Raw genomic sequence first — 57,364 nt, forward strand, 5'->3', positions numbered from 1 at the left:
ATACCGAGGGTCGCGCTGACCAGGCCGATGTAGCCGAAGACCGGCTTGCGGCTGAAGACCGGCAGGATCTCGGTGACGATGCCGAAGAACGGCAGCGCGATGATGTACACCTCGGGATGCCCGAAGAACCAGAACAGGTGTTGCCAAAGTATTGGTCCACCGTTGGCCGCGTCGAAGACATGGGCCCCGAGTGTTCGATCCGCCTCCAGCACCAGCAGCGCCGCCGCCAGGATCGGGAACGCGATCAGTACGAGGATCGACGTGACCAGGATGTTCCAGGTGAAGATCGGCATCCGGAACATCGTCATGCCCGGAGCGCGCATGGTGATGATCGTGGTGATGAAGTTGACCGCGCCGAGGATCGTACCCAGACCGGCCATCCACAGACCCATGATCCACAGGTCGCCGCCGACGCCCGGCGAACGGACCGCGTTCGACAGCGGGGCGTAGGCGAACCAGCCGAAGTCGGCCGCACCGCCCGGCGTGAAGAAGCCGCTGACCGTGATCAGGCCGCCGAACAGGAACAGCCAGTAGCTGAACATGTTCAGCCGCGGGAACGCGACGTCCGGGGCACCGATCTGGATCGGCATGATCTCGTTCGCGAAGCCGACGAACAGCGGGGTCGCGAACAGCAGCAGCATGATCGTGCCGTGCATGGTGAAGAGCTGGTTGTAGACCTCTTCGTTCACGATCTGCAGCCCGGGCTTGGCCAGCTCGGCCCGGATCAGCAGCGCCATCACGCCACCGATCAGGAAGAACGCGAACGAGGTGATCAGGTACATGTGCCCGATCAGCTTGTGGTCGGTCGTGGTCAGGTACTTGACCAGCAACTGACCCTTGCTGCGCCGCCGCGGCAACGCGGTGGTGCTACCGATGGCGCCGGTGCGCTCGGCGAAGTCGGTCACTTGTTGCCCTCCCCTGTACCGGGAATGGTGGTGGCGTCGGCGCCACCGGTTGCGGCTCCGGTCTGGCCCTTGGCGGCCAGTTCCTTCAGGTGTGCGTCGTACTCGTCCCGGCTGACCACCTTGACGGTGAACACCATGCGGCTGTGGTAGAGCCCGCAGAGCTCGGCGCACTTGCCGGCGAAGGTGCCGGTCTTGGTCGGGGTGAGCTCGAACTTGTTGGTCCGGCCGGGGATGACGTCGAGCTTGAAGTAGAACGACGGCACCCAGAAGGAGTGGATGACGTCCGGCGAGGTCAGGTCGAAGTGGACCGACTCGTTCACCGGCAGCCACAGCGTGGCCGGCTTGTCGAGCGTGCCGGTCTCCCAGACGCCCTGCTGCCCGTCGACGGTGTCCTTGTAGTTGAAGGTCCACTGCCACTGCTGGCCCACCACGTTCACGGTGTGCTGCGGGTTGGCGTCCATCTTCGTGACCTGGTTGCCGTGCTCGACGGTGTAGAAGAAGAGCACGCCGATGATCGCGAACGGCGCCAAGGTGTAGAGCACCTCGAGCGGCAGGTTGTACCGCACCTGCCGGGGGGCGTCCTCGTTGCGCTTGCGGTACCGCACGCTGACCCAGAGGATCAGGCCCCAGACCATCACGCCGACGATCAGGGCGGCGGTCCAGGCACCGATCCAGAGGCTGCGGATCGCCTCGGTCCGGTCCGATGCGCCCTCGGGCAGACCGAGTCGCTTCCACTGCTCAGTGGTCGCCGACGAACAACCGGTCAGCAGCGTGGTGCCGAGCACCACTGCCGCACCGACCAGCAGGCGTCGCTTCGCCGGACGTGTGGCGCCGGCAGAACCTGCCGGTCGCTCCTCCACTCCGGGCGTGCCGTTCGAACCCACGGGGCGCCTTTCCCTTCCCAAGTGAGACTGACGACCAAACACTACTGGACCCCTTCCCCGATCCTGCGGAGAGGTAGGGCTTAGCGTTTCGGGTGTGATCGAGCGTACGTATCTGGACGCGGCGTCGGCCGAGCCGATGCACCCGGCGGCGCGGGAAATGTTGCTGTCGGCAGTGGATTCCGGATGGGCCGATCCGGTGCGGCTGCACCACGAGGGCCGGACCGCGAGGCTCCTGCTCGACAACGCCCGCGCGGTGCTCGCCGACGCGGTCGGCGTCCGCCCCGACGAGCTGTACCTGACCACCTCCGGCACAGCCGCGATCCAGACGGGCCTGGCCGCACTACAGGCCGCCCGCCGGCGCATTGGAACCGTCGTCGTCCATACCGCTGTGGAGCACTCTGCTGTTCTACACAGTGCTGGGTCCGCGGGTGTCGAGGTTGTGGTGGACATCCGTGGCCGGGTGGATCAGGAGGCGTTCCGCGAGGCCGTACGGCGACCTGGGGTGGCGGTGGCAGCTGTGCAGTCCGCCAACCACGAAGTAGGTACCAGGCAACCGATCGCAGCGATCGCCCAGGACTGTGGTGACGTACCGCTCTTCGTGGATGCCTCCGCGTCCGTGGGGCACGAGGTCGTGCCGGGCGCGTGGTCGGTGCTGGCGGCAAGTGCTCACAAGTGGGGTGGGCCGGCCGGGGTCGGGCTGCTGGCGGTACGGAAGGGTACGCGGATCGCCCCGGCCTGGCCGCTGGACGAGAGGGAGGACGGCCTCTCCCCCGGCTTCCCGAACGTACCGAACGCGCTGGCCGCGGCCGCGGCGTTACAGGCCCGGCTGGCGGAGGCCGAGGACCTCGACAAGCAGCACAGGGCGTGGATCGATGAGGTACGGCGTCGTGTGGCCGCGGACATCGCCGACGTCGAGGTAGTAGGTGACGCGGAGGACCGCCTGCCTCACATCCTCACGTTCTCGTGCCTCTATGTGGACGGGGAGGCGCTGGTGACTGCGCTGGACGCGAAGGGTTTTGCGGTGTCCAGCGGATCCGCCTGTACGTCCAGCACGTTGAAGCCGTCGCACGTACTGGCCGCGATGGGTGTACTGACCCACGGGAACGTACGGGTATCACTGAGCCGGGAGACGACGTACGGCGACGTCGACAGGTTCTGCCAGGTCCTGCCCGGGATCGTGCGGCGGATCCGGGCGGAGGTGGGTATGTGAACGTCGACCTGGACTGCACCGGTCTGCTCTGCCCACTCCCGGTGATCAAACTGGCCAAGACGCTACCGACCGTTGCCATCGGCGACACCGTCACAGTGCTGGCAGACGACCCCGCGGCGGCCACCGACATCCCTGCGTGGTGCCGGATGCGCTCGCAGGAGCTCGTGACAGCCGCGGAAAACCAGTACGTCGTACGGCGGACCAGCTGACACACTGCGGCGCGTGACCGACTTCGCGTTCAAGCCGACGCTGACCGGCGACCTGGTGATCCTGCGGCCGCTGGACGAGGGCGACTACGACGCGCTCGCCGCCGCAATGGACGACCCGGACGTGGCCCGGCTGACCGGCAGCCACGGCGAGATCACCGAGGAGGTCGCTCGCGAGTGGATGCGGACCCGCAAGGACCAGACCGACCGGCTGGACCTCGCGATCGTCGACAAGGCGTCCGGTCTGGTCGTCGGTGAAGCCGTGCTGAACGAGTGGGACCCGGACAACCACTGCTGCAACTTCCGGATCCTGATCGGCCCGTCGGGGCAAGGCCGCGGTCTCGGCACCGAGGCGACCCGGCTGATCGTCGGCTACGGCATCGAGACGCTGGGCCTGCACCGGATCAGCCTCGGCGTCCACGCGTTCAACCCGCGCGCCAAGCGCGCATACGAGAAGGCCGGCTTCAAGGAGGAAGGCGTACTACGCGACGCCCTGCTCTGGGACGGCGAATGGGTGGACACCATCCTCATGGCCGTACTGGCGAACGACTGGATACCGTCGGGTGCGTGATCAACGCTGACCGCATCGCCGTGCTGACCGGGGCCGGTATCTCTACTGCCTCGGGTATTCCTGACTTCCGGGGGCCGCAGGGGGTGTGGACGAAGAACCCGGCGGCTGAGGCGATGTTCGACATCGATGAGTATGTCGGCAGCCGGGAGGTGCGGGTGGCGACGTGGAAGCACCGGCTCGCCGTACCGGCCTGGACGGTCGAGCCGAACCCGGGCCACCTGGCCCTGGTCGAGCTGGAGCGGCAGGGTCGTCTGACCGGACTGATCACGCAGAACGTCGACGGGCTGCACCAGAAGGCCGGCTCATCACCAGAGCTTGTCCACGAACTGCATGGAACGGTCTGGTACGTCGACTGCCTGCAATGTGGACGCCGGCTCCCCATGGCCGACGTACTGCCCCGGCTGGAGTCCGGGGACGAGGACCCGGCGTGTGAGGTCTGTGGCGGCATTCTCAAGTCAGCCACTGTCTCTTTCGGCCAGTCCCTCGACAGAGCGGTCCTGGACCGCGCCGTCGCAGCGACCGAAGCAGCCGACCTGTTCTTGGCCGTCGGCACGTCGCTGCAGGTCTACCCAGCCGCAGGTCTCTGTGACCTTGCTCTGAACTCCGGCAAGCCGCTAGTGATCCTCAACGCACAGCCGACGCCGTACGACGAGCACGCGACGACGGTGCTGCGTACGCCGATCGAGACGACGCTCCCGGACCTCGTGACCTTACCGTGACCTTCGAGGCCTCCTCACGGTAAAACCCGAGGGCTACCGTCCCCGGCATCAGATGCCGGGGAGGGGTACGTGATGCGCGGGTTCAGGCGTTGGACGGCAGGGCTCACCGCGGCCGCGGTGGTAGTGCTCGGACTGGCTACACCGACACAGGCTCCGGCGGCAGCCGCGGCGGAGCGGGTGATCACGCTCGCGGGTTCGCTGCAGAGCGAGCTGGGCTGTGCGGGTGACTGGGACCCGGGCTGCGACGCGACGAGCCTCGGAGCGAGTGCGCCGTACACGAAGGTGTTCGACGTACCGGCCGGTTCGTACGAGTACAAGGTCACGGTCAACAAGAGCTGGGACGAGAACTACGGCGCCGGCGGCGTCCTGAACGGGCCGAACATCCCGCTGCGGATCGAAGGCCCGGCGAAGCTCGAGTTCAGCTACAACGACACCAGCCACCTCGTGACGGTGAAGCCGGTCGACCTGGCCGGGCCGGCCGTGACGGCGGCCGACAAGACGCTCGCCACGCCGAGCCTGCGGCAGGGCCTCACCAAGGAACGCTTCTACTTCCTGATGGCGGACCGGTTCGCCAACGGCGACAAGTCGAACGACGCCGGCGGTCTCACCGGCGACCGGCTGCAGACCGGGCTGGACCCGACCGACAAGGGCTTCTACCACGGCGGCGACCTGGCCGGTGTGATCCAGAAGCTCGACTACATCAAGTCACTGGGTACGACGGCCATCTGGCTGACGCCCTCGTTCAAGAACCGCCCGGTTCAGGGCTCCGGCGCCGACGTGAGCGCCGGGTACCACGGCTACTGGATCACGGACTTCACCCAGATCGATCCGCACCTGGGCACCAACGCGGACATGAAGCGGTTGATCGACCTCGCGCACCGCAAGGGCATGAAGGTCTTCTTCGACATCATCACCAACCACACCGCCGACGTGATCGACTACCAGTCCGGCAACCACGGCTACATCTCCAAGGCCACCTCGCCGTACAAGGATGCCCAGGGCAACGTCTTCGACGACAAGCAGTACGCGGCCGGCGACACGTTCCCGGCGCTGGACCCGAACACGTCGTTCCCGAACGTGCCGATCTTCCACTCCAAGGCCGACGAGACCGTGAAGGTGCCGGCCTGGCTGAACGACCCGACGCTGTACCACAACCGCGGCGACTCGACGTTCGCCGGCGAGAGCGCGGAGTACGGCGACTTCTCCGGCCTGGACGACCTGTTCACCGAGCAGCCGAAGGTCCGCGACGGGATGATCGACGTCTACAAGACCTGGGCCGAGTTCGGCATCGACGGGTTCCGGATCGACACCGTCAAGCACGTCAACATCGAGTTCTGGCAGAAGTTCTCGCCGGCGATCCTGGCCGCGGCGCGAGGTGCGGGCGCGAAGAACTTCTTCATGTTCGGCGAGGTGTTCGACGCGAACCCGCAGTTCATGTCGACGTACACGACCAAGGGCGACCTGCAGGCGACGCTCGACTTCGGGTTCCAGCAGAACGCGGTGGCGTACGCGAAGGGCGATTCCGGTACCAAGCTGCAAGACTTCTACGCGGACGACGACTACTACACCGACACGGACTCCAATGCGTACGAACTGCCGACGTTCCTCGGCAACCACGACATGGGGCGTGTGGGCACGTTCTTGAAGCAGGGCGGTGCGTCAGGACAGGACCTGCTCGCACGGGACGAGTTGGCACATTCCTTGATGTACCTCACGCGCGGGCAGCCGGTTGTCTACTACGGCGACGAGCAAGGCTTCACAGGCGCGGGCGGCGACAAGGACGCGCGACAGGACATGTTCGCGACCAAGACAGCCGACTACCAGGACGACGAGGTTGTCGACGGCACTGGTACGACGACGATCGGAAGCAAGGACAGGTACGACGTCAACGCACCGATGTACAAGCACATCGCGGCGCTGGCACAGCTGCGGGCGAAGTACCCGGCCCTGGCGGACGGACGCCAGGTGAACAGGTACGCGTCCAACAGCAACGGGCTGTACGCGTTCAGCCGCCTGGGCAGCGACAACGTCGAGTACCTGGTGGTGGCGAACAACTCGAAGACGGCAGCGTCCGCGACGGTCGCGACGTACGGGCAGAACACCTGGCTCAAGCCGATCTACGGCGGCAGCAGCTCTGTGAAGACCGACCGTGAAGGCAGGGTGGCCGTCAGCCAAGGCCCGCTGTCTGTGACTGTGTACCAGGCCCAGACGAAGGTCCCGCCGCGCGCCAAGGCGCCCAACGTCTACATGAGCTCACCTGAGCTCGGTGCGACCGTCGGCGGGCGGGCTGAGATCGCGGCTGCGGTCCCGGAGAACACACCGGCCACCGTGACCTTCGGCTACCGGCCCGTGGGTACGACGGAATGGAAGCGGCTCGGGTCCGACGACAACGCGCCGTACCGCGTCTTCCAGGACGTCAGCGGACTTCCTAAGGGAACGCTGCTCGAGTACCGCGCGGTACTACGTGACACGTCGGGCAACTACTCGGTGTCCGGGTCGTACGGCGTTGTCGGTGACGCCCCTGCACCAGGTGGCGGCGGCTCCACCGGACCGGTCGTACAGCCGGACAACGTGTCCGTACCCGGCGACCACAACACCGAGATGGGCTGCGCAGCGGACTGGGCGCCGGACTGCGACCAGGCGCAGCTGAAGCTGGACCCCAACGACAAGGTGTGGAAGGGCACGTACACCATCCCGGCCGGTGAGCACGCGTACAAGGCGGCCCTCAACAAGACCTGGGACGTGAACTACGGAGCCGGCGGCGTGCAGAACGGCGCCAACATCTCCTACACCGCACCAGCCGGACCAGTCACGTTCTACTACGAGCAGGGGCGGCACTACGTCACGTCCAGTGCGCAGGGGCCGATCATCACTGCGCCCGGCTCGTACCAGAAGGCGTTGGGCTGCTCGGCCGACTGGGACCCGGCGTGCATGCGACCCTGGTTGACCGACGAGGACGGCGACGGGACCTACACGTGGTCCACCAGCGAACTGAAGGCGGGCAACTATGAGGCGAAGGTCGCGCACAACCTGTCCTGGGACGAGAGCTACCCCGCCAACAACGTGCCGGTCGTCGTCCCGAGCGACGGGCTGGTCGTCACGTTCTCGTACGTACTCGCGACCCATCAGTTCACGGTGACCACTTCCAAGCCGGGTGCGCATCCCGACCTCAGCCAGGCGAAGGCGTACTGGCTCAACCGGGACACGCTCGCCGTACCGGCCGTCGACCACCCGGAGCGGTACCGCTGGCGCCTGCACTGGTCGGACACCGGTTCGCTGAAGGTGGACGCGGACGACATCGGTGGCTCCTCGGCGGCGCTGCGCTACGACCCGACGGAGGTCAAGCCCGGCTACACGACCCTCCGGCTCGACCATGCCGACGTGGAGAAGATCCTCACCGGGCAGCTCGGGCTGGCGCAGTACGACGACACAGGCCGCCTGCTGGATGCCACTGGTGTACAGATCCCGGGTGTGCTCGACGACGTGTACAGCGCCGCGGTCAACCGCTCCTACGGCGTCACGTGGCAAGCAGGCAAACCCACCTTCACCGTGTGGGCCCCCACAGCCCAAACCGTCCGCCTGCTCATCGGTGGAGCTGCTGTAGGGATGCACCGCAACCCAGATGGGTCCTGGGTAATCACTGGGCCTCGCTCTTGGAGGGACGATTCGTACCGCTTTGAGGTCACGGTCTATTCGCCTAGTACTGGGAAGGTGGAGCGGAACGTTGTCACCGACCCGTACTCGGGGGCCCTCACCACGGACTCGACCTACTCGGTGGCGGCTGATCTGAATGATCCCGCGGGGAAGCCGGCGTTGTGGACGAACACCGCCTCGCCGAAGCTCGAGCGCGGTGTCGACTCGACGATCTACGAGTTGCACGTACGGGACTTCTCCATCAACGACAGCACAGTGCCTGCGGCCCACCGCGGCACCTACCTGGCGTTTGCCGACGACGGCAACGGTACGAAACACCTGCGCTCGCTAGCAGCCGCCGGACTCAACACCGTGCATCTACTACCCACCTTCGACATCGCCTCGATCCCAGAGACCAACCAGCAGACCCCAGCGTGTGACCTGAAATCCCTGCCGGCCGACTCCGACCAGCAGCAAGCCTGTGTGACCGCAGTAGCTGCCAAGGACGGCTTCAACTGGGGCTACGACCCGTACCACTGGCTGGCGCCGGAGGGGTCGTACGCAACACAGAAAGACGGCCTGCCACGGGTAGCCGAGTTCCGCACGATGGTGGGCGCGCTGCACAAGTCCGGGCTGCGCGTCGTACTCGACCAGGTCTACAACCACACCCCGGCAGCCGGTGAGGCGCCGACGTCGGTGCTGGACCAGATCGTGCCCGGGTACTACCAGCGGCTCGACGCGACCGGCAAGGTCGAGAACTCGACCTGCTGCAGCAACATCGCCACCGAGCACGCGATGGCCGAGAAGATCATGGTCGACGGCACGGTCAGCTGGGCGCGCAACTACCACGTGGACGGCTTCCGGTACGACCTGATGGGCCACCACTCCAAGGCGAACATGCTGAAGGTCCGCGCCGCGCTGGACAAGCTGACGCTCGCGAAGGACGGCGTCGACGGCAAGTCGATCTACCTGTACGGCGAGGGCTGGAACTTCGGCGAGGTGGCGAACGACGCGCTGTTCGTCCAGGCCCGGCAGGGCAACCTCGGCGGTACCGGGATCGGCACGTTCTCGGACCGGCTGCGGGACGCGGTCCGTGGCGGCGGGCCGTTCGACGACGACCCGCGGATCCAGGGCTTCGGCTCCGGCGAGGCGAGCGACCCGAACGGCGCCGCGGTGAACGGTACGCCGGCCGACCGCGCGAAGCGGCTCGCGCACGACACCGACCTGGTCCAGCTCGGGCTGGCCGGGAACCTGCGGTCGTTCACATTCAAGTCGGTGTCCTCGGGCGCGGACGTCCGCGGCGACCAGGTCGACTACAACGGCACGCCTGCCGGGTACGCGGACCAGCCGGACGAGGTGGTGACGTACGTCGACGCCCACGACAACGAGACGTTGTGGGACACGCTGACGTACAAGCTGCCGGCCGACCTGCCGATGCCGGACCGGATCCGGATGAACACGTTGTCGCTCGCAACGACCGCGTTGGCGCAGACGCCGTCGTTCTGGCACGCCGGCGCGGACCTGCTGCGGAGCAAGTCGCTGGACCGGAACTCGTACGACTCCGGCGACTGGTTCAACACGCTGGACTGGACCGGCGCGGACAACGGCTTCGGCCACGGCCTGCCGCCGAAGGCCGACAACGAGGCCAAGTGGCCGTTCATGAAGCCGCTGCTCGCCAACCCGGCGCTGAAGCCGTCCGCGACCGATGTCGCCACGGCATCCGCGGCGGCGGCCGATCTGCTGAAGCTGCGGTTCTCCACTCCCCTGTTCCGGCTGGGGACCGCGGCGCTGATCAACCAGAAGCTCACGTTCCCGGTGAGCGGTACGACACCTGGGGTGATCACGATGCGGATCGACGACACCGTCGGTGCCGACGTCGACCCTGCGTTGAAGGGGGTCCTGGTGGTGTTCAACTCCACGAACGCTGCCGTGACGCAGCAGGTGCCGGGGTTGGCGGGCGCCAACCTCACCCTGTCGCCCGTACAGGCCGCCGGTTCGGACCCGGTGGTCAAGCAGACGACCTGGTCGTCCGGCACCGGCACGGCAACGGTTCCGCCGCGAACGGTCGCCGTACTGGTCCAGCACTAGAGCACACCGAAGCGACGAAGGGATAGCGTGCTGTTGGTGAGCAGACTTCCTCGGAGTACCCCAGAAGCCCAGGGCCTGTCGGCCGCCGCGCTGGACAGTTTCGTCGGAGCGCTGGACGCCGGGCAGCCGGAGATCCAGACGGTCACCTTGGTGCGGCACGGCCACGTGGTCCTGGAGGCCGCGTGGGCGCCGTACCGGCCCGACGAGCGGCACCTGCTGTTCTCGGTGTCGAAGAGTTTCACGTCGACCGCGATCGGGCTCGCGGTCGACGCGGGGCTGTTGACGATCGACGACCCGGTCATCTCGTTCTTCACCGCCGACGACCTGCCCGAGACGATCAGCGACAACCTGGCCGCGATGAAGGTCCGGCACCTGCTGACGATGACGACCGGTCACTCGAAGGACACCGTCGAGGCGCTCAGCCGCGACCGCCGGATGGTGAAGGTCTTCCTCGGCCTCGAGGTCGAGCACGAGCCGGGCACCGTGTTCGTCTACAACAGCGGCGCGACGTACATGTTGTCGGCGATCCTGCAACGGCTCGCCGGCGAGAACCTGCTCGAGTACCTGCGGCCGCGGCTGTTCGAGCCGCTCGGCGCGGACGAGGCGACCTGGCAGATATCGAAGGAAGGCATCACCGTCGGCGGCTGGGGGCTCAGCCTGAACACCGAGTCGCTGGCCTGCTTCGGGCAGCTCCTGCTCCAGCACGGCGAGTGGGACGGCAAGCAGCTCGTACCGGCCGAGTGGTACGAGGCCGCTACCTCCAAGCAGGTCCCCAACGACAGCGAGGAGAACCCGGACTGGAAGCAGGGGTACGGCTTCCAGTTCTGGCGCGGTCGGCACAACACGTACCGCGCCGACGGTGCGTTCGGGCAGTTCGTCCTGGTGTTCCCGGAGTACGACGCGGTGCTCGTCACCACGAGCTCGACCAGCGACATGCAGGCGATCCTGAACACCGCGTGGGAGTACCTGCTGCCCGCGCTGGAAGGCAAGGACGTCCCCGCGACGCCGCGGCCGTCGCAGCTCGAGCTACCGCCGCCCAGTGGTGCGGCGCCCGCGCCCGGTGACGGGCAGACGTACCGGTTCACCGGCAGCAACGCGACCGGTCTGACCAAGGTCCGGCTGGACGCGGACGGCACCGGGACGTTCACCTTCGAGGACCCGCGCGGCGGCTCGCACGACCTCGTCTGCGCGGCCGGCCCCTGGCGCGAGCAGACGGCGCAGGGCACCGTCGCCGATGCCGGCCCGGACACCGGTGAGCGGATTCTGACCAGCGCGTACGGCGACGGTGACGCGTTCGTCGCGACGTTCCGCTGGGTCGAGACGCCGTTCGCCGCGACGCTCAGCTGCCGCGTCGACCCTGCTGCCGATGGCCGGATGACCGTCGCCGGGAAGCTCAACGTGTCCTTCGGGCCGACCGAGTTCGAGGAAGTTTCCGAGCCGATGTCACAGGGCTGAGCCGCCGCGTGTCCTCCGGGTCGTAATCACGACGACGGAGGATGAGATGAAGGTCTTGGTGGCAGGAGCGACCGGCGGACTCGGCCGGTCACTGGTACCGCAGCTGGTCGCGGCCGGGCACGAGGTGACCGGGATGATCCGGTCGGAGTCCGGCGCGGCCGGGGTGCGCGCGTCCGGCGCGGACGTCGTACTCGCGGACGGTCTGGACGCGGGTGCGGTCCGCGCCGCCGTGGAGTCGGTCCGCCCGGAGGTCGTCGTCCACCAGATGACGGCACTCAAGGGCGGCATCGACTTCAAGCACTTCGACGACAGCTTCGCGCTGACCAACAAGCTGCGGACTGCCGGTGTCGACAACCTGATCGCCGCCGCACAAGCTGCCGGCGTACGGCGGTTCGTCGTCCAGTCGTACGCCGGCTGGAACCTGCAGCACGGCGGACCGGCGACCCGGACCGAGGCCGACCCGCTCGACCCGGACCCGGTGCCCGCGCAGCGGCAGACGATGGCCGCGATCAAGCACCTGGAGTCCGCGGTACTCAATGCCGAAGGGCTCGAGGGAATCGCCTTGCGGTACGCGAACTTCTACGGCCCGACCGCCGACCTCGGCAAGGGCGGTTCGATGGTCGAGCTGGTCCAGAAGCGCCGCCTGCCGATCATCGGCGACGGTACCGGCGTCTGGTCGTTCATCCACTACGACGACGCGGCCGCCGCCACCGTGAAGGCGGTCGAGAGCGACGTCACCGGCGTGTTCCAGATCGCGGACGACGACCCGGCGCAGGCGGCCGTCTGGCTGCCCGAATTCGCGCGCATCCTCGGCGCGAAGCCGCCCCGGCACATCCCGTCGTGGCTCGGCCGCCTCGCCGTCGGCGACGTCGGGGTGGCCGCCTTCACCGAGATCCGCGGCGCCGACAACACCCTCGCCCGGAAGACCTTCGACTGGCAGCCCGGCTACGCGTCCTGGCGCGAAGGTTTCCGCGAAGGGCTGTGAGGCCCACACGGTGAGAGGTTTTCTTTACTTCGGCGTTACACGCGATGACGACGGCGGAAACCGGCGGGTCCTGAACTGAACAGGACCCGCCGCCACGGCGGGGCGCCCCTAGGGTTCCGCTGCCGGCGGTGACGGCAGGACTGGTCCGAGAGGGGAGGCGGTACCGCCGTCGCGGCGGTGTCGTTCCACGGCGGGACAAAAGCCCGGGAGGCCTTGAAAGGCCCCGGGCTGCTGTGCGCGCATTCCGGGCCCGATCCAGCGGAGGCCGGAATGGCAGGATCAACCGAAACACTGACCACGGATCAACTTGGCGCGCGGGACCTCGGCCGGTTCGGCTACGCGCAGCAACTCTCGCGCCGGGTCGGCAGTTACGCCTCGTTCGCGGCGGGCTTCTCGTTCGTCTCGATCCTGACCACCGTGTTCCAGCTGTTCGGGCTGGGCTTCGGGTTCGGCGGCACGGCGTTCTTCTGGACCTGGCCGGCCGTCCTGGCCGGTCAGCTGACGGTGGCGCTGTGCTTCGCCGAACTCGCCGCGCGGTACCCGTTGTCGGGCGCGATCTACCAGTGGGCGCGGCGGCTCGGCGGCGCTGTCGCCGGCTGGTTCGCGGGCTGGACGATGGTGATCGCGCAGATCATCACGCTGGCGACAGCCGCCATCGCGCTCCAGGTCGTACTGCCCGCGGTCTGGCCCGGCTTCCAGTTGGTCGGTACCGACTCTGCTCTGGCGTCCAAGGACGGCGCCGCGAACGCTGTACTCCTGGGCTGCCTGCTGCTGGCCGCGACGACTCTTCTGAACGCGACCAGTGTGCGGATCACCGCGCTGGTCAACTCGGTCGGCGTCACGTGTGAGCTGATCGGCGTCGTACTGATCGTCATCTTGCTGACAGGCAAGGCCGAGCGCGGGCCGTCCGTCGTACTGCACACCACGAACCTCGACAGCTCGACCGGGTACGTCGTACCGCTGCTGATCTCGGCGTTGATGGCGGCGTACGTGCTGGTCGGGTTCGACAGTGCGGGCGAGCTGTCCGAGGAGACGCACAAGCCGCGCGCGACGACGCCCCGGACGATCGTTCGTGCGGTCCTCGCGTCCGGGATCGGCGGCGCGTTCCTGATCGTCGCCGCTCTGATGGCCGCGCCTTCGCTGACCGACGGGAAGCTCGCGACGCAAGGTCTGCCGTACGTGCTGACGAGCCGGCTGGGTACGACCACCGGCAAGCTCCTGCTCCTCGACGTCGCGCTCGCGGTCTGCGTGTGCACGCTCGCAATCCAGACCGCGGCCGCCCGGATGATCTTCTCGATGGCACGTGACAACGTGCTGCCCGGATCGCGGCAACTGCGCAAGGTGTCCGCGCGGACCGGCACGCCGGTGGCCGCGACCGTCGTACCAGGTGTGCTGGCCGCGGTCTGCCTGGTCGTGAACGTCGGCAACGCCGGACTGTTCCTCGGCCTCGCCAGCGTCTGCATCATGCTGCTGTACGTCGCGTACCTGATGGTCACGACGCCTTTGCTGGTACGGCGTCTGACCGGCGGCGGGCTGCCCGCGGGCACCGACGAGAACGGCCGGCCGCTGTTCTCGCTGGGCCGCTTCGGACCGGTCGTCAATATCGTTGCCGTCGGCTACGGGTTGGCGATGGCGGTCAACCTCGGCTGGCCGCGCGCCGAGGTGTACGACCCTGCCGGCGCGGGCTGGTACCTCCACTACCTTCCGCTGATCACGCTCGCCGTCGTGGCGATCGGTGGCGCGATCGCCTTCTTCGGTCAGCGGACGGCGTACTACGCCTCGATCGGCGTCTCCGTCCCGGCCCCTGCCCCGGTCGCCGAGGCCGAGGGAGCCGGCGCATGACCGCCGATCATCGCCACGACCTCCCCGGAGCCGCCGCATGGTCCGCGCCTGTTCGGGCTGGACGTACGGTCACGCTGACCGCCCTGGGCGATGGTGCGAATGCTTCGGTGTGGATCATCGGCGCCGACCGGCTCGACCGGCTGAACATCCCCGACACGCTGAAGTCGCAGATGTCGGCGCGGATAAAGCCCGGCATGGTGCTGATGTCCGACCGCGGGTTGGCATTGGCGACCGTACTCGAATCGACGCTGGCCTGGCACGACTGCCTGACCGGCGCGCTCCCCGATGACCTGATTCTGCTCGAGTTGACCAAGCACGGATTCGGCGAGGCAGATCTGCACGGCTGCATCAACTTCTTCAGCAAGGTCGCGGTCGCGGGCGATGCGTCCCTCACGTACGTCCCGGGGCACGCAACCGCGGGTGACTCGGTCACGCTTCGGGCCGATCAGGACCTGCTCGTCTTCGTCTCGACCGCCCCACACGTGTTCTCGGATCTGCCCGCCGCGGGGGTCGCCGTACAGCTCGAAACACCCGAGCGCACAGGGGATCCCGAACTCCGGGAGGAAGCGCGGCGCGCCCTACGACTGACCCGGGAGCTGATCGCATGACCGTCACCACGACCACCGTTGCGCTCGACACCGTGGTGGAGGCCGGCGACGGCGCCCTCGTGACCGTGCCGGCCGGTGGGCGGCTGCGGATCGTCGACCTGCATGGCAATCAGGCCGTCGACACGCTGTTCTACGACGCCCACGACATCGGCAACCGGTACTCCGCGTTCGACACGATCCGCGAACAACGGGCCGTCTTCCTGACCACGGGATCGCGGCTGCTGTCGACGCGGCTCGACGAACTCGCGGTGATCACCGACGACACCTGCGGCCGGCACGACACCGTCGGCGGTGCGTGCTCGCAGGAGAGCAACGTCATCAGGTACGGCGAGTTCACGCGGCACCAGCACGCCTGCCGGCAGACGTTCCTGCGGTACGGCGCGCGGGTCGGCATCGGGCAGCGGCAGCTCACCCACAACGTCAACTTCTTCATGAACGTACCTGTGACCCCTGACGGCGGCCTGACCTTCGAGGACGGGTTGTCGGCGCCGGGAAAGTACGTCGAGATCGCAGCGAGCCGCGACCTGTTCGTGCTGATCAGCAACTGTCCGCAGGTCAACAATCCCTGCAACGGATGGAACCCGACGCCGATCCAGCTGCTGGGCAGGTGGTGAGCGTGGCCGCGACCGTCACGGTCGTTGCCCCAGGCACCCAAACGACGGTGCAGGACCTGGCCGGCCGACCCGGGCTGTGGGACGTCGGCGTACCGCCGTCCGGGGCAGCCGACGAACTCACGTTCGCGCTGGTCAACGCCGCAGTCGGCAATCCGGACACGGCGGCCGGGCTGGAGTGTGTGCTGACCGGACCGGTGCTGACCTGCGACGAGGACCGGCTGATCTGCGTCGGCGGAGCCGTCAGCAATGCGACCGTCGACAACTGGCCGCTCCGGCCGGGGCTGGTAGTCCGCTGGCCGGCGGGCACCGTGCTGGACGTCGGGCCGATCGACGGGCCGGGGATGCGCGGGTACGTGGCGATCCAGGGTGGCCTCGAGGTGCCGCGCGTACTCGGCAGCCGATCCACCTTCATTCTTGGCGGCTTCGGTGGTCACGACGGCAAGCCGCTCGCAGCCGGGGTTCGGCTGCCGCTCGGCCGGCAGGAGAACCTGCTGACCCCGCAGTCGGTCGAACTGCCCGCGATGCTCGACTCGTGGCAGCTTCGGGTGATCCCAGGCCCGCATGGCGCGCCGGAACATCTCACTGTCGAAGGAGCCGAGGCGTTCTTCGCCAACAAGTGGATCGTCGACCATCGGTCGGACCGTACCGGGATCCGGCTGGTCGGGCCGACGCCCGGCTGGGCCCGGACCGACGGCGGCGAGGCCGGTCTGCATCCGTCCAACGTGCACGACTCGGCGTACCCGGTCGGCGGCATCATGCTGTCCGGTGACACGCCCGTCATCGTCGGCAAGGACGGTCCGTCGCTCGGCGGTTTCGTCGTACCCGCGGTGGTGATCGAGGCCGACCGCTGGATCCTGGGCCAGTTGCGCGCCGGCGACTCCGTCCAGCTCGTCCCGGTGACACCGAACGTTGCGGCGGAGGCGATCCGCTCCCGTCGGCGCTGGCTGACCGATCTCCGGCAGGAGCCCGCTCCGGTTGCCGCCTCGGTCGGTACGCCGGATCGTCCGACGACGTTGCACCGCGGCGAGAAGTCGGCGACGGCGCCGGCGTACACGATCCGCTGCGCGGGCGAGCGGCACCTGCTCGTCGAGGCCGGACCGGCCGAGCTCGATCTCACGGTCCGGGTCTGGATCCACCTGCTCGCGCAGGCGTTGCGGGAGGATCGACCGGCAGGAGTCACGGAGATCGTCGAAGGCGTACGTTCATTGCTGGTCGCGGTCGACTCGGCACGTCTCGCGCTGACCGAGCTCGCGGAGCGGCTGGTGTTCCTGACGGCCGGACTGGGCGATCCGGAAACCGTGGTGCTGCCGGCCCGCGAGGTGGTGTTGCCGATCGCGTTCGACCATCCGGAGGCGCACGAGGCGATGCGCCGGTACGCCACGTCGGTGCGGCCGGACGCGCCGTGGTGCCCGGACAACGTCGAGTTCATCCGCCGCGTCAACGATCTGGCCGAACGCGACGAGGTGTTCGAGATCGTGCAGGCCGCAACGTACCTGGTGGTCGGTCTCGGCGACGTGTACCTGGGCGCACCGGTCGCCGTACCGGTCGATCCCCGGCACCGGCTGGTGACCACGAAGTACAACCCGGCGCGGACCTGGACACCACAGAACGCCGTCGGGATCGGTGGGATCTACCTGTGCGTGTACGGGATGGAAGGCCCGGGCGGGTACCAGTTGGTCGGGCGTACCGTACCGGTCTGGCGGCTGTCCCCCGCCGACGAGCAACCCTGGTTGCTGAGGCAGTTCGACCTGATCCGGTTCACGCCGGTGAGCGCCGGGCAACTCGCGCACGAGCGGGCCGAGATCGCCGCCGGACGCGCGGACCTGAAGACCGCACCCGCGACGTTCTCGATCGCCGACGTCCGCCGGATCGAGCAGGAGGCACCAGTGGAGATAGCAACCGTACGGGCCCGGCGCCGCGCCGCGTTCGAGGCCGAACGGGCCCGGTGGGGCGCATGAACAACGAATGGATCACCCGGGTCGCACCGGCCGCACCGATGCCCGGGCCGTTGCACGGGCTGACGATGGCGCTCAAGGACAACATCGATCTCGCCGGTGTGCCGACGACCGCGGGCGACCCGCGGAATTCGGTGCCAGCGGAGCGCAATGCGTTCGTGGTCGACCGGTTGATCGCGGCCGGTGCCGTACCGCTGGGCAAGACGAACCTCGACCAGTACGCGACCGGCCTGGTCGGTACGCGGTCGCCGTACGGGGCTTGTCACTCGGTGTTCTCGGAGCGGCATGTGTCGGGCGGGTCGAGCTCGGGCAGTGCGGTTGCGGTGGCCAGTGGGCAGGTCGACTTCGCGCTCGGGACGGACACGGCCGGGAGCGGGCGGGTGCCGGCGGCGTTCAATCGGCTGATCGGTATCAAGCCGAGCCGCGGGCTGGTGTCGGCGCGGGGTGTCGTACCGGCCTGCCGGTCGCTCGATTGCGTGACGGTGATGGCTCGTACGGTCGCCACCGCGCGGGCGGCGTACGAGGTGATGGTTGCCTACGACCCCGACGACGCTTGGTCGCGCCGGGCGGACTCCCTGCCGCATCGGCCCGCCCGTGGTGTGATCGGCGTGCCCGATCAGGTACTCGACCTGGATCCGATGCACGCCGAGGCGTGGCAGGCGACGCTCGACGAGGCTCATCGGCTGGGCGAGGTCGTCAAGGTCGACGTACGGCCGCTGCTCGCTGCAGCTGACCTGCTGTACTCGGGGCCGTGGCTGGCGGAACGGTGGCTCGCGTTCGGGGACAAGCTCGACGACGACCCGGCCGTCGACCCGACGGTGCGAGCGATCGTCCGCGGCGGCGAGGCGCTCACCGCGGCGGCTGCGTTCGCGGGCTTCGACCAGCTCGCGGCGCTGGCCCGGGCGAGTGAGTACCTGTGGACGCAGATTGACGCGTTGCTGCTGCCGGTGACGCCGGGGCATCCCACGCTGGCCGACGTCGCGGCCGATCCGATCGGCGTGAACAGCCGACTGGGCCGGTTCACTAACATGGTCAACCTGCTCGACCTCTGCGCGGTCGCCTTCCCCGGGGTGGATAGGGCCGACGGCCTTCCGTTCGGCGTCCAACTGCTCGCACCGGCCGGTCACGACCACGAGCTGATCGATCTGGCCGCACTCTGGTGCGGCGAGCCCGTACCTCCTACTCCTGACGGTCAGATCCTGCTGGCGGTCGCGGGCGCTCACCTGTCGGGTCAGCCACTCAACGACCAGCTCGTACGCCGCGGAGCCCGGCTCGCGTACACGACCCGGACCGCACCGTCGTACCGCATGTACCTCGTCGACGGCCCGCGACCCGGCCTGACCCGAACGCTGACAGAGCCCGACGGCCCAGGCATCGAGGTCGAGGTCTGGACCCTGCCCACCACCGAACTCGGCGCCTTCGCCGCAACCATCACCCCACCCCTCGCCCTCGGCCCCCTGGAACTCGACGACGGACGGACGGTCCTCGGCTTCGTCTGCACCGCCGACGCGGCAGATCCGGCCCGCGACATCACCGCTACGGGCGGCTGGCGCGCCTACCTGTCCGGCCGCTGAGCCGAGGCGGCGGACACCTGGCCAGCTCGTCCGGGACTCGTGGGTACGGCGGCGGCGGCCGCGGGCCGTACAGGCCGCGCGCTGTCGGACCCCGCAGGCCATGGGCGGGCTGTCTTGGGGTCGTGAGACAGGTCATGGGGCCTTGGCACAGGCTATTTCCTGTCCCGCCACCCCATTGCCTGTACCAGGTCCCCATTCCGACGAACGCACGGCGCCGGCCGAGCTGGACGGGGGGTGAACTTAAGGTAGGTAGGCATGAGCCTGACGCCCGCCGAACAAGAAGTGCTGGAACGGATCGACGAGGAGTTGCTGGTCCGGATCACGCGGGAACTGCTCCGTGCGCCCGGGCAGAACCCGCCGGGTGAGGAGGCCGCGACGGTTGCCGTGCTCGCGGCGGCCGGGCGGGAGCTCGACCTGGACGTCGTGACTGTTCCCGTCGAACCGGGTCGTGACAACGTGTCGGTGACACTTGCCGGCGGCAACGGTCCTGGGCTGCTGTTGCTCGGGCACACGGATGTTGTGCCGGTCGGTGACGGGTGGACGGTGGAGCCGTACGGCGGGCTTGTGCGGGATGGACGGATCTACGGGCGCGGTGCTTCCGACATGAAGGGTGGTCTCGCGGCAGCGCTGGCAGCCCTTGCGGCGCTCCGCGGCTCGGCGTTGAGTGGGTCGGTGGAGCTGGTTGCAGTCGTGGACGAAGAGGAAACTGGTAAAGGCATTCGCGCCTACATCGAGTCCGCGGAACACCAGTACGTCGGATGTGTTACAGCCGAGCCCACCGAGCTGCAGACGATTGTGGCGGCGCGGGGTGACTCGTACTTGCAGGTGGCGGTGCACGGGCGCGCCTCGCATGCGGGGAACCCGGACGGTGGTGCGAACGCGATCTACGGCGCGGCAGCCGTCATCGCCGAGATCGAACGCCTGCACGGCGAACTGGCACAGGCACCACATCCGCTCCTCGGGCCGGCGACCTGGAGCGTCGGCCAGATCAACGGCGGCACCGGCGGCTCGATCGTCCCGGCCGACTGCGTGGTGGTCGCCGACCGCCGGCTCCTCCCGGGCGAGTCACCGGCCGAGGTACTGGCCGATCTGGAGCGCCGCGTCGCGGCGCTCCGGCTGGAGGATCGTGGGCTGACCGTGGAGCTCTCGATGCCGATGGAGATGCCGGCTTTCGAGACCCCCGAGGATCATGAACTGGTACGCGTGACCGAGGGCGCGCGGTTCGACGCGGGTGGTCCGCCGATGCCGCTGGCGGGGTGGACGGCCGCCTGCGACGGCGGGTACGTCGCGCGCGATCTCGGCGTACCGGTGGTTGTCCTCGGCCCCGGTTCGGTGACCACGCAGGCGCACCGGGCCGATGAGTCGGTCGCGATCGCGGAGCTCGTCACCGCGGCCCGCGCGTACGCGTTGATCGCGTTGCGGTTGCTGGGTGCGGCGGAATGAGTCGCCTTTCGGGGGCAGTGCTCGATGTCCCGGCGGGCGAGGTACGGACGGAGGCGCGGGTGTACGTGCTGGTCCGGGCGTACGCGTTGGTCGGGGGTACGCGTTGGTCGGGGGTGTGGTTGGTCGGTGGGGCGGAGTGAGGCGGCGAGTCCTGCATTCGGGGGCAGTGCTCGACGTCTCGGCCGGCGAGGTACGGACGGCAGCGCGGGCGTACGCGTTGGTCGGGGCGTGGTTGGTGGGTGGGGCGGGGTGAGGCGGCGGGTGCTGCATTCGGGGGCGGTGCTTGATGTTCGGTCGGGTGAGGTGCGGGTGGCGGACGTTGTGCTTGTCGGCGATCGGATCGTCGGCGTGGGGATCGGGCTCGACGGGGACGAAGGCGTCGACTGCGCCGGGGCGTTGCTGGTACCGGGGTTCGTCGACTGTCATACGCACGTGTGCTTCGGGCCGCCGGGGATGGATGCGCTGCGGCTGCCGCGGTCGGCGCGGGTGTTGTCGGCGGTACCGGCGTTGCGGACGTTGCTGCGGCTCGGGGTGACGACGGTGCGGGACGCGTGGGGCGCCGACGCCGGTGTACGGCTCGCGATCGAGAACGGCTGGATCGAAGGGCCCGAGCTGCTGTTGAGTCTGCGGCAGGTCGGTACGACGGGCGCGATCGGGGATGTGTGGGCGCCGCGCACCGGGCCGCTGGAGTTCTACGGGGATCCGTCGCTGCCGGATCCGATCTTCGACGGGGCGGATGCGGGGCGGGCCGTCGTACGGCGGATGGTTCGGGCCGGGGCGGACTGGATCAAGGTGACGGCGACCGGGTCGATGGCGCTCGGGATCGGCGTGCACGATGTGCAACTGACGTTCGACGAACTGGCTGCGGTGGTGGACGAAGCGCGGCGGCGCGGCGGGCGCCGGGTCATGGTGCATGCGCATGGGGCGCGGGCGGCTGAGCTCGCGGCGCGTACGGGGGCCGCGAGTGTGGAGCACGGTACGTACCTCGACGAGGCGGCGGTTGCTGCGATGGCGGAGTGCGGGACTTGGTACGTGCCGACTTTGTCGGTGACGCAGTCGGATCCGGAACATGCGCCGGACGGGGCGGCCGCGGCGCATCGGGAGTCGATGCGGTTGGCGATCGACGCCGGGGTACGGATCGCGATGGGGACCGATGGTCCGGTGCGGCCGCATTCGGAGGTGCTGTGGGAGCTTCGGCATCTGGCGGCGGCCGGGTTGGGTGCGGCGGGAGCGTTCCGGGCGGCGACGATCGACGCGGCGCGGTTGCTCGGGTTGGCGGACGATCGCGGGGAGCTCGCGGCGGGCAAGCGGGCTGATCTGGTGGTTCTGGATGGGACCGGGTTGGACTGTTCGGCGCTGGAGGATCGGGTCAGGCGGGTGTTTCACAACGGGGTCGAGGTCGAGCGTTGACTCTCACACAGTGTCAGACCGTAGACAATCCGCATGTTGACAGCACGAGAGGCCGCGGAGCAGATCCGTACCGGCCGCACAACGTCTCGAGAACTCACCGAAGGCCTGCTGGCACGAATCGCCGCTGACACGAAGGTCAACGCAGTCGTCGAAGTACGACGCGATCACGCCCTCGCAGCAGCAGCCCGCGCCGACGCCGCAGTCGCCCTGGCCGCCAGCGCAGGCAAGGGCGGCACGGGCGGCACGAGCGGCACGGGCGGACCGAGTGGCGGGGGCGGCGCGGGTGGCGGGGGCGGCGCGGCTGGTGGGAGTGGCGCGGGGGGTGGTGGGTGGTTTGGGGTGTTGCATGGGGTGCCGGTGACTGTCAAAGAGTGTTTCGATGTTGCTGGGATGCGTACGACCTGGGGGAATCCGGCGTTTGCGGGGTTCGTTGCGCGGCGCGATGCGGTGGTGGTGGAGCGGTTGGAGCGGGCCGGGGCGATCGTTGTCGGCAAGACGAATGTCCACACGATGCTCGCCGACTTCGGGCAGACCACGAACGAGGTCTACGGCCGGACCAACAACCCGGCCGACGTGACCCGTACGCCCGGCGGCTCGTCCGGTGGTGCGGCGGCCGCGCTTGCGGCAGGGCTCACGTATCTCGAGTACGGCTCCGACCTGGTCGGATCGATCCGCCTGCCCGCGGCCTACTGCGGGGTCTACGGACTGAAGCCCACCAACGGACTCGTCCCGCAACGCGGCTTCCAGCTCCCAGGTACGCCGTACGTCCCCAGCGAACTGCCCAACCTGTCGACGATCGGACCACTCGCGCGCTCGGCCGCGGACCTCCGCCTCGCACTGCACGCAACCGCCGGCCCCGACGCGCCGTACTCGTACACCGCCCGCCCACCGAGGCACCGGCAGCTGAGCGACTACCGCGTAGGAATCGTCACCGACCACCCGGCCGCACCGGTGACCGCCGACGTCGGCGATGCGCTCTCCAACACGATCGACCAGCTGGCGAAGAGCGGTGCGAGGATTGTTGACAATTGGCCGGACCGCGTCGACCCGAACGAACAGGCCGCGGAGTTCGGGCGCCAGGTCGAACTCTTCTTCGCCCTGCACGGCGGCGGCGAACCGACCGCGTTGACCGTCGACCAGCTGCTCACCACCGAACGGAACCGGCTGGCGGCCAGGGCGAGGTGGCAGCAGTACTTCGACGACGTCGACGTGTTCCTCTGCCCGACCAGCTTCACCGTCGCGTTCCCCCACGGGTCGACGACGATCGACGGACGACCGTACGAAGCGCAGGTCTTCTGGATCGCGCACGCCTCGCTCACCGGGCTGCCCGCGCTGAGCATGCCGATCGGCCACACACCGGCCGGGCTCCCGACGGCCGCGCAGGTCATCGGCCCGTGGCACGAGGACGACACCGCGATCACCTTCGCCGAACTCCTGCAGCAGCTGGTTGACTGACAGACATGTTCGCGATCGGTGAGTTCGCCCGCCACGGCCGGGTGTCGATTCGGATGCTGCGGCACTACGACGCGATCGGCCTGCTGCGACCGGCGTACGTCGACCCCGCGACCGGGTACCGCAGCTACACCGCGGCCCAGCTCGCCGACCTGAACCGAATCGTCGCGCTGAAGGACCTCGGCTTCTCCCTCGACCAAGTCAACACGATGATTGTCGACAATCCGACGCCGGCCGAACTCCGCGCGATGCTCACCCTGCGCCGCGCGCAACTCGAGACCACCGTTGCCGAGAGCAACGCCCGGCTGGCGCAGGTCGAGGCCCGGCTGCGCGGCCTGGAGGCCGAGATCCCGGCCGCGGACATCGTCGTGAAGGAACTACCCGCGGTACGGCTGATCGGCCTGACCTCGACCGCCGCGAGCTTCACGCCGGACGACATCTCGCCGGTCGTGCACCCGCTCTGCGCGGAACTCGGCCGCCGGCTGCCGGACGCCGACGTACGTCCGGCCGGCCGGCTCACCTGCTTGTACGAACAGACCGACGAGATCGTCGTACGAGCAACCGTCCCCGCGGCGTTCGATGCCGGAGGCAACATCAACGGCCTCGAGATCTTCGACCTGCCGCCAATACCGGCGGCAACCGTGGTCCATCGCGGCCCGATCGACCAGGTCCTCGCCTCCTGGCAGGCGCTCGCCCGCTGGCTCGAGGACAACGACCGGCGGGCTGCCGAACCGGCCCGCGAGCTCTACCTCGACACGCCGGAAGACCCGGCCGGCTGGGTCACCGAACTGCAGCAGCCGTTCACAACCGCTTGAACGACAGCGTCTCCCCGCGCGCCCCGCCCATCCACAGGTCCTGACAGGCCGCCGCGAACTCGTCGAGGTTCTCCGTCACGGCTCCGAACACGTTGCCCGGTATCCAGCCCTGGTCGCCGTTGATCAGCAGGTTGTTCCGCCCGTAGAACACGGCCAGGTCGACGATCGCACCGGTCGTCCCGGTGCCGGTCGTGTTCTCGTACCCGTACGCCGGATTCCCGAGATCGTCGGAGTCGAACGAGAACCAGCACAGATCCCCCGGGATCGGCGTGACCGTCGTGTTCTCCTTCCCCGGATCGGAAGCGAACCCGGGCAGCAGCGTGTAGAAGATCTCGTTCCGCGCGTACTTCCCGTGGAACACCGGCGCCGACAGCGGCAACGCGTCCCACACCGCCGCACACGTCCGCGGCGCGACGTCGTCGAGGAGCTTCGCGACGCAGGTCACGCCGCGCTTGTCCAGGCTGACGGTGATGTGCTTCATCGTGCCTCCAGGGTCGGGGTGCGGCGATGCCAGTCGGTCGCGGCCTGGTACGCCTGGCCGACCCGCAGCGTCAGGTCGTCGGCATGCCGCTTCCCGACGATCTGCAATCCGACCGGCAGACCGGCCGAGGTGAACCCGCACGGCACACTCAGCGCCGGCTGCTGGGTCAGGTTGAACGGATACGTGTACGGCGTCCAGCTGGTCCAGTCCGGCGACGCCGAACCGTCCGGTACGTCCTGCCCGACCGGGAACGCCGTGATCGGCAGCGTCGGCGTGACCAGTACGTCGTACTGCTCGTGGAACCGCCCCATCAGCGTCCCGAGCTCCATCCGGACCGCCGTCGCGTCGAGGAAGTCCGACGCCGTGTACGCGGCACCCAGCTCGGCGACCCGCCGCAGGCCGGGATCAACCCGATCGTCAACGGTGTAAGCGGAAAGTACCTTCGCGGCGCCCGACCACCAGAGCACGTTGAACGCGTCGATCGGGTCGGTGAACCCGGGATCGGTCTCGGTCACCTCGGCGCCGAGGCCGGCCAGGACGCCGACCGCGGAACGTACGAGCGCCTCGACCTCGGGATCGTTGTCGACGAAACCGAGATCGGGCGAGAACGCGACCCGCAGTCCGGCGATCCCGTCGTCCAGACCGGCCAGGAACGACCGGGCCGGTGTCGGCATCGCCGACCAGTCCCGCGGGTCGTAACCAGTCACGATGTCGAGCAGCGCCGCGGCGTCGCGTACGGTCCGCGTCATCGGCCCCGCATGCGACAGTGTTCCGAAGGCGCTCGGCGGGAACAGCGGGATCAGCCCGTACGTCGGCTTCAGCGCGACCGTACCGGTGAACGCCGCCGGGATCCGGACCGAGCCGCCGCCGTCCGTACCGAGCGACCACACGCCCATCCCGAGCCCGACCGCGGTCGCGGACCCGCCGCTCGAACCACCCGAGGTCTTCGTCGGATCCCATGGATTGCCGGTTGCGCCGTAGGTGAACGAGTCGGTGACGCCCTTCCACGAGTACTCCGGCGTGGTCGTCTTGCCGAGGATGACCGCACCGGTCTCGCGCAGGCGTGCGACCGACGGCGCGTCCTCGTCCCACGGCCCGGCCGGGTCGATCATGGTGCTGCCGCGCAGTGTCGGCCAGCCTTTCGTCCACAACGCGTCCTTGATCGACGTCGGTACGCCGTCGCCGGGTCCGAGCGGCGTACCCGCGTGCCAGCGGGCCTCGGACTCCTTCGCCGCGGCGATCGCACCTTCCGCGTCGACCAGGACGAACGCGTTGACCTGGTCGTCGTACCGCTCGATCGCGTCCAGCGCGTCCCGGGTCGCCTCGACCGGGGACAACGCACCGGTCCGGTAGCCCTCGATCAACTCGGTTGCCTGCGTCATCGATCTCCTGTCGGGATGTAGCCGAGTTTCTTGTCGACAACGTTCAGCAGTGTTTCGCCGGCGAGCCAGCGCCGCGCGTTGTCCGCGAACTGTGCGGCCAATGTGTCGCGCCAACCGATCACGTCGCCGGACATGTGCGCGGTGACCGTCACGTTCGGCGCGTTCCAGAGCGGGTGGTCCGGCGGCAGCGGTTCGCAGTCGAACACGTCGAGGGTGGCCGCGATCCGTCCGCCGGCAACGGCGTCGACCAGTGCAATTTCGTCGACAATCGGACCACGCGCAACGTTCACGAGATGTGTACCCGGACGCATCGCGGCCAGTACGCCCGCGTCGACCAGGCCGCGGGTCGCCGGAGTCAACGGCGCCGCGAGTACGACATGGTCGGCCCAGCCGACCTCGGCCCGAAGATTGCTACTGGCAACAACTTCGCCGAAGTCCGGGTCGTCCCCTCGCGCGACCCGGCCGGCGCCCCGCACCCGCAACCCGGCGGCACGCAGCAGCCGGGCGGTCTCTCGGCCGATCGCCCCGGTCCCGACCACGAGCGCGTTCGCGCCCAGGATGCTCCGGGTCTCGCGGTGCTGCCACCGCTGCTCGCGCTGCAGGCCGAAGCTGCGCAGGCTGTCCTTCGCGTGCGCGATGACCGCGCCGAGGACGTACTCCGCGATCGGGCGGTCGAACACTCCGTGTGCGTTGGTAACGACGACGGCCGAGTCGCGCAGCTCGTCGAACAGCAGGGTGTCGACACCGGCCGCGGTCACGTGGACCCACTCGAGCGCCCCGGCCACTGCCCACACGTCCCGGACCGCGGTCGAGAAGAAGTCCCAGAGCAGCAACGCCCGCGCTCCCTGAACCGCTGCGCTCAACCCGTCCGCGGCGCAGTACCGGAACTCGAGCGGCAGCTCCCCGAGACCCGGCGGGCGGTCCGTCGCCCGCTCGCAGAGCACCGCGACCACGGGCTTCTCGGCGGGGGCTGGCACAGGTTCGAGGCTAGGAACCCGCTGGTAGGATTGTCAACAATCCGCTCATAGCCGCACACTGACTCGCATGAGCACGCGTCCCCTCACGCACCCGCTGCCGGCCGCGGTGCCTCCCCTGCTGCAGACCGGCATCGGCGTCGTCGCGCCGTACGACTTCGCGCTCGACCGCGAGCTGTGGCGCTGGGTCCCCGACGACGTCACGCTGCACGTCACCCGGACGCCGTACGCCCCGCTGGCCGCGACCGTCGAGATGGCGGTGCACGTCTCGGACCCGGAGCTGATCGCTCGCACCACGTACAACGTGCTCGCCGTCGCTCCGCTGGCGGTCGCCTACGCGTGCACGTTCGGCAGCTTCGTCGGCGGCCTGACCGGTGAACTCGCGCTCGTCGACGCGATGGTCGGCGCGGGTGCCCCGGCCGCGGTGACCACGAGCGGCGCGCTGCTGCTCGCACTCCGGCGGCTCGGGATCAACCGGATCGCGACGGTCACGCCGTACACGAACGACCTGACCGCGGGCCTGACCGCATTCCTGGCGCAGGCCGATATCGAGGTGGTGGCAACGGCAGGGCTCGGGTTGATCGCGCAGATCTGGGCGGTCCCGTACGAGACCACCGTCGAGCTCGTCCGCAGCGTCGACAGTGACGCCGTCGAGGCGATCTTCATCAGCTGCACGAACCTGCCGACCTACGACGTGATCGCCGGCCTGGAGGCGACCCTGGGCAAGCCGGTCCTGACGGCGAACCAGGTGACCATGTGGGCCGTCCTGGAACTCGCCGGCCATACCGGCATCGGACCGGGCCAACACCTGCTGGAGGAGAGGTGACCATGGTGTCCGACCTGCTCGAGCAGGCGGTCGAACCGGACGAGTACGCCGGGCGGCTGACCCGCGTCCGCGCCGTCCTGGCCGAACGAGGCCTCGGCGCGCTGGTGGTCAGCGATCCCGCGAACCTCTTCTACCTGACCGGCTACGACGCGTGGTCGTTCTACACACCGCAGTGCCTGCTCGTTCCGGCCGACGGCGAGGCGCACCTGTTCGCGCGGGCGATGGACGCAGCCGGGGCGTCGTACACCTGCAACCTGCGCGCCGAGCAGATCCATGGCTATCCCGAGCGCTTGGTGCACCGGCCCGACGTACATCCGTACGACTGGATCGCGAGCGTCTGCGACGACCTGGTCCCGGCCGGCGCCGACGTCGCGGTCGAGGCCGACGCGCACTACTTCACGCCACGCGGTTACCTTGCCCTCGGCAACGGGTTGCCCGGGCGCCGGCTGGTCGACTCGGGCGAGCTGGTGAACTGGGTCCGGCTGGTCAAGTCCGAGCACGAACTGCGCCAGCTGCGGATCGCCGGCGGGATCGCCGAGCAGGCGATGCGGATCGCCCTCGACCAGCTCCGGCCGGGCCGCCGGCAGTGCGACCTGGTCGCCGAGATCCTCGCCGCGCAGGCCACCGGTACGCCCGAACACGGCGGCGACTACCCCGCGATCGTGCCGATGCTGCCGACCGGCAACGCCGCCGGTACGCCGCATCTGACCTGGACCGACCGCCCGTTCGCCGCCGGTGAGGCGACCACGGTCGAACTGGCCGGTGTGTTCGGCCGGTACCACGCTCCGCATGCCCGCACCGTGATGCTCGGCGACCCGCCGCGGCGGCTGCGCGAGACCGCGAAGATCGTTGCCGACGGCATGAGTGCCGCGCTGTCGGCAATCCGGCCGGGCGTCACCGGCGGCGCGGTGCATGCCGCGTTCAACGACGTGATCGCCGCCCACGGTCTGGTGAAGGAATCGCGGATCGGGTACTCGATCGGGATCGGGTACCCGCCGGACTGGGGCGAACGCACCGTCAGCCTGCGCCCCGAGGAGACCACCGTGCTGGCCGCGGGGATGGCGTTCCACGTCATCCTCGGGATGTGGATGGACGGCTGGGGGTACGAGCTGTCCGAGCCGGTGGTGGTCACCGCCGGCGGTGTGGAACGACTGACCGGTCTGTCCCACGAACTGACGATCAGGAGGTAAACCCTTGTCAGCACTCCCGTACGCCGCACGCGCCGCCGGGCTGGTGGGTTCGGTGATCGACTCGAGTACGTCGTTGCTGCACAAGCAGACCCACGACATCGTCCGGTTCGCGATGGGATCGCCCGCGGCCGAGGCCGTACCGTCGCAGATCCTGTCCGCGATCGCGGCCGAACAGCTGGGCCGCCCGGACGCGTACGACTACGCCGCCACCGAGGGCGATCCGCCGCTGCACGCGGCGCTGCTGGAGATGCTGCGCGGCACCAGCGACGAGACGACCGCCGACCGCCTGACGATCACGGCCGGCGGCATGCAGGGCCTCGACCTGTTCTGCAAGATCTTCGTCGACCCGGGCGACCTGGTCGTCGTCGAGTCGCCGACGTACACGAACGGCAGCGCGACTGCGCTCTCGTACGGCGCGGAACTGCTCGAGGTGCCGGTCGACGACGACGGGATGATTGTCGACGAACTGCCACGCCTGCTCGCCGGACGCCGGCCGAAGGCGATCTACACGATCCCGACGTTCCAGAACCCTTCGGGCGCGACGCTCTCGCTCGAACGGCGGCACCGCCTGCTGGAGCTGGCCCGTTCCTGGGGCTCGATGGTGATCGACGACGACCCGTACGGTCTGCTCCGGTTCGCCGGCGATCCACTGCCGACCTTGCGGGAACTGGGCGCGGGCGATCCGCTGGTCTTCTCCGTACGGACGTTCTCGAAGATCGTCGCGCCGGGGCTGCGCGTCGGCTGGGTGGATGCGGATCCGGAGCTGCAGCAGTTGCTGATCAACGCCAAGCAGGCGATGGACACGTGTACGAATCTGCCTGCGCAGCGGCTGCTTGCCGGATTCCTGAGCGGCGGCCACCTGGAGCAGCACCTGATCACGCAGCGAGCCGAGTACAAGCGCCGCAAGGAGGCGATGCACGCGGCACTGACAGAGCACTTCGGCGGCATCGCACGCTGGACCGATCCGGACGGTGGCTTCTTCCTCTGGGTCACGCTGGAGAACGGCATCGACGCCGAGAAGCTGTTCGAGGTCGCGCTCGCCGAAGGCGTCGCGTTCATCCCCGGAACGGCCTTCTCCCCCAGCGGGCGGTTCGGCGGCGCCTTCCGTGTCTGCTTCGCGTCGACCACCCCCGACCGGATCCACGAAGGCGTCGCCCGCCTGCGCCGCGCGGCGGACAAGCTGTAACCCTTAGCATTGTCGACAATCCACCGATTCGGCGGAGATCCAGTCAGGAGGTCCGATGGTCACGGTAGGGCTGCTGTATCCCGGTCACAGCGCCGAGGACGACTATCCCGCGCTCGAGGCGAGGCTGAACGGCGCGGTCAGGTTGCCGGTCGTGATCACCTCGGTGGGCGAGGACGCGCACCGGGTGGACGCGCTCCTCGACCTGGGCCGGGCGGAGCGGCTTGCCGAGGGCGCGGTGCAGCTGAAGCAGGCGCAACCGGACTCCGTGATGTGGGCGTGTACGTCGGGCAGCTTCGTGTTCGGCCGGGAGGGCGCGAACATCCAGGCGGCCGGGGTCGCGCAGGCGGTCGGCGTACCGGCCTCGTCCACGTCGATCGCGTTCGTGGACGCGTGCAAGTCGCTGGACATCTACCAGGTCGCGGTCGCCGCGTCGTACCCGGAGGACGTCGCGCAGCACTTCGTCCGGTTCCTCGCCGCGGCCGGCATCGAGGTGGTGTCGATGGGCAGCAACGGGATCGTCACCGCGGCCGAGGTGGGCACGCTGACGGCCGACCAGGTGATCGACATGGTGAAGGCCGCCGACCACCCGGACGCCGAGGCGGTACTGGTCCCGGACACCGCGATGCACACGCTCGGGATCATCGAGGACCTGGAACTGGCGACCGGCAAGACCGTACTGACCGCCAACCAGGTGACCGTGTGGAAGGGGCTGGAACTCGTCGGGCCGGTGCCTTCGTTGCCGGACCTCGGCACGTTGTTCTCGACAGGGGAGATCGAGCAGTGACCGGTTACATCGAGCCGCTCGCGCAGCAGTCGACGCCGAGCATCATCGCCGACAAGCTGCGCAGCGCCATCGGCAGCGGCGAACTCAAGCCCGGCGCCCAGCTCAACGAGGCGGCACTCGCCCGCCAGCTCGGCGTCAGCCGCGGACCGCTCCGCGAAGGTATGTCGCGGCTGACGCAGGAGGGTCTGCTGGTCTCGATCCGCAACCGGGGCCTGTTCGTGATCGACATGACGCCCGCCGAGATCCGCGACATGTACTTCACCCGCGAGGCGATCGAATGGGCCGCCGCGTACCTGATCCTCCGCGACGGCGACTTCGAGACGGTCGGGCTGCAACTGCACGCGATCGTCGAGAAGATGAAGGCCGCCGGCAACGACTCGGCCGCGGTCGGCGAACTCGACATCGCGTTCCACGAACTGCTCGTCCGGTCGGCCGGCAGCAAGCGCCTGCTGCGCATGCACCGGACGTCGATCATTGAGACCCGGATGTGCATCCACGCGCTCGAGGAGACGTACGCCACCGAGGACAAGCGCGTGCTCGAACACCATCAGCTCGCGTCGGCGATCCGGCGCGGCGAGGTCGAGCGTACCGAGGAACTGCTGTCCGACCACATGGACGACGCCGTCAAGCGCCTCACCAACCGCTGACGCCTGGTCAGCTGCTGACGGCGATGCCGATGTACTTGGTCTCGAGGAACTCCTCGATGCCGACCGATCCGCCCTCGCGGCCGAGACCGGACTGCTTGACCCCGCCGAACGGGGCGGCCGGGTTCGAGACGACGCCCTGGTTGAGGCCGACCATGCCGGTCTCGATCGACTCGGCGACGCGGAGCGCCCGGCGCAGGTCGTTCGTGAAGACGTAGGCGACCAGTCCGTACTCCGTGTCGTTCGCGGCCCGGACCACCTCGTCCTCAGTCTCGAACGGCGTCAGCGGCGCGACCGGCCCGAAGATCTCCTGGTCCGCCATCGCCGCCTCCCGGGGTACGCCGGTGAGCACCGTCGGCGGGTAGAAGAACCCAGTGTCACGTTCACGGCCCATGGCAACCTCTCCGCCGGTGAGCACCGTCGCGCCGCGGTCGACCGCGTCCGCCACCAGCGAGCGCACCTTCTCCAGCCCCGCCGCGTCGATCAGTGGGCCGACGTTCACGCCCTCCTCCGTACCGCGCCCGACCCGCAGCGCACCCATCCGCTCCGCGAGCCGCCGGCCGAAGTCGTCGATCACCGAACTGTGGACGAAGATCCGGTTCGCCGCCGTACAGGCTTCGCCCATGTTCCGCATCTTCGCGGCGATCGCCCCGGTCACCGCCTCGTCCAGGTCGGCGTCCTCGAACACGATGAACGGCGCGTTCCCGCCGAGCTCGAGCGAGGTCCGCAGCACTTTCTCCGCGCACTGCTCCAGCAGGATCCGCCCGACCTTCGTGGACCCAGTGAACGACAGCTTCCGCGCCAGCCCGGAGCGGATCAGCGGCTCCATCACCCCGCCCGCGTCCATCGCGGTGACGCAGTTGACGGCGCCCGCCGGTAGGCCGGCCTCGGCGAGGATCTCCATCAATGCCAGCATCGACAGCGGCGTCTGGTGCGCCGGCTTGATCACACTGGTGCACCCCGCGGCGATCGCCGGCCCGAGCTTGCGGGTCCCCATCGCCATCGGGAAGTTCCACGGCGTGATCAGCAGGCACGGACCCACCGGCTGCTTGGTGATCAGGAACCGCGCGTTGCCGGCCGGCGCGGTCTGGTACCCGCCGTCGATGCGCAACGCCTCCCCGGAGAAGTGCCGGAAGAACTCTGCCGCGTACGCGATCTCGCCGCGCGCCTCCGCCAGCGGCTTGCCCATCTCCAGCGTCATCAGCAACGCCAGCTCGTCGACCCGCTCCGTCAAGAGCCGGTACGCCGTCATCAGCAGGTCGGACCGTTCCCGTGGCGACGTACGCGCGAAGTCCGCCTGCGCGGCCACCGCGGCGTCGAGGGCCGCGCGACCGTCCGCCGGCGATGCGTCGGCGACCGCGCAGAGCACCGCACCGGTGGACGGATCGACCACGTCGAACGTCGCACCGCCGGTCGCGTCGGTCCATTTGCCGTCGATGAACAACCGCTTCTCGACCGCCCGGACCACGGTGGACTCGTCCATCTGCACCCCTTCACCGGCCTCAACTGCTGAGATACGCTGATTGTCAACAATCCTACAGCTCCGGAGAGAAGAGGGAAGTCCCGTGGCCGAGCTCTCGCAGATCCTCAAACAGGCAACCGGCGTGGTCGCGGCCCGCGGCCAGGGCGTGCAGTTGTTCGACGAGGACGACCGCCGGTACCTGGACTTCACCGCCGGCATCGGCGTCACGTCGACCGGGCACTGCCATCCACGGGTGGTGGCCGCCGCCCAGGAGCAGGTCGGCCGGATCATCCACGCGCAGTACACGACCGTCATGCACCGCCCGCTGCTCACGCTGGTCGACCGGCTCGGCGAGGTACTCCCCCGCCACCTCGACCGGATGTTCTTCGCGAACTCCGGCAGTGAAGCGATCGAAGCGGCCCTCCGGCTCACCCGCCAGGCAACCGGACGGCCGAACGTGATCGTCTTCCACGGCGGCTTCCACGGCCGCACCGTCGCGGCCGCGTCGATGACCACCTCCGGCACCAAGTTCCGCTCCGGGTTCAGCCCGCTGATGGCAGGCGTCCACGTGTCACCGTTCCCGGACCCGGGCCACTTCGGCTGGCCGGTCGAGCAGGCGACCGACTTCGCGCTCAGCCAGCTGGACTACGTACTGCAGACGTTGAGTACGCCGGCCGACACCGCGGCGTTCTTCGTCGAGCCCGTCCTCGGCGAGGGCGGCTATGTCCCTGCGAACGAACGGTTCTTCGCCGGCCTGCGCGAACGTGCCGACGCGCACGGCATCCTGCTGGTCGTCGACGAGGTCCAGACCGGCTTCGGGCGGACCGGCAAGTTCTGGGGCGGCAATCACTTCGGCTCGCACCCGGATGTGCTGGTGACCGCGAAGGGTCTGGCCTCGGGCTTCCCGTTGTCCGCGATCGCCGCGCCGGCGGAGTTGATGGAGAAGGCCTGGCCCGGTTCGCAGGGCGGTACGTACGGCGCGAACGCGGTCGCCTGCGCCGCAGCGCTCGCCACCCTCGACGTGATCCAGGACGAGGGCCTCGTGCAGAACTCGGCCGAGCGCGGCGCCCAACTGAAGCAGGCGCTGCAGTTGGTCGCGGACAAGCACGACCAGATCACTGACGTTCGTGGGCTCGGGCTGATGATCGGCAACGAGTTCCGGGACGCGGACGGCAAGCCCGACGCCGCGACCGCAACCGCCGTACAGCAAGAAGCCGCACGCCGCGGCCTGTTGCTGCTCACGTGTGGTGCGTGGGGTCAGGTCGTACGGTTCATCCCCGCACTGGTCGTCTCCCCCGACGAGGTCGACGAAGCAGCGGGCCTCTGGTCCGACGCCGTATCTAAAGTCCTCGGCTGACAACGCGAACGACCCGCGTTCACCGATGTGAACGCGGGTCGTTCGTTTGTTCAGGCCTTGGCGGGCGCCGGTTCCAGCGCGACCGGTGGCGGGGCGTCCTCGGTTCCCGGGATCTCGGTGCCGTTGATCGGGCACCGCGACGTCTCCGGCACCCTGGCCAGCGCGAGCGCACCGACCACGCAGGCCGCCATCATGTAGTACGCCGGGACGAGCGAGTCGCCGGTCTTCGCGGTCAGCCAGTCGTTGACCGCGGGCGCCGTACCGCCGAACAGCGACGTCGACACGTTGTACGCGATCGCGAACCCGGCGTACCGGACGTGCGTCGGGAACATCGCCGGGAACGTCGCCGAGATCGTCGCGAGCTGCGGCACGTACAGCAGGCCCAGCACCGCGAAGCCGACGATCGCGCCCAGCAGGTTCGTCCCCATCAGCAGGAACATCGGTACGCCGAACACGAACAGCCCGGCCAACGATGCCCACCACAACGGTTTTCGCCCGAGCCGGTCGGACGCGCGGCCGGCGAACGGGACGAACACCATCATCGCGAGCATGCCGATGATCGGCACGATCAGCGACTTGTCCGCACTCAGGCCGATCTGTTTCTCCAGATAGGTCGGCATGTAGGTGAGCAGCGTGTAGTTCACCACGTTCAGCGCGATCACCATGCCGCCGAGGCGCAGGATCGGCGCCCAGTACCCGGACAGCAGGTCCTTGAACTGGGTCGCGGTCTCCTCCTCCTTCTGGCCCTTGGCCTCGAGTTCGCGGAAGACCGGCGTGTCCTCGAGCCGGGACCGCAGGTAGACGCCGATCAGGCCGAGCGGCGCGGCGACCAGGAACGGCAACCGCCAGCCCCACGCGTGCATCTTCTCGTCACCGAGGACGAGCGAGAAGCCGAGCATCAGCAGGGCTCCGAGCGAGAACCCGGACAGCGTGCCGAACTCCAGGAAGCTCCCGAGGAACCCGCGCTTGCGGCTCGGCGCGTACTCGGCCATGAAGGTCGCGGCGCCGCCGTACTCGCCGCCGGTCGAGAAGCCCTGGATCATCCGCAGCAGGACGAGCAGTACCGGCGCCCAGTAGCCGATCGTGTGGAAGGACGGGACCAGACCGGCGAACAGGGTCGCGCCGGACATCATCAGGATCGTGATCGCCAGCACGTGTTTGCGGCCGAGCCGGTCGCCGAGCGGGCCCCAGACCAGGCCGCCGAGCGGGCGGACCAGGAACGAAACGGCGAACGTCATCAGCGCCAGCAGGGTCTGGCTCTGGGTATCGCCGGGGAAGATCGCGGCCGAGATGTACGTCACGCCGTAGGCGTAGATGCCGTAGTCGAACCACTCCGTGGCATTTCCGATCGCCGACGCGGCGATCGCCTTCTTCAGAACTCCGGGCGGTTGCTCCTGTTCGGTCGGACTCACGGGCGGACTTTCGGGCGGACTCGGTGGGCCGTCCTGGGGCCGCGGCTGCGGGCTCGCTGGCGGCTGGCTCTCGGCGTCCACGATTTCCTCCTGTCGTCTTTACGGCCTCACCCGTGTGCCCCACCCGCCAAATCCCACACGTCCATGCCAGGTCGTAGTTTTGTTGACAATCCGAAGGTTAACCATGTGCATTCGTGAACCACAAGGAGTCGGAGAAGTTGGGTCAGACCGGGTCGGCGAGCGCGGCGAGCCCCGCGGTGATGACCGTGATGCCGAATTCGAAGCGCTCGTCCCCGGCGGCACCGGACGTCAACGGCCCAGCGAGGGCCACCACGAGCGGGAACCGGTCGGCCGGCTGTTCCGCCAGGAACGTCCGCAGACCGTTCACGAACGCCTCGACGTCCTCGGGCATCCAGTCCGACGCACTCTGCACCGTCTCCTCGAATGCGACAGCCGTCACGTACAGCGGAATCAGGTCGACGGCCCAGGCGGCGGCCTGATCCGGAAGGTTGCCGGCCTTCAGCAACGTGAGCATCCGCTCGGTGGTCTGCAGCGCCCGCTCCCCCACCGGCACGGCGCCGATCGCGGCCCGCGCCACGCCCGGGTTGGCCCGCATCGCCCGCAGCATCTCGCGCATCAGCGCCTTGAGCTGCTCCTGCCAGCGCGCCGGGTCCACCGGTTCGTCGAACACCATCTGCGCGTTGGCCCGCTCGACCAGCAGCTGGTCGAGCTCGCGCTTGTTCGCCACGTGGGCGTACAGCGACGCCGGCCCGGTCCGGAGTTCCTGCGCCACCTTGCGCATCGAGACCGCGTCGTACCCGTCCTTGCGCAGCACCGCCATCGCGGCGTCGACGATCCGCTCCCGGGTGAGCGGCGCCTTGCGCTCGCGGACGGGCTTGGCGGGGGTGATCGGCTGCCACGGGGATTGACTCATGCGATCACTGTAGCGAACACCGTACTTGACACGAACATCGTTCGCGCGTAGAACAGTGTTCGTCAACGAACACCGTTCGAAATCATCTGAGGGGGCCAACGATGAGCACCACACTCGAGAACTCACCAGAAACCACGACCACCCCACGCGGTACGCCGTACCGCTGGCGCTGGTTCGTGCTCGCGACGATCCTGATCGCCGAGATCATGGACCTCGTCGACGCGACGATCGTGAACATCGCGGCGCCGTCGATCCGCGCCGAGCTCGGCGGCTCGGAGTCGGCGATGCAATGGATGCTGGCCGGCTACACGCTGGCGTTCGCGATCGGCCTGATCACCTTCGGCCGGCTCGGCGACCTGGTCGGCCGCCGCCGGTTGTTCGTGATCGGCGCCCTCGGGTTCACGGTCGCGTCCGCGGTCTGCGGACTGGCCACCAGCCCGGAACTGCTGATCGGCAGCCGGGTCGCGCAGGGCCTGCTCGGCGCGGTGATGATCCCGCAGGGCTTCGCGATCGCGAAGTCCGTCTTCCCGCCGGACGAACTCGGTAAGGCGTTCGGCATGTTCGGCCCGGTGATGGGACTGTCCGCGGTCGCGGGCCCGATCCTGGCCGGCGTACTGATCGACGCCAACTGGTTCGGCGCCGGCTGGCGGACGATCTTCTTCATCAACGTCCCGATCGGCATCGCGGCACTGGTCGGCGCGCTGCGCTTCATGCCCGAGGTCAAGACACCCGGCGCCACCCGGCTCGACACGATCGGCGTGCTGCTGGTCAGCGCGGCGTCGGGTCTGCTGATCTACCCGCTCGTGCAGGGCCGCGAGCTCGGCTGGCCGTTGTGGACAATCCTCATGCTGGCCAGTTCACTCGTCGTCTTCGCGCTGTTCGGCTGGCGGGAGCGCCGGTCCGGTAACCCGGTCATCGACCCGTCGTTGTTCCGCAACCGCGGGTACGTCGCCGGCCTCGGCGTGATCACCACGTTCTTCCTTGCGATGAACGGGTTCATGCTGGTCTTCAACCTGTTCACCCAGCTCGGTCTGCACTACAGCCCGCTGAAGGCCGGCCTCGCGATGGTGCCGTTCTCCCTCGGCATCGCGATCGGCGCGCCGGTGTCGGGCGCAGCCCTCGCGCCGAAGCTCGGCCGCAAGGCGCTGCAGCTCGGCGTCGCGGTGATGACGGTGGCGATGGCCGGCGTCTGGTTCACCCTGCACACCTACGGCGATGCCACCACCATCTGGAACCTGGTCCCCGCGACTCTTGCCACCGGCATCGGCGCCGGGATGGTCTTCGCGCCGCTGTTCGACATCATCCTGGCGTCCGTCGACGACCAGGCCGCGGGGTCGGCGTCCGGCGTACTGACCGCCATGCAGCAGTACGGCGGAGCGATCGGTGTCGCCGTGATCGGCACGATCTTCTTCCAGCTGCTGCCGACCCACGCGTTCCTGGGTGCCACCAAGACCTCGGTCCTGGTCGCGATCGGGTTGTTCGTCGTCAGCCTCGCGGTGACGTACCTACTCCCGAAGCGGGCCCGGGAGGAGAGCGTCAGTCACGGCTGACGAACCCCTCCTTCACCAACCAGTCCATGGCGACGTCGGCGGGCTCACGCCCCTCGACGTCGACCTGGGCGTTCAGGTCGATCAGTACGGGATCCGTGAGCTTGTCGGTCACCGGCTGGAACAGGTCGCGCAGCTGCGGGTACTTGTCCAGCACCTTCTTGCTGATCACCGGCGCCACGTTGTACGCGGGGAAATACTTCTTGTCGTCCTGGAGTACGACCAGGTCGAGCGACTTGATCCGCCCGTCGGTCGTGAAGATCTCCCCGAACCGGCAGTCCCCGTGGCTGGTCGCCGCGTAGACCGCGCCGGTGTCCAGGGTCCGGACGTTGTTCCGCGGTACGCCGGAACCGATCGGGATCCCGTAGTGCTTGAGCATCGGCTCGAACCCGTCGTTGCGGTTCGCGAACTCCGACTCGACGCAGAACGTGCGCTCCTTCACCGGCAGCGACTGCACCTGCGACAGCTTGGTGACGTGCAGCCGGTCGGACTCCTTCCGGGTCATCGCGAAGCCGTAGCTGTTGTTCATCGGCGCGGGCTTCAGCCAGATCAGCCCGTACTTCGCCGCGTCCTCCTTGGCCACCGCGTCGTACTGCTGCTGCTTGTCCGGGATCCCGCTGTCGTGGCCGAGGTACGAGATCCACGCCGTGCCGGTGTACTCCCAGGCCATCTGGATCTGGTCCTGGAGCATCGCCTGCCGGGACGTGTCGCTGCCCGGCATGTTGGTCAGGTCGTGCACGTTCGCGCCGGCCGAGCGCATCAGGATCGCCGCGATCTTGCCGAGGATCAGCTGTTCCTGGAAGCTCTTCGACCCGACGCCGATCGTCAGCCCGTCGAGGCTCTGCACCGATCGCAGCTGGCCTTGCAGCGCACCGGTCGGTACGAAGCCGCCGCTGGTACCGAGACCGCAGCCGGACAGGACCAGAAGGAGGGCGGTCGCTGCCGCCGTCAGCCGCTTCATTCGAGGCCTCTCGGTCGGGTCACTTCTTCGAGTACGCGGCCCGCCCAGTCGATCAGCAACGCGAGCGCGCCGACGAGGATCGCGCCGCTGATCAGTACGGGGTAGCGCAGCAGGCGGATGCCGGTCGTGATCAGGCTGCCGAGTCCTCCCGCGTCGATGAACGTCGCGAGCGTCGCCGTACCGACGACCAGCACCAGCGCGGTACGGATGCCGGCCATGATCACCGGGACCGCGAGCGGCAGTTCGATCCGGCCGAGGACGGCCAGACTCGACATGCCCATGCCGCGCCCGGCCTCGACCAGCGTGCTGTCGACACCTTGCAGGCCGACGATCGTGTTCCGCAGTACCGGCAGGATCGCGTACAGGCAGAGGGCGACGATCGCGGTCCAGAAACCGAAACCGAGCCAGATCGCGAGCAGCACGATCAGGCCGATCACCGGCGCTGCCTGGCCGGCGTTCGCCACCGCGACCACGACCGGCGCGGCCCGGCGGGACCGCGGCCGGGTCAGCATGATGCCGAGCGGTACGGCGATGAGCAGCACGATGATCGTGGCGACCACGGTCAGCTTCAGGTGCTGGAAAGTCAACTGTGCCACGAGTTTCCACTCCAGCTGGCGCTGCTCGATCGAGTCGAGCTCGGCCTGCGAGCGCCAGATCGCCCACGCCCCGACCACGATCGCGACGAACAGCGGCTGGCCGACGAGCAACCCCAACGTCGGCCGCCGCGCCCGGCTCGTCGCGAGCCCGGCCGCGGCCGCCTTCGCGTCGGCCCGGTTGTCCCGTCGCTGCAGGTCAGGGCCGGTGTCCAGGGTGGTCACAGCGCGACCTCGTCCCCTTGCTCTTGCTGACCGTTGCCGTCCTGGATCCGGGCGAGCACGGCCTGGAAGTCCACGACACCGAGGTACTCGTCGCGCCGGCCGGTGACGACTGCGCGGCCGTGGCTCGACATCAGCATCCGGTCGAGTGCGTCGTTCAGCGTCGCGCGCCGGTCGATCGTCACCAGGTCGGTGTCCTCGTCCGGAACCGGCACGTTGTCGATCTCCGACAGATCGGTGGTCCACATCCAGTCGACCGGACGCCGCCGGCTGTCGAGCACCACGACGCAGTCGTCGCCTGCCTGCGTCGCGGCCCGCAGTACGGCGGGGGCCGGGTCGCCGACCTCCGCGACCGTCCGCTCGTTCAGCTCGAGCTCGTTCACCCGGCTCAGCGTGAGCTGCTTCAGCGCGGCGCCCGCGCCGACGAAGTCCGCGACGAACCGGTTCGCCGGGTTCGCCAGGATCGCCTCCGGGGTGTCGTACTGGGCGATGTTCGCGCCCTCGGTCAGGATCAGGATCCGGTCGCCGAGCTTCACCGCCTCGTCGAAGTCGTGGGTGACGCAGACGATCGTCTTGCGCAACTCCTCCTGGATGCTGAGCAGTTCGTCCTGCAGCCGCTGCCGGGTGATCGGGTCGACCGCGCCGAACGGCTCGTCCATCAGGATCACCGGCGGGTCGGCGGCCAGCCCGCGGGCGACGCCGACCCGCTGCTGCTGCCCGCCGGACAGCTCCCGCGGGTAGCGGTCGCGGTACCGGGCCGGGTCGAGGCCGACGAGTTCGAGCAGTTCGTCGACGCGTTCGGCCGTCCGGCGCTTGTCCCAGCCGAGCAGCCCGGGGACCAGCGCGATGTTCTGCGTCACGGTCATGTGCGGGAACAGGCTGCCGCCCTGGATCACGTACCCGATCCGGCGCCGCAGGTCGTCGTCGTCCTGCTTGCCGATGTCCTCGCCGCCGATCCGGATACTGCCCGACGTCGGCTCGATCAGCCGGTTGATCATCTTCAGCGAGGTGGTCTTGCCGCAGCCGGACGGGCCGACGAACATCACGATCTCGCCGGCCGGGATGTGCAGGGTGAGGCCGTCGACGGCTGCTTTCTTCTGGCCCGGGTACCGCTTGACGACATCGGTCAACTCGATGTCGACGCCGCTGACTTCAGGTTCGGATTCAGGCACGGATACCCCTCGAGGTGGTCAGGCGGCCGACGAGCAGCAGCATGGCGTCCAGGATCAGAGCGAGCAGGACGACGCCGATCGTGCCGACCAGCGCCGAGTTGAGAGCGTTCTTGCCACCGATCTGGGTCAGGCCGGTGAAGATGAAACTGCCCAGGCCGGGCCCGAGCACGTACGCCGCGATCGCCGCGATCCCCATCGACATCTGCGCCGAGACGCGGACGCCGGCCAGGATCACCGGCCAGGCCAGCGGGATCTCGATCCGGAGCAGGGTCCGGATCGCACCCATGCCCATGCCGCGGGCCGACTCGATCAGCGTCGCGTCGACACCTGCCAGGCCGACGACCGCGTTCCGCAGGATCGGCAGGCAGGCGTAGAAGGTGACCGCAACGACGGAGGTCGCCGTACCGATGCCGGCCACCGGGATCATCAGCCCGAGCAGGGCGAACGACGGAATGGTCAGACCGACCGCGCTGACCGCGCCGGCCAGGGCCGCGATCCGCGGGTTGCGGTGCACGACGACTGCCAGGCCGACCGCGATCACGGTGGCCAGCAGCACGCACTGGATCACCAGGCTCAGGTGCTGGTAGCTCTGATAGAGCAACTGCGAGTGACGCTCAGTTATGTAGTCCCACACGCGGGCACAGGTACCCAACAAGCGTTCGCTTACACATCCGTACGGTCGCTACCGAAGTCCGGACAGGCCGAAGCCCCTGGTCACCGCGACGGTGACCAGGGGCTTCGGTGTGGCTCAGTTGAACGAGTCGCCGCAGGCGCAGGAGCCGGTGGCGTTCGGGTTGTCGATCGTGAAGCCCTGCTTCTCGATCGTGTCGACGAAGTCGATCGTCGCACCCTTCAGGTACGGCGCGCTCATCCGGTCGGTGACAACACTCACACCGCCGAAGTCGGCCACCACGTCGCCGTCGAGCTGACGCTCGTCGAAGAACAGCTGGTACCGCAGCCCGGAGCACCCACCCGGCTGAACGGCGACCCGCAGCGCAAGGTCGTCGCGGCCTTCCTGGTCGAGCAGCGCCTTCACCTTGGAGGCGGCTCCGTCGGTGAGGAGAACACCCGTAGCTACGGCCTGCTCGGTCTGCGCTTCAGTCATCCCTGACTCCAGTCATCTACTCAAGTGCCTACGCACGAACCCCGTCGGCACGGAAGTCTCTTGTCAACACAGGACAACAGCCGTCGTCCCGCGCTCATTCCCATGGTCGCACACCAATTTCACAGATCAACCATCCTGGTCGGAGGCTGATCACCGCGCCCGGACGCGGAGGTGACGCACGGTCAGCGCGCCCAGGTCCGGGCGACGCGTTCCGCGACCGTGGCCAAGGAGCCGTGCGGGTCGGCGAACGCCTGCTCCTCACCGACCGCGTCCACCAGCGCGTACGCGGACTCGACACCCATCGACCGCATCTCGCGGGACCCGATCAGGACCTTCCCGGCGAGTACGACGCACGGCCGCATCGCGTCGTTCGCGACCTTCGCGACACCGGCGATCACCTTGCCATCGCGGGACTGGAAGTCGAACGCGCCCTCACCGCTGATCACCAGGTCGACCTGGGACGCCTTCTCCTTCAACCCGGTCAGCTCGGCGACCAGGTCGATCCCGGACACCCGCTCCGCGCCGAGGAGCAGCAGCGCGTACCCGAGCCCGCCCGCGGCGCCCGCACCCTTCTGGTCCGCGGTCTTCCGGTCGGCCAGCTCCGCGAAGTGCGTCAACCAGCCGTCGACCTCAGGCTTCCGTTCGTCCGTGATCCCCTTCTGCGACCCGAACACATTCGTGGCACCGCGCAGCCCGAGCATCGGGTTCTCGACATCACTCGCCGCGACGAACTCGATCCCTTCCACACGCTCACGAGCCGGACCCAGGTCAACGGAGGTAAGCCCGGCAAGCCCAGCCGCACCGGCGTCCAGCCGGCCGGACCCACGGGCCGCGCCGGCGCCCGGCTCACCCGGTCCGGCGCTCACGGCGGCGTCCGGCTCACCTGGTCCGGCGGTCGCGGCGGCGTCCGGCTCCTGTGATTCGGCGGTCGCTGCGGCGTCCGGCTCCACTGATTCGGCGGTCGCTGCGGCGTCCGGCTCCACTGATTCGGCGGTTGCGCCGAGGGCGGCGAGGAGGCCGGCGCCGGCGTCGTTCGTGCCGGAGCCGCCGAGGCCCAGGATGATGCGCTTCGCGCCGGCGTCCACGGCCGCGGTGATCAGCTGGCCGACGCCGTACGTCGACGCGTCCTCGGGCCGCCGGTTCTTCGGCTCCACCAGGTGCAACCCGCACGCCTGCGCGGTCTCGACGTACGCCGTCTCCCCCGCCAGCAGCACGGTCGCCGGCGTCTCCTCGCCGAGCGGCCCGCGGACCGTGACCGAGAGGAGCTTCCCGTCGACAACCGCGGACAGTACGTCGATGAACCCGGGCCCGCCATCGGCCATCGGCGCCACCAGCACCGTCGCCTCCGGGTCGCGCCGCCGCCACCCCTCCTCGATCGCCGCCGCAGCCTCCACAGCCGTCAACGTCCCCGCGAACTTGTCCGGCGCAATCAGAATCCGCATGCGCACATCCTCCCCCACCCCGCCCGCATCCCCCGCGCCCGTCCACGAACCTAAGGACAGGACGTAGTCATGTACGCATACGCCGCCGCCCGCCTGAACACCTGGCCACCCCGCCCCGATCACCCGGCACCTCCTGTCGTTAAGCCCCCGACCCGGTTAGATCATCGGCATGAAATCGATCCTGTTCGCGCTGCGGGTGAGCGACCTGGAGCGGTCGCTCGCCTTCTACGCCAAGGTCGGGTACATCAACCTCGGCAAGGTCCCGTTCGACGACGGCTCCAGCCTGGTCTGGCTGCGGCTGCCCGCCGAGGACTCGGTGTCCCTCGAACTCGTCCACCGCCCCGCCGACGGCCCGGTCGAGATCCGCGGCTTCGAACACTTCGCCATCGAGGTCGACACGCTCGCCGCCGCGGTCGAGCGCCTGACCGCGGCCAGCCTGACTCCCGGCGAACCGGTGCATCACGGACCCGAGGGCCCCAAGACGTCGTGGCTCGTAGACCCGGACGGCTACCGGTTGGAACTGGTCGAGTGGCCACCCGGCGGCCCGCCGGTACCTGAGGCGTGACCACACGCGCGGACACGGCCTGAGGCCGGAGGGGTCAGGGGCGGAGGAGGCGGCGGAGGACTAGGGCGAGTACGGCGCCGATCAGGTACGGCGCGGCGCGTCTGGCGAGCATCGGGAGCACGGTGGTGCCGAGGTCCAGGGCCGGCGGCTCGTCCTCGATGACGGAGGTACGCGCGTTGGTGGTTGTCGGCGGGCTCTCGGGCTTCTCCGGGCTCGGTTGCTCCTCCGATGCGTCCGGGGTTTGGAGTTTGGTTTTCAGGCAGGCCGTGAATTGGTCGAGGAGTTTGTTCGAGACGTCTTGGATCAGGCCGCGGCCGAACTGGGCGGGGCGGCCGGTGATGGTCAGGTCGGTGTCGACAGTGACCTCGGTGGTGTTGTCGGACGTACCGGTCAGTCGCGTGGTGACGTGGGCGGTTGCCGTGCCGTTGCCGCGGCGGTCCTTGCCCTTGGCCTCGATGACGGCCGCGTGGGCGGACTCGTCCCGTTCGAGGAACGTGCCGGTGCCGGAGTACTGCAGCGACACCGGGCCGAGCTTCACCTTGCACGTCCCGGTGAAGTCGTCGCCCTCGTACGACGTCAGGGTGGCGCCGGGGAAGCACGGCACCACCCGTTCGAGGTCGTTGAACGCGGCCCACGTCTGCTCGAGCGGAGCCGGTACGACGAACTTGTGCTCCAGCTTCACGCGGTACCTGCCGCTGCCAGCACCGCGCGCCGGGTGAGTACGGTCGCCAGGTGCCGGCGGTAGTCCGCGTCGCCGTTGCTGTCGGTCACCGGAGACGTCCCGTCCGCCGCTCGCTCAGCCGCAGACCGTACGGCGTCCGCGGTGGCGGGCTGCCCCACCAGAGCCGCCTCGACCGCCGTCGCCCGCACCGGGGCCGGGCCCATGTTGCCGAGCCCGACCCGCGCCTCGGCGATCCGGTCGCCGTCCAGCCGTACCGCCGCGGCGACCGACACGATCGACCAGCCCTGCGCGACCCGGTTGAACTTCTCGTAGTGCGCGCCCCACCCGGTGTACTTCGGCACCCGCACCTCGACCAGCAACTCGTCCTCGGCCAGCGCCGTACTGAACACGCCCTGGAAGAACTCCGGCGCCGCCACGGTACGGGTACCGTCCGCGCCCGCGATCACGAACGACGCGTCCAGCGCGACCGCCACCGCCGGCAGGTCCGCCGCCGGATCCGCGTGCGCCAGCGACCCGCCGAACGTCCCGCGGTGCCGGATCTGCGGATCCCCGACCGTTGCCGTTGCCAACGAAATCAGCTGGGCGTGTTCGCGGACCAGCGGATCGGCCTGCACCGTGCTGTGCGGCGTCATCGCACCGATCACCAGCGCGTCGCCGTCGTCGCGGATCCCGCGCAGGTCGTCGATCTTGCCGAGGTCGACGATCGTCTCGGGCGCCGCGAGCCGCAGCCGCAACGCCGGCATCAGGCTCTGCCCGCCCGCGAGCACCTTCGCGTCGGAGTGCTCACGCAGCAACCCCAGCGCCTCGTCGACGGTCGTGGGCGCGTAGTAGTCGAACGCTGCCGGGATCATGACTGCGCCCCTTCCTGGATCGCCTTCCACACCCGGTACGGCGTACACGGCATCGGCACGTCCGTGACCCCCAGCGGCCGGAGTGCGTCGACGATCGCGTTGACGACAGCCGGCGTCGACGCGATCGTGCCCGCCTCGCCGACACCCTTCACGCCGAGCTGGTTGGTGGTCGACGGCGTCTCGGTCCGCGCGGTCTCGAAGTCCGGCAGATCAGGTGCCGCAGGCAACGTGTACTGGTCGAACGAACCGGTCACCAGCGTGCCCGACTCGTCGTGCACCGCCTCCTCGAACAGCGCCTGCGCGATGCCCTGCGCGAGCCCGCCGTGCACCTGCCCTTCGACGATCAGCGGGTTCACCACCACACCGATGTCGTCCACACAGACGTACGACCGCAACTTCGTCGCCCCGGTCTCGGTGTCGACCTCGACCGCGCACAGGTGCGTACCGTGCGGGAACGAGAAGTCCTCCGGGTCGAGCGTCGCGTCCGCGTCCAGACAACCCTCGGCAGACCCGTCGAGCTTGTGTCCCTGGAACACCGCGAAAGCCAGCTCGGCCATCGTCATGCCCGCATCCGTACCGCGGACGCCGTACCGCCCGGCCGAGAACTCCAGGTCGTCGGCGTTCGCCTCCAGCAGCTGCGCTGCGATCGGCTTGGCCTTCTCGATCACCTTGTCGGCGGCCGCCAGTACCGCCATCCCGCCGACGGTCAGCGACCGCGACCCGTACGTGTCGAGCCCGCGTACGGCGACCTGCGTGTCGCCGTGCAGTACTTCGACGTCCTCGAACGCCACGCCCAACCGGTCCGCGACCAGCTGGCTCCACGCGGTCTCGTGGCCCTGCCCGTGCGGGCTCGTCCCGGTGACAACCTCGACCTTGCCGGTCGGCAGCACCCGGATCGCCGCGTGTTCCCAGCCGCCGCCGACGTAACCCATCGAGCCGAGCCAGCGCGACGGCGCCAGGCCGCACATCTCGGTGAACGTCGACACGCCGATCCCGAGCTGCACCGGGTCGCCGGACGCGCGGCGCTCGGCCTGCTCCTTGCGCAGGTCGTCGTACCGGAAGAGTTCGCGGGCCTTCGCGGTCGCGGCCTCGTAGTTGCCGGAGTCGTAGCGCAGCCCGGAGATCGTCGAGAACGGGAACTCCTCGTGCTTGATCCAGTTCCGCTCGCGGATCTCCAGCGCGTCGACGCCGACCCGCGCGGCCAGCTCGTCCATCAGGCGTTCGATCGCGTACGTCGCCTCGGGCCGGCCGGCGCCGCGGTACGCGTCGGTCCACGTCTTGTTCGTGAACACGTTCGTGATGCCGAGGTGGTACGCCGGGAACTTGTAGATGCCGTTGTACATGAACGCGCCGAGCAACGGGATCGCCGACGTGACCAGGCCGAGGTACGCGCCCATGTCGGCGGTCAGTTCGACCTTCAGCCCGGTGACCGTGCCGTCGGCGTTCGCGGCGAGCGTGAGCTGCTGCCACTGGTCCCGGCCGTGGTGCGCGGCCATCAACGACTCGGACCTGGTTTCGCTGTACTTACAGGGCTTCCCGGTCCGGCGGGCCGCGATCACCGTGAGGACTTCCTCCGGCGTGAACTGCAGCTTGCCGCCGAACCCGCCACCGACGTCCGGTGCGATCACCCGGATCTTGCTCTCCGGGATCCCGAGCACGAGCGAGATGAAGATCTTCACGAAGTGCGGTACCTGCGTCGACGACCAGACCGTCATCTGCTCGGTGGTCGGATCGACGACGATCGACCGCGGTTCCATGAACGCCGGGATCAGCCGCTGCTGCCGGAACTCCCGCTCGATCACGACGCCGCCGTCGCCGGCGGCCGCGATCGCCGCCTCGACGTCGCCGCCGGTCCCGGACTCGGCCGAGTCGTACGCCCAGACTGCGGACACGTTCGTCCCGAGGTCCGGATGCGCGAGCACCTCGTCACGGGCCGCGGCCTTCAGTTCGAGGGCGGGTGGCAGTTCCTCGTAGTCGACGTCCACCAGGTCGGCGGCGTCGTTCGCCTCGGCGGCGGTGCGGGCGATCACCATCGCTACGATCTCGCCGGCGAACGCGACCCGGTCGACGGCCATCGACGGGTGCGGCGGCGCCTTCTGGTCGGGTACGACGGCCCACGCGTTCGGCAGTGCGCCTTGTTCCTCGGCGATGTCGGCGCCGGTGATCACGGCGACCACTCCGGTCGCGGCCTTCGCGGCGGAGGTGTCGATCGCGGTGATCCGCGCGTGCGCGAACGGGCTGCGCACCATCGCGAGGTGCTGCATGCCGGGCAGCACGATGTTGTCGGTCCAGCGGGTGCGGCCGGTGATCAGCCGGGCGTCCTCCTTGCGCCGGCGGGCCTTGCCGACCTCGGCGGTGGGACGTTCCTCGGTGGTGGTCACTGGGCACCTCCCGCCGCGGCGCGTACTGCCTTCACGATGTTCTGGTAGCCGGTGCAGCGGCACAGGTTGCCTTCGATCCCGAGCCGGATGTCGTCGTCGGTCGGGTTCGGATTGTCGGCCAGCAGGTCGATCGACTGCATGATCATCCCCGGCGTGCAGTAACCGCACTGCAGGGCGTGGTTCTCGTGGAACGCCTGCTGCATCGGATGCAACTGGCCGTTGGTCGCGAGCCCCTCGATCGTGGTGACCTCGTGCCCGTCGGCCTGCACCGCGAGCAGCGAACAGGACTTCACGCTCCGGCCGTCCAGGTGGACCGTGCAGGCGCCGCAGTTGCTGGTGTCGCAACCGACCACGGTGCCCGTCTTCCCCAGTTGCTCGCGCAGATAGTGCACGAGCAGCGTGCGCGGCTCCACCTCGTCCGTGAAGCTGCTTCCGTCGACCTTCACCGTGATCCGGGTCATCGCCCCGCCTCCAGATGTCAGCACTCGCCGTACTTTCGATCCTGCTCCTGATCAGTTCCCGGCCACAAGGTTCAGTGGTGGATCGGACCCGCGGCCGAGGAAAGTCGTTGCCCCGCACCTCCCCAGCGCTGCGCGATGATCTCGGCCGCGATGCTCACCGCGGTCTCCTCCGGGGTGCGCGCGCCGAGGTCGAGGCCGATCGGGCTGGCCAGCCGGGCGACCTCGGCATCGCTCAAACCCGCCTCACGCAAGCGTTTCAGCCGGTCGTCGTGCGTCCGCCGCGATCCCATCGCGCCGATGTAGGCGACCTGCGGCAGCCGCAGCGCGACCTCCAGCAGCGGTACGTCGAACTTCGGGTCGTGGGTCAGTACGCAGATCACCGTACGGTCGTCGATCCGGCCGGCCGCGGCCTCACCGGACAGGTACCGGTGCGGCCAGTCGACGATCACCTCGTCGGCGAAGGGGAACCGGGACGCCGTCGCGAACACCGCGCGCGCATCGCACACCGTCACCCGGTAGCCGAGGAACGAGCCGAGTCGCGCAACCGCAGCTGCGAAGTCGATCGCGCCGAACACCAGCAGCCGCGGCACCGGTGCGTACGACGAGACGAAAACGCGCATGCCTTCGCCACGTCGTTGCCCGTCCGGCCCGTACTCCAACGTCTCGGTCCGGCCGTTCGCGAGCAGCCCACGCGCGTCGTCGACGATCGCATCGTCCGCACGTTCCGAACCGACGCTGCCTGCCTGTCCGTCCGGACGGACGATCACCCGCCGCCCGATCCGCGCCGGATCCGGATGCGCCACCACCGTCGCGATCGCGACCGGCCGGCCTTCGGCGATGTCCGCCGCGACCTCGCCCAGCTCCGGGAACGTCGTCCGGTCGACCTTCTCCACGAACACGTCGAGGATCCCGCCACACGTCAGCCCGACCGCGAACGCCGACTCGTCGCTCACGCCGTACCGCTGCAGCACCGGCTCGCCGGACGCCAGGATCTCCTCGCCGAGCTGGTACACCGCACCCTCGACGCAACCGCCCGACACGCTGCCGACCGCCTCCAGTCCGGGGCCGACCAGCATCACCGCACCGGGTGGCCGCGGCGCCGACTGGAACGTCGCGACAACGGTGCCCACGGCAACCGATTCGCCGGCTTCCCACCAGGTCAGCAACCGGTCGAGCACGTCACGCATCGGCCACCACCTCCAAGAGCTGCACGAAACTGGCCAGGCTGTGCCCGGCGACGAGATCGTCCAGGTGCGGCAGGACGGCGACGATCCCGGACTGCACAGGTTCGTACCCGGGCTTGCCGCGATGCGGGTTCAGCCACACGACCCGGTGCGCCAGGCTCGCGAGCCGTTGCAACTGTGCGCCGAGGAGTGCCGCGTCGCCACGTTCCCAGCCGTCGCTGCACACGACGACGACCGCGCGTCGTGCCGTACCTCGTTGTCCCCAGCGGTCGAGGAAGACCTTCATCACCTCGCCCAGCCGGGTACCGCCCGACCAGTCGGGTACGACGTCGCCGGCGGCGCGGAGCGCGTACTCGGGGTCGCGGTGGCGCAGCGCCGGGGTGACCCGGGTGAGCCGCGTGCCGATCGTGAACACTTCGACTGTCCGCGGCGCCTGCTGGACCATCGTGTGCGCGAGCCGCAGCAGGCTGTCCGCGTACGGGCGCATCGATCCGGAGACGTCGATCAGTACGACGACGCGCCGTGGCCTGACGCCGCGGCGGCGGTAGTGGACGCGGGCCGGTTCGCCGACCTGGCGGAGCTGCGCGCGGAGCGTACGGCGCGGGTCGATCTCGCCGCGGTGCGACGGGCGACGGCGGTTCGCCCGTCGCAGCGGTGCGCGCGGGCGGAGGGTGCCGAACAGGCGGGCGAGCTCGGCGCGGTCGGCTGCCGACAACCCAGCGACGTCACGGTGCCGGAGGACTTCGGTCGTACTCGCGGAGACGTTGAGAGTGCGATCGCCGTCGTCGGCGCCGTCCTCCGCGGCGGATTCGAGGGCGGCTTGGACATTGGGTTGCGGGGTGTGGCTGGGGACGACGCCGCGGGTTCCGCGGTCGCCGGTGAACCAGGTTGCGAAGACCTCGTCGTACCGCGCGGTGTCGTCCGGGCCGCTGCAGAGCGCGGCGCGGCCGGCCCAGTAGACATCCGCAGTGAGAGTCGCGTCGAGCGACGCGACTGCTTGCAGGAAGAGGTGCACCCGGTCGGCCGTCACGGCAAGACCTGCATGCCGAAGCGCGGCGGCGAACCCGGCGAGCGCAAGATCCGGCGCAGGCTGCTCGGGTGCAGGCTGCTCGGGTGCATCAGGTGTCAGGCGCGTCATCGTCGTCAGCTCGCCAGCAGCCGGTCGAGCGACTCGCGGACGCGGTCGGTGTCCTCGCGGTACTTGAGGACGGCGCCCAACGTCGCGGCGGCGGTCTCGACGTCGAGTACGTCGGTGCCGAGCGCGTCGAGGGCGCGGGCCCAGTCGAGGGTCTCCGCGACCCCGGGCGGTTTGAGCAGGTCGAGGTCGCGCATCCGCTGGACCGATCGGGTGACCTGTTCGGCGAGGCGGGCGGAGACGCCGGGCAGCCGGGTGCGGACGATCTCGATCTCGCGGGCCAGGCCGGGGTGGTCGATCCAGTGGTACAGGCAGCGGCGTTTGAGCGCGTCGTGCACCTCACGGGTGCGGTTCGAGGTCAGTACGACGACCGGCGGGACGTTCGCGGTGATCGTGCCGAGCTCGGGGATCGTCACCTCGTACGTCGACAGAACCTCGAGCAGGAACGCCTCGAACTCGTCGTCGGCCCGGTCGATCTCGTCGACGAGGAGTACGGCGGGGCTCTCGCGCAGCGCACGCAGGACCGGGCGGGACAGCAGGAAGCGTTCGTCGAACAGGCTCTTCTCGACCTCTTCGACGGCCGCGTCCGAGCTGGTCGCCTCGACGGTCCGCAGGTGCAGGATCTGGCGCGGGAAGTCCCAGTCGTACAGGGCTTGGGACGCGTCGATGCCCTCGTAGCACTGCAGCCGGATCAGCTCGACGTCGAGCGCCTCCGCGATCGCCGCCGCGAGCGAGGTCTTGCCGGTGCCGGGCTCGCCTTCCAGCAGGAGTGGGCGGTGCAGGGCGAGCGCGAGATACCCGACCGTGGCCAAGCCCTCTCCGGCAAGGTATCCGGTCGCCCGCAGACGCTCGGCCAGCTCAGCCGCCGAGCCGACGGCACTCACTCCTTCAGCATTCACCTACTTCGCCACGTTGCCAACCCTGCCCCGGCAGGCCGCCGGCTTTCCGGAAACAATCCGTCGCCAGACGCCGAAAATGTTCCGCAAAGCTCAGTGGTGCCCCGGCGGCAACGCGTCGCCCGTGTCCACGTCGGCACCGTCGGCGACATCCGCACACTCGATCCGTTCGGCGTCGTGCGTCCGCAAGTACGTCCGCGCCCCTTCGTCACCGCGCGCCGAGGCGATCACCCCGTCCCAGTGCGCCCGCCCGATCACCACGGGATGCCCAGGCGCCCCGTCGTACGTCGCCCGCCGCAAAGTCTCAGTTCCCGCACCGTCCATCACCCGCCGCACAGCACCGACCGTCAACCCCGGAACATCCACCGGCACCACCACGACTGCATCGGACGAGCTGGGCCGGAGATGCGTGAGGCCTGCGCTGAGCGAGGCTCCCATGCCCTCCGCCCAGTCGGTTGCCTCGACTACCTCGACCGGTTCGGTGGTCAGTTCGGCCCGGACTGTTTCGGCCGCGGCGCCTACTACGACAACCACCTGGGTACAGCCGGACTCGGTGAGGAGGCGGGCGGTACGGACGACCCAGGGGACTCCGGATGGGTCGCGGATGAGGGCCTTGGGGGTGCCCATCCGGTGACCGGCACCCGCAGCCAGGAGCAGGCCTGCGATCTTCACAGCGGCAGCGTACTGATTTCACAGTCTGGGCAGTGCCGGGTACCGCCCGGTGCGGGCCGGCCAGCGTGCGACGATGTCTGACGTGACGACGATCGCAGACGGCTCGAAGTCCCTTCCGTTGCTGTTCCTCGGGCAGCACACGGACCCGCACTCCGAGCGCGGCGTCGAGTGCCCGGGGGCGCTCCCGCCGGCGTCCGACCCGGACCTGGTGGAGCGGGCGCTGAAGGCGAAGGCGGCGCTCGGTGACCAGGTGTTCGTGCTCGGGCACCACTACCAGCGCGACGAGGTGATCCAGTTCGCGGACGTCACCGGTGACTCGTTCAAGCTCGCACGGGACGCGGCGGCCCGCCCGGACGCGCCGTACATCGTGTTCTGCGGTGTGCACTTCATGGCCGAGTCCGCCGACATCCTCACCAACGACCGGCAGACCGTGATCCTCCCGGACCTCGCGGCCGGTTGCTCGATGGCGGACATGGCCCGTATCCAGCAGGTCGAGGCCGCCTGGGACGCGCTCGCCGACGCCGGTGTCGCGGACGTGACGGTGCCGGTCACGTACATGAACTCGAGCGCCGACATCAAAGCGTTCTGCGGCCGCCACGGCGGCGTCGTGTGTACGTCGAGCAACGCGGAGACCGCGCTGAACTGGGCGTTCGAGCAGGGCGAGAAGGTCCTGTTCCTCCCGGACCAGCACCTCGGCCGCAACACGGCCGTACTTCAACTGGGCCTGTCGCTCGAGGACTGCGTCGTGTACGACCCGCACAAGCCGGGCGGCGGTCTGACCCGCGAGCAGCTGGCCGCGGCGAAGATGATCCTGTGGCGCGGGCACTGCTCCGTCCACGGTCGCTTCACCGCCGAGTCGGTCGACGACGTGCGCTCGAGGGTGCCGGGCGTGAACGTGATCGTCCACCCCGAGTGCCGCCACGAGGTCGTCACGAAGGCCGACCAGGTGGGCTCCACCGAGTACATCATCCAGGCGCTCGAAACCGCGGACCCCGGTACGTCGTGGGCCGTCGGCACCGAGCTCAACCTGGTGCAGCGCCTGGCGAAGCAGCACACCGACAAGAACATCGTGTTCCTCGACAAGACCGTCTGCTACTGCGCCACGATGAACCGGATCGACCTCCCGCACTTCGTCTGGACCCTGGAGAACCTGGTCGCCGGCCACGTCGTCAACCCGATCAAGGTCGACCCCGACACCGAGCACTACGCCAAGGTCGCCCTCGACCAGATGCTCGCCCTCCCCGGCAAGACCGCCAAGGACTGAGCGGTGGCGCTCCGCACAGCTCCGGAGCGCCACCGCATGTCAATCAGCCGCCGTTGTTGATCCAGTTGACCGCCGCATCAACCACAGTGTCATGGCCCGCGGCCACGTCATCAGGCGTCAACCAGACTGCCTGGTCCACAGGGAATCCCGTATGCGTGAGATACGAATGCGGAGTGTTGACTCGATGGCCCTCGTAATCGTTCACAAGCCCGACCCAGTCCGGATCCAAAGACACCGCGTCCGGTGCACCGAAGCCCCCATTGGTCGGTTTGCCGAAGGTCCTTACCCTCGGGTGGTACGTCATGAACAGCGCCACGTCATCGCCTGAGCTGACCGCTCCCGGTCCGGTCAGCACTGCGATCGGCTTGTCGTAGGAGCGGCTGTCACCGTCATTGTCAACCACGTAGTACGACGGTTGGGCGTCGAAACCAGGCTTCAAGGTGAAGTGCTCGTCCGGGTATTTGCGAACATCGAACCTGATGGTGGCTCGAGGACCGTCGAACAGCATACCCAATCCCGGATAGCTCAGGAACAGATTACCGCCTTCGACGTAGCGGAAGTCGACGATGAGCCCATCCGTTTGCTGGTTCTGTGTCAGCTCCTCGATTGCTTGAGTGAACTTGGTGCCCGCGTCTCCGGACCATCCCCACACATAGATGTAACCAATTCGGGTGCCAGGCATGATTCCCCAGGAAACGGCGTTTCTGGGAGTGGTCTGCCTCCACAGCGGTTTGGAAACGCCGGAGATATCGAGCTGCTCAGTGCACTGGCCGGCGTTGGGCAAGCTGGCAAGGGGGGCTGTCGACAGATGCACAACGGAGCCGGTCGAATGCTTGACGACATCGATCGTGTCGTAGAGATGCCAGTTCATCGGCCCAGACGCTGTCCAGATGTGGTTTATGGACGCCGCCGTCGAGCCTCGGGCGACACCGCCGCCGTTGATGTTGTTCAGGTAGAGCGGTAGTCCCTGCTGCAGCAGGCCTGGGTAGAGCTCCGACCAGGGATGCCCATCGAACCCCAGAACCCGGTCACCCGGCTGTAAGCCGAGCGGATGGTTTGGCGCCACCTGATAAATCAGGGCCGACCCATCGTCCATCGCTGTAGTGCAAGCTCCGAAGGTGTTCGACATCCACGGGCCAGTCCAGAGCAACGGAATTCCGGGGGCTGGCGGAGTGCGGAAGTTGACTGTCAGGTCGGCGGCGAAGGCATGGGTGTCCTGCAGCTGCAGCGCCAACGCGTTCATGATCCCTGCGAAGCGACCGCGGCTGACGCCGGCGGCCACCTCGGGGCGGTACTGGTTGCGCAGGGCGGTCCAATCGACCTGCTCGATGCCGTTGAAGCCTGCGTAGGTCTGATCGATCGCGTTCCAGAAAGTGTCGAAGATTTCAAGTTTTCGGGTCGTCGACAACCCTTCGCCCCAGGTACTGTCGATTGCCGCTTGCAACTCCGCAGGCGTCATACTCGTGAGTTCACTTGCCGACGTCATCATTCGCTCGGGCGGCATCACCGCCTGCGACGTGCTTGTTGGAATGAACGCAAGTGTCACTGCACATGCCGATGCTAGTGCCACCAAACCGCGCCTCATAACGCCACCTCGTCTCTGCTACGAATCGGTGTGCATCGCGGCCGCGACCCCAAAGCAGATCCATTGCATGACGTACATCTGAATCAGGCCTGACGCCATCCTGAATTTGCGCTCAGCGCGATACGCGGGCGGGGGTGTACCAGGCGGAGAGGAGGTCTGGGAGGCGGTCGGGACCCCAGCGGTCTACTGGGGTGATGCGGCCGGTGAGGGTGGAGAGACCGTGGGCCAGGCCGCCTACTACGTCGCCGCGCCACGGGACGGTGACGCCTTCGTCGGGGCCGACGATGACGGCGGGGCCGCCGCGGTCCACGCACACGACCGGACAACCGGAGGCCAGGGCCTCGGTGACGGCCCAGCCGGCGGCCTCCCGGAACGCGGGAGCCAGCAGTGCGTCCGCGCGGAACATCGCGGCCAGTACTTCCTCGCGCGGCAGCGCGCCCATGAACTCGACCCGGTCCCGCACACCCAACTGCCACGCGAGGCTCTCGGCGCGTCCCCAGTCGGGACCGTCGCCGATGATCCGCAGCTCCCAGTCGGCCGCCTCCGGACGCGCCAGCGCACTGATCGCCAGCAGCACGCCCTTCCACGGGATCAACCGCCCGACGAACAGCGCGGTCTTCACCTCCGCGTTGAACGGCTCGTACGGCCCGGACGCCGTGAAGCGCCGGATCGCCACGTTCGGCTGGACCACGATCTGCCGCGCGTACGGCGCGAACGCCTCCGCGACATCGTTGTTCTGGGCAACCATCAGGTCGGCCGTCTGCGCCATCCGCCGCCCGGTCAGCCGGCGCCGTACACCGGTGTAGACCCGCCGTACCAGCTCGCCCACGACGCCCCGCGGGCCGAGCCAGTGCGCCATCGACAGCGGCGCGGTCGTCGACCCGCCGACCGGACCCCAGATCACCTTGGCGGACGACTGCTCGACCACCCCGGCGCCCATCCAGTCCACGGCGAACGTCAGATGATGGATCACGTCGAACGAGTGCAGCGCATGCAGCTCCCGCGCCGTCCGGCGGGCGAGCCCCTGCCACAACGGGTAGTACCAGTACACGTCCGAAGGCCGTCGGCGGAGCCGGAGGATCCACCGCGGCAGCTCCAGCGGTACGACGGTCAGCCCGGGCACCGGCCGGGCCGCGAGCTCCTCGTGGATCTCGTGCACGAACTTGCCCCGGGTCAGCAGCCAGACGTCGTGGTCGCGCGCCGCGGCCTTCGCCCACGCCCACCCGGCGCCCGGCTCGGACCCGCCCGACGGCCGGCAGGCGTACGCGCTCAGCAGTACTTTCGGCCGGCCAGGCATCAGCTCATCCCCTCCAGGAGCCTGCGCAGATCGGTGCTGGAGGTGGAGGCGGTGTACGGGAAGTAGTGCACCTGTGCGCCGACCTCACCCAGCAGCCGTTCCAGTCTGGTCCCCTTTTCGGTTCCCTTCCAGTCGTCCCCTTTGAACAGGATGTCGTACCGGAGCTGTTGCCACATCTCGAACTTGTCGCTGGACCAGTCGCTGATCACCTCGTCGACCAGGTCGAGCGCCCGGATCACGTCCATCCGTTCGTCGTGCGGCACGACCGGCGGGCGGCCCTTGATCCGGGTCACCACGTCGTCCTCGACGACGCCGGCGATCAGGTGGTCGCAGTGCTCGCGGGCGCGG

The 57,364-nt window shown here is 68.9% G+C and carries 51 protein-coding genes (2 of these 51 cut by a window edge); 26 read left to right on the forward strand and 25 right to left on the reverse strand.

Annotation, left to right across the window (positions count from 1 at the left end; all coding sequences use genetic code 11):
* Positions 1-782 carry the 5' end (the start) of a cytochrome c oxidase subunit I gene (gene ctaD / locus ACFYRU_RS36765; protein WP_387668507.1) on the reverse strand. The gene continues 826 nt to the left of window position 1, outside the view, so 782 of the gene's 1,608 nt are visible here — the first part of the coding sequence; the start codon lies at positions 780-782; the stop codon falls past the left edge of the window.
* Positions 783-901: 119 nt separating this feature from the next.
* The gene (gene coxB, locus ACFYRU_RS36770; RefSeq protein ID WP_387667838.1) at positions 902-1,789 is read right to left on the reverse strand and encodes a cytochrome c oxidase subunit II; all 888 of its coding nucleotides are present in this window, start codon (positions 1,787-1,789) and stop codon (positions 902-904) included.
* Positions 1,790-1,883: 94 nt separating this feature from the next.
* On the opposite strand from coxB, the gene ACFYRU_RS36775 reads away from it, so the two are divergent.
* The 17 genes from ACFYRU_RS36775 to ACFYRU_RS36855 all read left to right on the forward strand — a co-directional run bounded on the left by ACFYRU_RS36775 (position 1,884) and on the right by ACFYRU_RS36855 (position 24,369).
* A complete protein-coding gene (locus ACFYRU_RS36775) occupies positions 1,884-2,999 on the forward strand; it encodes a cysteine desulfurase family protein (protein WP_387667839.1) in 1,116 nt (371 codons plus the stop codon).
* A complete protein-coding gene (locus ACFYRU_RS36780; protein WP_387667841.1) occupies positions 2,996-3,208 on the forward strand; it encodes a sulfurtransferase TusA family protein in 213 nt (70 codons plus the stop codon). The genes ACFYRU_RS36775 and ACFYRU_RS36780 overlap by 4 nt, the downstream gene beginning before the upstream one ends.
* A gap of 13 nt (positions 3,209-3,221) precedes the next feature.
* Positions 3,222-3,776 carry a GNAT family N-acetyltransferase gene (locus tag ACFYRU_RS36785; protein ID WP_387667843.1) on the forward strand — a complete coding sequence of 185 codons (555 nt, stop codon included), beginning with the start codon at positions 3,222-3,224 and terminating at the stop codon, positions 3,774-3,776.
* Positions 3,773-4,495: an NAD-dependent deacetylase gene (locus tag ACFYRU_RS36790; RefSeq protein WP_387667846.1), complete on the forward strand. Its 723-nt coding sequence runs from the start codon at positions 3,773-3,775 to the stop codon at positions 4,493-4,495. Before ACFYRU_RS36785 ends, ACFYRU_RS36790 begins: the two co-directional genes overlap by 4 nt.
* 72 nt (positions 4,496-4,567) lie before the next feature.
* Positions 4,568-10,216, forward strand: coding sequence for a pullulanase-type alpha-1,6-glucosidase (gene pulA, locus ACFYRU_RS36795; protein WP_387667849.1), 5,649 nt, complete (start codon positions 4,568-4,570; stop codon positions 10,214-10,216).
* 36 nt (positions 10,217-10,252) lie between these two features.
* Complete coding sequence (locus ACFYRU_RS36800) at positions 10,253-11,671, forward strand: serine hydrolase domain-containing protein (RefSeq protein ID WP_387667851.1); 1,419 nt, start codon at positions 10,253-10,255, stop codon at positions 11,669-11,671.
* Between the two features lie 46 nt (positions 11,672-11,717).
* The gene (locus ACFYRU_RS36805) at positions 11,718-12,656 is read left to right on the forward strand and encodes an NAD-dependent epimerase/dehydratase family protein (protein WP_387667854.1); all 939 of its coding nucleotides are present in this window, start codon (positions 11,718-11,720) and stop codon (positions 12,654-12,656) included.
* 270 nt (positions 12,657-12,926) lie between these two features.
* Complete coding sequence (locus ACFYRU_RS36810) at positions 12,927-14,498, forward strand: amino acid permease (RefSeq protein ID WP_387667856.1); 1,572 nt, start codon at positions 12,927-12,929, stop codon at positions 14,496-14,498.
* On the forward strand, positions 14,495-15,106 hold the full coding sequence (locus tag ACFYRU_RS36815; RefSeq protein WP_387667858.1) for a DUF1989 domain-containing protein: 612 nt from the start codon (positions 14,495-14,497) through the stop codon (positions 15,104-15,106). Before ACFYRU_RS36810 ends, ACFYRU_RS36815 begins: the two co-directional genes overlap by 4 nt.
* Positions 15,103-15,720 carry an urea amidolyase associated protein UAAP2 gene (locus tag ACFYRU_RS36820; protein WP_387667860.1) on the forward strand — a complete coding sequence of 206 codons (618 nt, stop codon included), beginning with the start codon at positions 15,103-15,105 and terminating at the stop codon, positions 15,718-15,720. Before ACFYRU_RS36815 ends, ACFYRU_RS36820 begins: the two co-directional genes overlap by 4 nt.
* The gene (locus ACFYRU_RS36825) at positions 15,681-17,678 is read left to right on the forward strand and encodes a 5-oxoprolinase/urea amidolyase family protein (protein WP_387667862.1); all 1,998 of its coding nucleotides are present in this window, start codon (positions 15,681-15,683) and stop codon (positions 17,676-17,678) included. The genes ACFYRU_RS36820 and ACFYRU_RS36825 overlap by 40 nt, the downstream gene beginning before the upstream one ends.
* Complete coding sequence (gene atzF, locus ACFYRU_RS36830) at positions 17,675-19,249, forward strand: allophanate hydrolase (protein WP_387667864.1); 1,575 nt, start codon at positions 17,675-17,677, stop codon at positions 19,247-19,249. Before ACFYRU_RS36825 ends, atzF begins: the two co-directional genes overlap by 4 nt.
* Positions 19,250-19,504: 255 nt before the next feature.
* Positions 19,505-20,692 (forward strand): M20 family metallopeptidase, encoded by a 1,188-nt coding sequence (locus tag ACFYRU_RS36835; protein WP_387667867.1) that lies wholly within the window; start codon positions 19,505-19,507, stop codon positions 20,690-20,692.
* Positions 20,689-20,832 (forward strand): hypothetical protein, encoded by a 144-nt coding sequence (locus ACFYRU_RS36840; RefSeq protein WP_387667868.1) that lies wholly within the window; start codon positions 20,689-20,691, stop codon positions 20,830-20,832. The genes ACFYRU_RS36835 and ACFYRU_RS36840 overlap by 4 nt, the downstream gene beginning before the upstream one ends.
* Before the next feature lie 169 nt (positions 20,833-21,001).
* Positions 21,002-22,102, forward strand: a complete 1,101-nt coding sequence (locus tag ACFYRU_RS36845; RefSeq protein WP_387667870.1) for an amidohydrolase family protein — start codon at positions 21,002-21,004, stop codon at positions 22,100-22,102.
* Between the two features lie 33 nt (positions 22,103-22,135).
* Positions 22,136-23,557, forward strand: coding sequence for an amidase family protein (locus tag ACFYRU_RS36850; RefSeq protein WP_387667873.1), 1,422 nt, complete (start codon positions 22,136-22,138; stop codon positions 23,555-23,557).
* A 5-nt stretch (positions 23,558-23,562) separates the two neighbouring features.
* Positions 23,563-24,369: a MerR family transcriptional regulator gene (locus ACFYRU_RS36855; RefSeq protein ID WP_387667876.1), complete on the forward strand. Its 807-nt coding sequence runs from the start codon at positions 23,563-23,565 to the stop codon at positions 24,367-24,369.
* Here the strand turns inward: ACFYRU_RS36855 and ACFYRU_RS36860 are convergent.
* The 3 genes from ACFYRU_RS36860 to ACFYRU_RS36870 are packed head-to-tail and all read right to left on the reverse strand — an operon-like array spanning position 24,356 to position 27,209.
* Positions 24,356-24,850: a DUF3830 family protein gene (locus ACFYRU_RS36860; protein ID WP_387667878.1), complete on the reverse strand. Its 495-nt coding sequence runs from the start codon at positions 24,848-24,850 to the stop codon at positions 24,356-24,358. The two genes, ACFYRU_RS36855 and ACFYRU_RS36860, sit on opposite strands and share 14 nt — an antisense overlap.
* Positions 24,847-26,232, reverse strand: a complete 1,386-nt coding sequence (locus ACFYRU_RS36865) for an amidase (protein WP_387667880.1) — start codon at positions 26,230-26,232, stop codon at positions 24,847-24,849. The genes ACFYRU_RS36860 and ACFYRU_RS36865 overlap by 4 nt, the downstream gene beginning before the upstream one ends.
* Positions 26,229-27,209 carry a D-2-hydroxyacid dehydrogenase gene (locus ACFYRU_RS36870; protein ID WP_387667882.1) on the reverse strand — a complete coding sequence of 327 codons (981 nt, stop codon included), beginning with the start codon at positions 27,207-27,209 and terminating at the stop codon, positions 26,229-26,231. The genes ACFYRU_RS36865 and ACFYRU_RS36870 overlap by 4 nt, the downstream gene beginning before the upstream one ends.
* Before the next feature lie 67 nt (positions 27,210-27,276).
* Here ACFYRU_RS36870 and ACFYRU_RS36875 point away from each other — a divergent pair, with 67 nt between their 5' ends.
* The 5 genes from ACFYRU_RS36875 to ACFYRU_RS36895 are packed head-to-tail and all read left to right on the forward strand — an operon-like array spanning position 27,277 to position 31,839.
* The gene (locus tag ACFYRU_RS36875) at positions 27,277-28,032 is read left to right on the forward strand and encodes an Asp/Glu racemase (protein WP_387667884.1); all 756 of its coding nucleotides are present in this window, start codon (positions 27,277-27,279) and stop codon (positions 28,030-28,032) included.
* Between the two features lie 2 nt (positions 28,033-28,034).
* Positions 28,035-29,222 carry a M24 family metallopeptidase gene (locus tag ACFYRU_RS36880; RefSeq protein WP_387668510.1) on the forward strand — a complete coding sequence of 396 codons (1,188 nt, stop codon included), beginning with the start codon at positions 28,035-28,037 and terminating at the stop codon, positions 29,220-29,222.
* A 4-nt stretch (positions 29,223-29,226) separates the two neighbouring features.
* Entirely contained in the window at positions 29,227-30,408 is a 1,182-nt protein-coding gene (locus ACFYRU_RS36885; RefSeq protein ID WP_387667886.1) for a PLP-dependent aminotransferase family protein, read from the forward strand.
* 55 nt (positions 30,409-30,463) lie between these two features.
* Positions 30,464-31,192 carry a maleate cis-trans isomerase gene (locus ACFYRU_RS36890; protein ID WP_387667888.1) on the forward strand — a complete coding sequence of 243 codons (729 nt, stop codon included), beginning with the start codon at positions 30,464-30,466 and terminating at the stop codon, positions 31,190-31,192.
* Positions 31,189-31,839 carry a GntR family transcriptional regulator gene (locus ACFYRU_RS36895; RefSeq protein ID WP_387667891.1) on the forward strand — a complete coding sequence of 217 codons (651 nt, stop codon included), beginning with the start codon at positions 31,189-31,191 and terminating at the stop codon, positions 31,837-31,839. Before ACFYRU_RS36890 ends, ACFYRU_RS36895 begins: the two co-directional genes overlap by 4 nt.
* Before the next feature lie 7 nt (positions 31,840-31,846).
* On the opposite strand, the gene ACFYRU_RS36900 is transcribed toward ACFYRU_RS36895, so the two are convergent.
* Positions 31,847-33,319, reverse strand: a complete 1,473-nt coding sequence (locus tag ACFYRU_RS36900) for an NAD-dependent succinate-semialdehyde dehydrogenase (protein WP_387667893.1) — start codon at positions 33,317-33,319, stop codon at positions 31,847-31,849.
* A gap of 82 nt (positions 33,320-33,401) precedes the next feature.
* Here ACFYRU_RS36900 and ACFYRU_RS36905 point away from each other — a divergent pair, with 82 nt between their 5' ends.
* Entirely contained in the window at positions 33,402-34,655 is a 1,254-nt protein-coding gene (locus tag ACFYRU_RS36905) for an aspartate aminotransferase family protein (protein ID WP_387667895.1), read from the forward strand.
* Between the two features lie 50 nt (positions 34,656-34,705).
* Here ACFYRU_RS36905 and ACFYRU_RS36910 read toward each other — a convergent pair whose 3' ends face one another.
* Together ACFYRU_RS36910 and ACFYRU_RS36915 are read right to left on the reverse strand one after the other, a co-directional pair.
* Positions 34,706-36,067, reverse strand: coding sequence for an MFS transporter (locus ACFYRU_RS36910; RefSeq protein WP_387667898.1), 1,362 nt, complete (start codon positions 36,065-36,067; stop codon positions 34,706-34,708).
* Between the two features lie 223 nt (positions 36,068-36,290).
* Positions 36,291-37,001, reverse strand: coding sequence for a TetR/AcrR family transcriptional regulator (locus tag ACFYRU_RS36915; RefSeq protein WP_387667901.1), 711 nt, complete (start codon positions 36,999-37,001; stop codon positions 36,291-36,293).
* Positions 37,002-37,102: 101 nt separating this feature from the next.
* Between ACFYRU_RS36915 and ACFYRU_RS36920 the strand changes: the two genes are divergently transcribed.
* Positions 37,103-38,551 carry a DHA2 family efflux MFS transporter permease subunit gene (locus ACFYRU_RS36920; protein ID WP_387667904.1) on the forward strand — a complete coding sequence of 483 codons (1,449 nt, stop codon included), beginning with the start codon at positions 37,103-37,105 and terminating at the stop codon, positions 38,549-38,551.
* Here the strand turns inward: ACFYRU_RS36920 and ACFYRU_RS36925 are convergent.
* The 6 genes from ACFYRU_RS36925 to ACFYRU_RS36950 form a co-directional block, all read right to left on the reverse strand.
* Positions 38,538-39,509 (reverse strand): glycine betaine ABC transporter substrate-binding protein, encoded by a 972-nt coding sequence (locus tag ACFYRU_RS36925; protein ID WP_387667907.1) that lies wholly within the window; start codon positions 39,507-39,509, stop codon positions 38,538-38,540. The genes ACFYRU_RS36920 and ACFYRU_RS36925 overlap by 14 nt on opposite strands.
* The gene (locus ACFYRU_RS36930) at positions 39,506-40,327 is read right to left on the reverse strand and encodes an ABC transporter permease (protein ID WP_387667909.1); all 822 of its coding nucleotides are present in this window, start codon (positions 40,325-40,327) and stop codon (positions 39,506-39,508) included. Before ACFYRU_RS36930 ends, ACFYRU_RS36925 begins: the two co-directional genes overlap by 4 nt.
* Positions 40,324-41,496, reverse strand: a complete 1,173-nt coding sequence (locus ACFYRU_RS36935) for an ATP-binding cassette domain-containing protein (protein WP_387667911.1) — start codon at positions 41,494-41,496, stop codon at positions 40,324-40,326. Before ACFYRU_RS36935 ends, ACFYRU_RS36930 begins: the two co-directional genes overlap by 4 nt.
* Positions 41,489-42,130 (reverse strand): ABC transporter permease, encoded by a 642-nt coding sequence (locus ACFYRU_RS36940; protein ID WP_387667913.1) that lies wholly within the window; start codon positions 42,128-42,130, stop codon positions 41,489-41,491. Before ACFYRU_RS36940 ends, ACFYRU_RS36935 begins: the two co-directional genes overlap by 8 nt.
* Before the next feature lie 114 nt (positions 42,131-42,244).
* On the reverse strand, positions 42,245-42,601 hold the full coding sequence (locus ACFYRU_RS36945; protein WP_355688408.1) for an iron-sulfur cluster assembly accessory protein: 357 nt from the start codon (positions 42,599-42,601) through the stop codon (positions 42,245-42,247).
* 182 nt (positions 42,602-42,783) lie between these two features.
* Positions 42,784-44,043 carry a glycerate kinase gene (locus tag ACFYRU_RS36950; protein ID WP_387667917.1) on the reverse strand — a complete coding sequence of 420 codons (1,260 nt, stop codon included), beginning with the start codon at positions 44,041-44,043 and terminating at the stop codon, positions 42,784-42,786.
* A gap of 169 nt (positions 44,044-44,212) precedes the next feature.
* On the opposite strand from ACFYRU_RS36950, the gene ACFYRU_RS36955 reads away from it, so the two are divergent.
* Positions 44,213-44,608 (forward strand): VOC family protein, encoded by a 396-nt coding sequence (locus ACFYRU_RS36955; protein ID WP_387667919.1) that lies wholly within the window; start codon positions 44,213-44,215, stop codon positions 44,606-44,608.
* Between the two features lie 34 nt (positions 44,609-44,642).
* Here ACFYRU_RS36955 and ACFYRU_RS36960 read toward each other — a convergent pair whose 3' ends face one another.
* The 8 genes from ACFYRU_RS36960 to ACFYRU_RS36995 form a co-directional block, all read right to left on the reverse strand.
* A complete protein-coding gene (locus ACFYRU_RS36960) occupies positions 44,643-45,290 on the reverse strand; it encodes an SRPBCC family protein (RefSeq protein WP_387667922.1) in 648 nt (215 codons plus the stop codon).
* Complete coding sequence (locus ACFYRU_RS36965) at positions 45,287-46,141, reverse strand: FAD binding domain-containing protein (protein ID WP_387667925.1); 855 nt, start codon at positions 46,139-46,141, stop codon at positions 45,287-45,289. Before ACFYRU_RS36965 ends, ACFYRU_RS36960 begins: the two co-directional genes overlap by 4 nt.
* Positions 46,138-48,522 (reverse strand): xanthine dehydrogenase family protein molybdopterin-binding subunit, encoded by a 2,385-nt coding sequence (locus ACFYRU_RS36970; RefSeq protein ID WP_387667928.1) that lies wholly within the window; start codon positions 48,520-48,522, stop codon positions 46,138-46,140. The genes ACFYRU_RS36965 and ACFYRU_RS36970 overlap by 4 nt, the downstream gene beginning before the upstream one ends.
* Complete coding sequence (locus tag ACFYRU_RS36975; protein ID WP_387668512.1) at positions 48,519-48,983, reverse strand: (2Fe-2S)-binding protein; 465 nt, start codon at positions 48,981-48,983, stop codon at positions 48,519-48,521. Before ACFYRU_RS36975 ends, ACFYRU_RS36970 begins: the two co-directional genes overlap by 4 nt.
* Before the next feature lie 71 nt (positions 48,984-49,054).
* On the reverse strand, positions 49,055-50,170 hold the full coding sequence (locus ACFYRU_RS36980; protein WP_387667930.1) for an XdhC family protein: 1,116 nt from the start codon (positions 50,168-50,170) through the stop codon (positions 49,055-49,057).
* Positions 50,163-51,305 carry a VWA domain-containing protein gene (locus tag ACFYRU_RS36985; RefSeq protein WP_387667933.1) on the reverse strand — a complete coding sequence of 381 codons (1,143 nt, stop codon included), beginning with the start codon at positions 51,303-51,305 and terminating at the stop codon, positions 50,163-50,165. Before ACFYRU_RS36985 ends, ACFYRU_RS36980 begins: the two co-directional genes overlap by 8 nt.
* A gap of 5 nt (positions 51,306-51,310) precedes the next feature.
* Positions 51,311-52,186 (reverse strand): AAA family ATPase, encoded by an 876-nt coding sequence (locus ACFYRU_RS36990; RefSeq protein ID WP_387667936.1) that lies wholly within the window; start codon positions 52,184-52,186, stop codon positions 51,311-51,313.
* A 105-nt stretch (positions 52,187-52,291) separates the two neighbouring features.
* On the reverse strand, positions 52,292-52,870 hold the full coding sequence (locus ACFYRU_RS36995; protein ID WP_387667938.1) for an NTP transferase domain-containing protein: 579 nt from the start codon (positions 52,868-52,870) through the stop codon (positions 52,292-52,294).
* 73 nt (positions 52,871-52,943) lie between these two features.
* Here ACFYRU_RS36995 and nadA point away from each other — a divergent pair, with 73 nt between their 5' ends.
* Positions 52,944-54,134 (forward strand): quinolinate synthase NadA, encoded by a 1,191-nt coding sequence (gene nadA, locus ACFYRU_RS37000; protein ID WP_387667940.1) that lies wholly within the window; start codon positions 52,944-52,946, stop codon positions 54,132-54,134.
* A gap of 43 nt (positions 54,135-54,177) precedes the next feature.
* Here the strand turns inward: nadA and ACFYRU_RS37005 are convergent, their stop codons facing one another.
* From ACFYRU_RS37005 to ACFYRU_RS37015, 3 genes are all read right to left on the reverse strand, one after another.
* Positions 54,178-55,680, reverse strand: coding sequence for a S41 family peptidase (locus ACFYRU_RS37005; protein WP_387667943.1), 1,503 nt, complete (start codon positions 55,678-55,680; stop codon positions 54,178-54,180).
* 151 nt (positions 55,681-55,831) lie between these two features.
* Complete coding sequence (locus ACFYRU_RS37010; protein ID WP_387667944.1) at positions 55,832-57,016, reverse strand: glycosyltransferase; 1,185 nt, start codon at positions 57,014-57,016, stop codon at positions 55,832-55,834.
* Positions 57,016-57,364 carry the 3' portion of an adenylyltransferase/cytidyltransferase family protein gene (locus ACFYRU_RS37015; protein WP_387667946.1) on the reverse strand. It continues 68 nt past the right edge of the window, so 349 of the gene's 417 nt are visible here — the last part of the coding sequence; its start codon lies off the right edge, out of view; its stop codon occupies positions 57,016-57,018. Before ACFYRU_RS37015 ends, ACFYRU_RS37010 begins: the two co-directional genes overlap by 1 nt.

This window comes from Kribbella sp. NPDC004536 (genome assembly GCF_042873835.1).
Classification (GTDB): domain Bacteria; phylum Actinomycetota; class Actinomycetes; order Propionibacteriales; family Kribbellaceae; genus Kribbella.

What these genes read in the sequence shown, in the direction of transcription:
- ACFYRU_RS36915 (WP_387667901.1), bottom strand. Translation starts at nt 37,001, where the DNA reads ATGAGTCAATCCCCGTGGCAGCCGATCACCCCCGCCAAGCCCGTCCGC.
- ACFYRU_RS37010 (WP_387667944.1), bottom strand. Translation starts at nt 57,016, where the DNA reads ATGCCTGGCCGGCCGAAAGTACTGCTGAGCGCGTACGCCTGCCGGCCG.
- ACFYRU_RS36900 (WP_387667893.1), bottom strand. Translation starts at nt 33,319, where the DNA reads ATGGACGAGTCCACCGTGGTCCGGGCGGTCGAGAAGCGGTTGTTCATC.
- ACFYRU_RS36950 (WP_387667917.1), bottom strand. Translation starts at nt 44,043, where the DNA reads ATGCGGATTCTGATTGCGCCGGACAAGTTCGCGGGGACGTTGACGGCT.
- ACFYRU_RS36865 (WP_387667880.1), bottom strand. Translation starts at nt 26,232, where the DNA reads ATGACGCAGGCAACCGAGTTGATCGAGGGCTACCGGACCGGTGCGTTG.
- ACFYRU_RS36945 (WP_355688408.1), bottom strand. Translation starts at nt 42,601, where the DNA reads ATGACTGAAGCGCAGACCGAGCAGGCCGTAGCTACGGGTGTTCTCCTC.
- ACFYRU_RS36880 (WP_387668510.1), top strand. Translation starts at nt 28,035, where the DNA reads ATGGTGTCCGACCTGCTCGAGCAGGCGGTCGAACCGGACGAGTACGCC.
- ACFYRU_RS36980 (WP_387667930.1), bottom strand. Translation starts at nt 50,170, where the DNA reads ATGCGTGACGTGCTCGACCGGTTGCTGACCTGGTGGGAAGCCGGCGAA.
- ACFYRU_RS36810 (WP_387667856.1), top strand. Translation starts at nt 12,927, where the DNA reads ATGGCAGGATCAACCGAAACACTGACCACGGATCAACTTGGCGCGCGG.
- ACFYRU_RS36855 (WP_387667876.1), top strand. Translation starts at nt 23,563, where the DNA reads ATGTTCGCGATCGGTGAGTTCGCCCGCCACGGCCGGGTGTCGATTCGG.
- pulA (WP_387667849.1), top strand. Translation starts at nt 4,568, where the DNA reads ATGCGCGGGTTCAGGCGTTGGACGGCAGGGCTCACCGCGGCCGCGGTG.
- ACFYRU_RS36875 (WP_387667884.1), top strand. Translation starts at nt 27,277, where the DNA reads ATGAGCACGCGTCCCCTCACGCACCCGCTGCCGGCCGCGGTGCCTCCC.
- ACFYRU_RS36975 (WP_387668512.1), bottom strand. Translation starts at nt 48,983, where the DNA reads ATGACCCGGATCACGGTGAAGGTCGACGGAAGCAGCTTCACGGACGAG.
- ACFYRU_RS36955 (WP_387667919.1), top strand. Translation starts at nt 44,213, where the DNA reads ATGAAATCGATCCTGTTCGCGCTGCGGGTGAGCGACCTGGAGCGGTCG.
- ACFYRU_RS36920 (WP_387667904.1), top strand. Translation starts at nt 37,103, where the DNA reads ATGAGCACCACACTCGAGAACTCACCAGAAACCACGACCACCCCACGC.
- ACFYRU_RS36890 (WP_387667888.1), top strand. Translation starts at nt 30,464, where the DNA reads ATGGTCACGGTAGGGCTGCTGTATCCCGGTCACAGCGCCGAGGACGAC.
- ACFYRU_RS36860 (WP_387667878.1), bottom strand. Translation starts at nt 24,850, where the DNA reads ATGAAGCACATCACCGTCAGCCTGGACAAGCGCGGCGTGACCTGCGTC.
- ACFYRU_RS36850 (WP_387667873.1), top strand. Translation starts at nt 22,136, where the DNA reads ATGTTGACAGCACGAGAGGCCGCGGAGCAGATCCGTACCGGCCGCACA.
- ACFYRU_RS36925 (WP_387667907.1), bottom strand. Translation starts at nt 39,509, where the DNA reads ATGAAGCGGCTGACGGCGGCAGCGACCGCCCTCCTTCTGGTCCTGTCC.
- ACFYRU_RS36825 (WP_387667862.1), top strand. Translation starts at nt 15,681, where the DNA reads ATGGAACCCGACGCCGATCCAGCTGCTGGGCAGGTGGTGAGCGTGGCC.
- ACFYRU_RS36965 (WP_387667925.1), bottom strand. Translation starts at nt 46,141, where the DNA reads ATGATCCCGGCAGCGTTCGACTACTACGCGCCCACGACCGTCGACGAG.
- ACFYRU_RS36815 (WP_387667858.1), top strand. Translation starts at nt 14,495, where the DNA reads ATGACCGCCGATCATCGCCACGACCTCCCCGGAGCCGCCGCATGGTCC.
- atzF (WP_387667864.1), top strand. Translation starts at nt 17,675, where the DNA reads ATGAACAACGAATGGATCACCCGGGTCGCACCGGCCGCACCGATGCCC.
- ACFYRU_RS36985 (WP_387667933.1), bottom strand. Translation starts at nt 51,305, where the DNA reads ATGACGCGCCTGACACCTGATGCACCCGAGCAGCCTGCACCCGAGCAG.
- ACFYRU_RS36835 (WP_387667867.1), top strand. Translation starts at nt 19,505, where the DNA reads ATGAGCCTGACGCCCGCCGAACAAGAAGTGCTGGAACGGATCGACGAG.
- ACFYRU_RS36840 (WP_387667868.1), top strand. Translation starts at nt 20,689, where the DNA reads ATGAGTCGCCTTTCGGGGGCAGTGCTCGATGTCCCGGCGGGCGAGGTA.
- nadA (WP_387667940.1), top strand. Translation starts at nt 52,944, where the DNA reads ATGTCTGACGTGACGACGATCGCAGACGGCTCGAAGTCCCTTCCGTTG.
- ACFYRU_RS36805 (WP_387667854.1), top strand. Translation starts at nt 11,718, where the DNA reads ATGAAGGTCTTGGTGGCAGGAGCGACCGGCGGACTCGGCCGGTCACTG.
- ACFYRU_RS36820 (WP_387667860.1), top strand. Translation starts at nt 15,103, where the DNA reads ATGACCGTCACCACGACCACCGTTGCGCTCGACACCGTGGTGGAGGCC.